Consider the following 54159-nt stretch of genomic DNA (forward strand, 5'->3'; position numbering starts at 1 on the left):
GGAGACCCACGCGTCGTCGTCCTCGGCCTCGCGCGCGGAGGTGTACCCGTCGCGTGGGAGGTGGCGGCTGCCCTGGGTGCACCCCTCGATGCCTTCGTCGTACGCAAGCTCGGGGTTCCCGGCCGCGAGGAGTTCGCGATGGGGGCACTGGCGAGTGGCGGCGTGGTGGTCCTGAACGACGACCTGGTGAGAGATCTCGCGATCACCCCGGAACAACTGCGTCGGGTCGTGGACCGAGAGGGACGCGAATTGGTCCGCCGTGAAGCGGCATACCGGGGAAACCGGCCCCCGACCGACGTCGCGGGAAAGATTGCGATCCTCGTCGACGACGGTCTCGCGACAGGAGCCAGCATGCATGCGGCGGTCGACGCGCTGCGTGAGCGGGAGCCCGAACAGATCGTCGTCGCGGTACCGGCCGCGCCGGAATCGACGTGCCGCGATCTCCGAGCGGTGGTCGACGACGTCGTGTGTGCGACGATGCCGTTTCCCTTCCGCGCCGTGGGGGACTCGTTTTGGAACTTCACCCAGGTGACGGACGAGGAGGTGCGGACGTTGCTGCGCACACCCACCGTCGGCCCGGGAACCCCGAACGCCCGGATACTCGAATTCAACTCGGCCGCGGGAATCGTTCGCTTGGCATCTCGTGAGGCGCCCGACGGCGTGCCGGCACCGCAGGACCTGCTCGACCTCGTCGGTGACGCGCGGATCGTGCTGATCGGCGAGAGCTCGCACGGAACACACGAGTTCTATGCCGCACGCGCGGAGATCACCAGGAGATTGATCGAGGAGAAGGGCTTCACCGCTGTTGCGGCGGAAGCCGACTGGCCCGACGCCTATCGGGTCAACCGCTACGTGCGCGGACACGGCAGCGACACGTCGGCGGAGGAGGCGCTGCGCGGATTCGAGCGCTTCCCGGCCTGGATGTGGCGTAACACGGTGGTCCGCGACTTCGTCGCGTGGTTGAGGGAGCACAACGACCGGTGCGCGACGGACGGCCGAGACCAGACAGGCTTTTACGGACTCGATCTCTACAGCCTGCACCGCTCCATGCGGGAGGTGATCGACTACCTGGACCGGGTCGACCCGGCGGCGGCCCAGCGGGCACGCGCCCGCTATTCGTGCTTCGAGCACGTATCCGGGGAAGACGGTCAGGCGTACGGCTACGCCGCAGCGTTCGGTGCGGGGGAATCCTGCGAGCAGCAGGTCGTCGACCAGCTCGTGGACCTGCAACACCACGCCCTCGAGTACGCCCGCCGCGGCGGTATCCTCGCCGACGACGACCAGTTCTACGCGGAACGGAACGCGTGGAGTGTGCGCGACGCCGAGGAGTACTACCGCACCATGTTCGGTGGCCGGGTGTCGTCGTGGAACCTACGCGACCGTCACATGGCCGACACGCTCGACGCATTGATCGCTCATCTCGACCGCCGGCTCGGGAGTACCGCCCGCGTGGTCGTCTGGGCTCACAACTCCCACGTGGGCGACGCGCGTGCCACCGAGGTCGGAACCCAGGGCGAACTGACTGTGGGCCAACTGGTGCGCGAACGGTACCGCGACGACTGCCGCCTGATCGGATTCAGCACCTACGCGGGAACGGTCACCGCGGCCAGCGAGTGGGGTGGACCGGCGGAACGGAAGGTGGTCCGCGCCGCGTTGCCCAGCAGTGTCGAAGAACTCTTCCACGAGGTGGGAAAGGACGCGTTCCTCGTCCGCACCGACCATGACCGGAGGACCGCGGACACCCTTCGGGTCGCGCGCCTGGAGCGGGCGATCGGCGTGATCTACCGCCCGGAGACGGAACGGCAGAGCCATTACTTTTACACGCGGCTGTCCGATCAGTTCGACGCGGTGATCCACATCGACACCACGCACGCCCTCGAACCGCTCGAACGCACCAGCCTGTGGGTGGAAGGCGAAATACCGGAGACCTACCCGTTCGCTCTGTGACCTGCTGCGGGACTCGAGATGGCAAACACAAGTAGGACGACCGAGAGGTGCCCTGGCCGTGACGACCGAGAATTCCTCGACCCGAGAGCGTGTACTCATCGTCGGCGCAGGCTTCGCCGGCTTCGAGTGTGCCCGCAGACTCCCGCATCTCCTCGCGAAGGACCCACGGAACCAGACCGAGGTGATATTGGTCTCGACACACGACTACATGCTCTACACCCCGTTGTTGCCGGACGTGGCCGGCGGCATCCTCGACCCGCGGTACGTCTCGGTGCCGCTGGCCGGCTCGCTCCCCGGCGTCGAGCTGATCACCGGACGGGTGACGTCGGTGAACTTCGATTCACGCACCATCACGCTGATCGACTGTGACGCGGATGTGGCCCAGTTGCACTGGGATCGACTGGTACTCACCCCCGGCTCGGTGACACGGACGGTCGACATTCCGGTCCTGAAGGAGAACGCCTGTGGCCTGAAGACGGTAGGCGAGGCACTGTACCTACGGGACCAGCTGCTGACACAGCTCGAACTCTCCACCCACGAAACCGATCCCGTGCAGAGGGAAGCGCAGCGGACGGTGGTCGTGGTCGGAGCTTCGTATGCCGGCACCGAACTGGTCGCCCAGCTACGTGCGCTCGCCGACGAGGTGGCGCGTCAACGCCGGTTCGATCCCACGCAAGTCCGGTTCCTGCTGCTCGACAGAGCCGACCGGGTGATGCCCGAGCTCGGCGAGAAGTTGGGCAGACAGGTACTGGAGGTGCTTCGCCGGCGCGGCATCGAGGTGCGCCTCGGCACGACTCTCGATGCCCTCACCGGCGAACACGTGGTGCTCAGTAACGGCACGACGATTCCCACCCGCACCGTCGTATGGGTCACCGGTGTCACGGCCAGCCCGCTGATCTCCACACTCGATCTCCCCCTCACCGAGGGCAGGCTCATCGTCCAACCCGATCTCAGTGTGCCGGGGGCTCCCGACGTGTTCGCGGCCGGGGACGCCGCAGCGGTACCCGACCTGAAAAATCCCGGGAACATCACGCCGCCGACCGCACAGCACGCCGTTCGACAAGGCCACCTGCTGGCCCGGAACGTAGCGAGCAGCCTTGGAATGGGTCGGCCGGCACCGTACAGGCACCGCAATATGGGACTGGTCGTCGACCTCGGCCCTCGTTTCGCGGTCGCGAATCCCCTGGGCATCAACCTGTCCGGCCTACCCGCGAAGATAGTGACCCGCCTCTATCATCTGTATGCGCTGCCGCGGACCGCGAACCGGTTCGCCGCCGCGACGGCGTACCTCCTCGAGATGGTCGCCCCCCGCCCGCTCGTCTCGTTCGGCCTGGCCAGCGCTGAAGAGACCCGCTTTGCGGCGCAAGACCAATAGTGACACATCAGTTTCGGCTTACTACCAAGGCCGTTCGGACGCCTCGCACCCGATCCAGGACTGTTGGGCCGAACGCTGCCAGTATGAAGCCACCGGAAGGAGTGCGTTGCCGATGTTCGCGGTGCCGCCGCGGCAGGTGTTGGTGGCGACCGACCTGTCCGACCCGGCGGGCCGGGCAGTACGGCGGGCAGCACAGCTGGCCGGTCAGCACGGCGCGCGGGTCACCGCGCTGCACGTCCTACCGATGGGGGTGGACTCGAATCTCACCGAGTTCGCATACACACTCCTGCGGTCTCATGGCTTTCTGCCATCACCACGACCGTCCATCCCCAGCAGATCAGCTACCACAGCCTCTGGGCGCACCTCGCAGACACCGACCGCACGGTCCTGCACAAGCTCACCGCAGACGGGACCGTCAGCACCGCCATCACACGCCTGCTCACCCACAACGCCGGCGAGCGCTTCTTCATCCGGGACCCGGCCGGCGACCCCCGGCTACCCACCAGCTTCCGCATCATTCTCCACACCATGACCAAAGCCGCCCCTGACCGAGCAGGTCGCGGCCGGAGCGCGAGATCACATCGGGCAGCGAGAGATCCACCCATCCCGCCAGGGCATCCGTCAGTTCATCTTTCAGCTACTCTTTCAGCCGTAATCTGCGGGCGCAGGCCAGTGCCGGGTTGCCGACCCGCGGGGCCCACCACCCGCGACTCCACAGAAAGTTTCGTGATCACCATGGGATGCTGGTTTGTCCTGCACGCGGCGGCAGCACTGCTCGTGCTCTTCTTCCGGGCGCTCTCCCGCCCCGCATCCGGTCACCGAACGATCGTGACCGACGGATTCGACGACCCCTACGAACAGCTCCCCGGCACCGCACCACGCCTGCGCTGAGAACGCGCCCTCGACAGATCCGCCGGCGCCGACTCCTCGCGCGCAAGCACCGCGGGAAGCCGGAACACCAGCGCATCGACGGGGCAGTGCGCCTCATACAACTCGCCCCGCAGGACCGCCACCTCCGCACGCAACCGCTCGGTGAGACCGCGCCTGCCGGCCCTTTGGGCCTTCGAGACGAGCGCCTGGGCACTCTCGATGTTCTGCGAGACCGCCTCGATCTCCTCCCGCAGCCGGCCCAGGAACACGTGGGCCTGCGCGGCATCCGAGTCCTCCGCCATCGCACCGAGGATCATGACTCGATCAACAAGGCCAGCTTCGCAGCCGCGGTGCGCTCGACGAACAACGGCACGAAATCCCTAATCCGAGCCTGCCCGAAACGCGCCACCGCCTGCTCCACCGGTGAGACCTACCGCATCCTGCGACACCGGCGGGAACCTCGTGATCAGCCGCGCCATCACCAGCAACATCTGGCGGGCCTCCTCCACCGAGTTCATAACCCAAAGCCTGCGGCCCCACGACCACCCCGTCAACGTAGCGCCGCGGGCCGCGGACTCCTCGAGAGGGGTGGGCGCCGGCCGCCCGTCTCTGGGCCAGGACGCCGGGGCGTCAGCAGTGAATCACCCAAGCGTCAGGTCCTACTGCCGCAGCCGCCCAGCAACAAACTCGACGACCTCGCACGACTGCAGCACCGCATGCCCAGCGAACTCATGCGCGAGGCCGTCGAGGAATATGTCCAGGAACACTCCACCTAGGAATGTGGGCCGGCCGCGGGCACACCCGCCCTCGCCGATACCCAAGCAAGATCGACAAGACGGGCCACACACCGCGCTACCGTTCGAAGTATGGGGACCACATTTGCCGGGCCGAACCCTTGGCCGCGTATTACGCGCGCGATCCGAACAAAAGGGCCCCGCCACGCCGCGATCGCCTACCTCGACCAGGACGCACCCACCACCCTGCTCCCACTCCGCAAAGGCGACGTCCTCGTCGTCAATGCATCCACAGCTGCGCTCCGCGCTCACGCCACCTCCCCCGCCACACTCACGCACTACGTCCTGCAGTCGCTTGCACGTGCCGGCCTCGTCCACCCCACCGAGGGCCGCGACGGCGGATACATCCTGACCCGCGCACCCGAGGCCATCACCGTCCTCGACGTCGTCCAGGCCGTCGACGGAACCGAGCCCGCCTTTCGATGCACCGAGATCCGCCGGCAAGGAGTGCTCGCCGCCCCTCCAGAGCAGTGCCGCTCTGCATGCGGCATCGCGAAAGTCATGGCTGGTGCCGAACAGGCTTGGCGCGCATCACTATCGGGTGTGACGATCGCCGACCTCGGCGCGACGATAGACCTCGCCGGCCTCAAACACATCTTGGCGACGCCCACGACCTGAGGTCACCCGCGGCAGACGGAACGCGAGATTCCTGACTTCCTAACCGTGAACCGCCCTACGATCGATGGATGGAGACCGGAACCGACGAGACCAAGACCTGTTCGTTCTGCCGCGGTCCGATCGGATACGAAATCAAGGACGCCCATGCCGGCTTCGCGTCGCTCCCCCCGGGCAAGCGGTATCGCGTCTTCCACTGCATGAATCGATGCCCACGATCGGCGCCCGACGGCCTCGAATGCGGACACCGCCACGAGTACCTCTGACCCGTTCGTCAATGCCGTCCGGAAGATTCAACCCAGCGAGTTCATACGCCGCCTAGCCGCGTGAGAGTCCGGGCTGGGTCTGGATCTGTCCGGGGCCGCCCTTGAATCCGCCGGCCTTGCCCACGGTCCATTCACCGTCCGCACCGCACACCAGGGCACCGTTGCGGTCACCGGGCTTGCCGTACGTCACTGTCTCGTTTCCGTTCGAGTCCGTGTTCACGATCGGGCACTGCCCACCGGTGGGACCGTTCGGGCCGATCGGCTCGGCATGAGCGATGGACGCCGCCCCGAAGGCGCTCAGGATCGGAAGAGCGGCGAAAGCGGCGGTGGCAAAGGTTCGTCGGGCGTTGATCATTCAGTTTCTCCAGAGTGTCGGGGAAGTGTTTCGGTGACAGGTACAACTCTGCCCACTCCGGCTCCCGAACTGAAGCAACCCTCGGGGGGCTTCGCGGCACCCCTGGGAGTGTAATCACCCCACCCTGACGGAAATCGATGGCGACATACCGACTGGCGGGATCCGTTCAGAGCCGGTTCGGTCCCGACCCCTCTACGGCGAGTTGGTCTTCAGGATTGAGCAGATAGCACGCCTTCATCGACAGGCAACCACACCCGATGCATCCGGTGAGCTCGTGTTCGAGGCGCTCGATTCGCTTGCGCTGATCCTCGAGCTGCACCCGCCACAGCTTCGACACGCGCTGCCAGTCGCGGATCGACGGCATCCGGTCTGCCGGGAGCGTCTCGAACACCGTTCCCACGTCGGCCAGTGGGATCCCGAGCCGTTTGGCCACCACGATCAGCGAGATCCGCCGGAGCATGTGCCGTTCGTACCGGCGTTGATTCCCGGACGTCCGCGTCGACGCGATCAGTCCGAGCTGCTCGTAGTAGTGCAGCGCCGAGACGGCGACACCGGTCCGACGGGACACCTCCCCCACCGACAGCAGATCCTTCGGATCCAAAGACATCACACCAGCCCCTTGACCTCGAGTCCACTCGAGATTTTAGCGTGGAGTGCATGACAACGACCGCCCCGTCACCGGCCAGCTGGTCCGAACTGCTCGGACCCCGCTACCGCTCCACGTCCGCAGTCCTCGCCGGCGGCGTGGGACTGCACGCCGTCAACATCTTTCTGACGACGAGTCTGCTGCCCACCGCCATCGGCGAACTCGGTCGCGAATCGCTGTACGCGTGGAGCGCGACCGTCTTCATGGTGGCGTCCGTGATCTCGTCGATGACCGTCAGCCGGTTGCTCGCGCATCGCGGGGCGCTCGGTGCGTATCTGTTCGCTCTGGCTCCGTTCTTCGTCGGCACGATGATCTGCGCCGTCAGCCCGTCGATGGAGGTGCTCCTCGTCGGACGAGCGTTCCAGGGGCTCGGTGGGGGCTTGCTCGCCGGGCTGAGTTACGCGGTACTGCGCGAGGCGCTACCGGAATATCTGTGGGCCCGCGCGACCGCGCTGGTCTCGGCGATGTGGGGCGTCGGAACTCTGGCGGGACCGGCGATCGGTGGACTGTTCGCGCAACTCGGCCAGTGGCGTCTCGCGTTCGTCGCGCTGGCAGTAGTTGCCGCCGCCATCGCCGTGATCGCTCCCCGCGCGTTGCCGCGCACCGAGCGTGTGCGTGGCGGAGAACCCGTGCCTGCCACGTCACTCGTACTGCTCACCCTCGCGACGATCGCGATCAGCGTGGCGGGCATCCTCGGCAACCGGACCCACATGCTGGCCCTGATCGCGGCCGGGGCCGCGTTCATCGTTCTCTTCCTGGCCTGGGAGCGGCGATCACCGCGCCGAGTGCTGCCGCAGTCGACGTACACCCGGGCGTCGTCGCTGAAGTGGATCTACCTCACCATCGCGGTGCTCGCGTCCGGCACCGTGTCGGAGGCCTTCACACCCCTGTTCGGTCAACGGCTCGCCGGACTGGTGCCGTTCGCCGCGGGCTTCCTCGGCGCCATGATGTCGGTGGGATGGTCGGTGACCATGATCTTCAGCTCCGACATCTCCCGCCCGCGTGCGCAGACGGCGGCGAAGATCGCCGGACCACTGGTTCTCGCCGCCGGCCTGGTCCTCACAGCAGCCCTCTGGCGTGACCACGCCGGGCTGGGAGTGGTGATTCTGTGGGCGGGCGCCCTGGCCGCCGCCGGTGCCGGGATCGGCCTCGCCTTCCCGCACCTGATGGTCGCCGCGATGCGGAGCACCGACGACGAGCAGGAGGGGGCCAAGGCCGCGGCGGGGCTCAACACGGTCGAGTTGATCGCCATGGCCGTCGGGTCCGCGGTCGCCGGGGTGCTGGTCAACCTCGGTGCGCCCTCGGCCCTCGCCTCGGCACGTGTGCTCTTCCTCGGCCTCGGCGTCATCGCGGCAGCCGGCGTGTTCACCGCCTACCGCGCGACCCGGCAGGCCGAGCACGAGGACGCCCGACCGTCCTAGGCCCGAGACGCGAAGTGGTCTGCGCGACGGAGAATGTCGTGGGCGCGGGCAAGCTGTGGCAGATGACCGCCGTGAGTGACGCGGCTTCCGTCTGCACCCAGACGCTCGATCGTCGTTTCCGCCCACGAGATGTCGTCCACATCGGGTGCCAACGCGGTATTGATCACCGGCACCTGGTCGGACGCGAGGGTCAGTCTTCCGGTCATCCCCATTTCGCGGGCCAGTCGCGTGTCGTCCCGGATGACCTCGGCGTCGCGAGACAGCGTCGGCCCGTCGATGGGGGCTCCGATCCGGGCAGCCCGGCTGGCATTGACGAGCCGGGATCGGGCGTATGCCAACGCCATCGGGGTTCGCCCGGCACCCGTGTCGCGGCAGTAGTCGCCGATCCCGAACGCGAGTCGACAGACGGGAGCGGTGCGAGCAATGTCGTCGACTGCCACGATCGAGGCCGCGGACTCGACGAGAGCGACCACCGGAACACCCGAAATCTTTTCAGCGGTGTCCCGCACCTGTTCGGGTGCTTCCGTTTTCGACAGCATCAGCCCGCGCAGGCCGGGCAGGCCGCGGAGCGCGTCGAGGTCGCGCTGCCAGTGCGGGGTGGTCGCGTCGTTGATCCGCACCCAACCTGCATTTCGGGCGAGCCACTCAGCGGTGCAGGCCCGCCCCTCGACTTTCGCCGCGAACGGCAAACCGTCCTCGAGGTCGATGATCAGCGAGTCGGCGCCAGACGCAGCCGCAGCCGCGAGGACCTCGCTCCCGACCGCAGGGACCAGAAGCCAACTCCGCGCCATGGCGACGTAGACCTCGCTGCGCTGGGCTGTCTCGACACTCATTCTGCTCTTCCCTCGGCCATACCGAGGAGTCTGCGCGCGGCCGGGAGGCGACGCACTCGACGAAGCGGAGTGCGCCGACGGTGCCCGGTCACCGCTTCGTCAGGTGCGCCTCCGATCCCGGCAGTTCACCTCAGAAGTCGAAGCCCCAGGAGGCCGGGTTGAGGACGACGCGGTACCAGACGTTGGTCGGTTCATCGAACGTGCATGGCACGATCACGACTCCCGACGTCTGCTCGAGCGCCGCAGCCTTCCCGCAGAAGTATTCCGCACCTTCACCGGACGTCTCGGCACGATAGACGGGGCCGATGTGCCAGGGTTCGGCACTCGCGGTTCCGGCCCCCACGGTGGCTCCGAGAACGAGAGGTGCGGACAGTATCCCGACCAATGCTGCGGTACGCCGAGCGGACTTCTTCTGCACGAGATCTCCTTCGTAGGCGACGACACAACCGTTCTGTGTGGTTAGTTCGCACAAGAACCGTCGGACGTTACCGGGGAGCCGACGCCCGCTCCTCGAACACCTGAGCCGACCCGTTCTGCTCGGCAAGTTCACGGGCGCTGTTCAGCGCTTCCTGGGCCGCCGCCTTCACCGCCGCCTTCACCGCCGCGGAATCGTCGGTGGTCGCAGGAGCTTCGACAACGTCCGGCGTCTCGACAACGTCCGGCGTCTCGACTGGGTCAGGAGTTTCGATGGCCGGTGCAGGCGCAGGCGTCGTGTGGGGTACCTCGACGGGCGCTGTGCCGCCTTTTTTCAGATACTGTCCGCACACGGGCCATGCGCCGGGGCCCTGGGTCTTCAGGACGTTCTCAGCGACGCGGATCTGCTCGGCCTGACTGGCTTCCGAGGCCATGCCCGTTCCACCGTTGGCTTTCCAGGTTTCCGGTGTGAACTGCAGTCCGCCGTAGAACCCGTTTCCGGTGTCGGTGGTCCAGTCACCGCCGCTTTCGCACTCGGCGACTTCCTCCCAGTCGTGCGGGGCGCCTCCAGCGGTTCCGGCGCCCAGCCCGAGCAGAACGGTGACTGCCGCGCCGATCAGGGCGATCCAGCCGAGGGTGTGCTTCTCCATGTTGCGAGTGGTCATGCTGGCTCAATCCTCTCCGCGCATGCGGACGCGGCGTGCCGGCGACAACGTCTCGGTTGTCGGCCGTCCCTTTCGGTGCCTCGTCCCGCGCCTCGAAGGTGTCGGGATTACGAACCCGCGTCGGCAGATCTGCAGCGGCGGGCCCCCGAACGTGGCCTCCTCCCGAAATTCACACGGCATGAACAAGGTACGGATGTTCGACTATTGAGAAACGCGAGTGAAAATTGTGCTGTTCTGAGGTTTCGATACCGTTTCGACGTCATGTCGTGACAATTCCGTGACGCGTCAGAAGGGCTCGTGAATACCTCAGCGGCTCATCCATTCCCGCTTTGGGGCGGGATCTCGATTTCGATACGGCGTCCGCGCGGCGCACCCGCCGCGGCCCGTAGTCGTGGCAGCACCCTGTCCGGACGCCCATCCGGAGGAGATGAACAGCCCTCGCACGCAAGGAATCTCGGAATCAGCAACCGAGACGGCGACAGATCATGGAAGCACACCCTGTCGCAGGACGTCCACGACAGCTTCCTACCTGCTGCGCACCTCCCACTTGCCCACGAGATTGCGCATGTACGACTCGACGCTCAGCGACAGCCGGTCGGCGATTCGCGGGGTCTCGACGTGTCGTTCACCGGCACTCTCATATTCGGCGTACCCACCTCGGAGGGTAGCGGTGCCGGCGTGATGTTCCATAACGTCATCTTGGGCGTGTATCGCCCGTCAGAGCACCTTCACCACATCTCGGAGGTTCCAGTGTCCGGACCGACCCTCTCGCCCGCGAATTACACACCGCTCAGTCCGCTGCGCTTCCTGGAGCGCTCGGCGACGGTGTTCCCGGATCGGGTCGCCGTCATTCACGGCGACCGCCGCTACAGCTATCGCGAGTTCGGCGACGAGGTCGAGAGACTCGCCCGGGTCCTGCGGAGCCGGATCGAGCCCGGCGACCGCGTTGCGTTCCTGTGCCCGAACACCCCCGAGATGCTGTTCGCCCACTTCGCGGTGCCCCTCGCAGGTGGCATCTTCATCGCGCTGAACTGGCGGCTGGCGGGCCGTGAACTGGAGTACATCCTCGAGCACTCCGGGACGAGCCTGCTGTTCGTCGACTCCGAACTCGTGGGATCCGTCGCGACCGCCCGCCACGCCGTCCCGAGTCTGCGCGAGGTGATCGAGATTCCCGACTCCACGATCGCGCGGCCGGTGGTCCCGGAGGGGATCGCGACCGGGATGTACGCCGACTTCCTCGCGGCCGCAGACGACGTGGACGACATCCCGTTGCACTGGGGTGTCAATGACGAACAGCAGGTGATCGCGATCAATTACACGTCCGGAACCACCGGGAAACCGAAGGGGGTGATGTACACGCACCGCGGCGCCTATCTCAATTCCCTCGGCGAAACGTTCCACAACGGCTTCACCGGGTCCACCAAATACCTGTGGACGCTGCCGATGTTCCACTGCAACGGCTGGTGCACCCCGTGGGCGGTCACGCAGGCCGCCGGCACGCACATCTGCCTGCGCGCGGTGCGTGCCGACGCGATCTGGGACGCCATCGACACCCTCGGGGTCACTCACCTGTGCGGCGCTCCCGCCGTGTGCTCCACCATTGCCGAAGCGCCCCAGGCACATCCGGTCGACGCCCTGCGGATCACCACCGCCGCGGCGCCGCCGTCACCGACGGTGATCGCCCAGTTGGAGGCGATCGGCGTCACCGTCGTCCATGTGTACGGGCTGACCGAAGTCTACGGGCCGTACACGATCTGCGAGTACCAGGAGTCGTGGAGCGAGCGCACCGCCGAGGAACGCGCGTCCCTGCTGTCCCGGCAGGGCGTGGGCATGGTGCAGGCAGAGAACGCCCGCGTCGTCGACGCGCAGATGAACGACGTCCCCGCCGACGGCGAGACCATGGGCGAGATCGTGCTGCGCGGAAACAACGTCATGCTCGGCTACTACCGCAACCCCGAGGCCACTGCGGAAGCCTTCGCGGGCGGCTGGTTCCACACGGGCGATCTCGGCGTCATGCACCCGGACGGCTACATCCAGCTCAAGGACCGCGCGAAGGACATCGTCATCTCCGGCGGCGAGAACATCTCGACCATCGAGGTGGAGCAGGCATTGATAACGCATCCCGCCGTACTCGACGTCGCGGTCATCGGTGTCCCACATCCCAAGTGGGGCGAGCGGCCCAAGGCATTCGTCATTGTGAGGAAGGGGGCCACGGTCACGGCTGAGGAACTCGTCGAGCACACCCGTGGGCGTATCGCGAAGTTCAAGGTGCCCGATGAGATCGTCTTTCCCCTCGAACTCCCCCGCACCCCGACCGGGAAGGTCCTCAAGTTCGAACTTCGAAACTCGAATTGACTGTCTCGCAGGAGCGCGTGGGCGCGGAATCGGAGAACAAGATCTTCCGTCGTTGCGATCGGTCGACGGCGCACCCTGTTGATCGAGGACGACACGGACGTTCTCTTCGAGGGCGTCGTCGTGCCCCCGCACGGGTGGATCGACCACGTTCGAGCCCTCGGCGCGGTCGGCGTGATCGCCGGGGCGGGCATCACCTCTACGCCCGACTGGGAACGGCAACTCCCCCGGTTGGCCCGCGAGAGCGAACTGCTCGGTTCCGTGGCCACGGTCACCCTCACGAACGCCTTCGGTAGGAAGATTTCAAGCCTTTGCCTACGAGGTGATCTCGGCATTGCGGCCGGCACTGCCTCCCGCGGCGCTGCACGATGCGGGCTTCGCGCTCGAGGACGACCGGCCCCACCGCGCGGTCATCGAGGTCGTGGCAAGTGCGGCGAGACACCAGGTGGTCGTCCCCGCACGAATCTTCGATATGGTCCACCGCCGCGCCACAGACCACACATCGTTCGGGTGGAGGGACTCCCGAACACTGAAACGGCTCCTGCGAAAGGTTCGCACCGACGAACGCGCGCCGGCCGCCGAACTCTGAAAGCCCGGCCCGTTACGTTGGAAAATGCTTCTCCGCTGCCACGTCACCTCCGTGCTGAATAATGCATCCGACCCCCGGGCCGGCGGGGCTGACCCGCTCGGAGACTTGTGGGCACCGCGTTGGGTTCGCGCACGTGCCCGACGGCCGGTGCGTCGTTGTGCAAAACTCGGAAGGGTACGTACGAACGTGCTGCGCCGGACCACTGTGATGCGGAGGCGTCATGTCCCGATCGGTTCCCGGAGGTGCTTCGGAAGACGCGGAGCACACGGCGTACGCGCGTGTGCGTGCCGGCCAGGTCAATGCGGTTCAGGCCGCACTCGAGGATCACATGGGACGCCTGGATTGGTCGAGAGATCAGATCGAGCGCTACCGCACCGAGCGGCTGCGGGCCCTCCTCGCGCACGCACGCGAGCGGTCGCCATTTCATGCCCGGAGACTTCGCGGTCTCGATCCGTCCTCGGCCTCGGTCGCCGACCTGGCGTCGCTGCCGATGATGACGAAGCGGGACGCCCAGGACGAATGGGATGCGGTCGTCACGGTTCGCGACCTCGACCGCGAACGCGCCGAACGGATTCTGTCCGAGCAGCAATGGTTTTCGTACACGTCGGGCGACGAGCAGATCTTCAGCTCGGGTGGGTCGAGTGGTGTCCGCGGCGTCTACGTCTGGGATTGGCAGTTCTACGTTTCGGCGGCGTGCCTTGCCTGGCGGGTACAGGCGCGCGAGGAACGGCGGGCGTCGTCGGTGCGGTCTCCCGCACGGCTGGCCGTGCTGGCGGCCGGTGTCCCCCCGCATGCGAGCACCCCTCTGTTCGACGTGCCGACCGCACCGGGGATGGAGACCGTCGTGATCCCGGTGGGCGCACCGTTCGACGAGGTCGTCGCCGCCGTGGCCGCTGCCCGGCCCACGCATCTGGTGGGCTATGCGACGGTGATCGGACGACTTGCCCGAGCGGCAGCGGCGGGTGACCTGAAGATCAGTCCCGTGCGGGTGAGCACGAACTCCGAACCCCTGCTGATTGAGGACCGGCAGGCCATCCGCGACGCCTGGTCGGTGCCGATCCACAACCTCTGGGGGTCGACCGAGATCGGCGTGCAGGCCGTGGGATGCGGATACGGCGAGGGCCTGCACGTGTGCGAGGACGAGGTTGTGCTCGAGCGTGTCGATGACAGTGGTGCTCCGGTCGCAGCCGATGCGCCCGCCGCGCGAACGCTGGCCACGGGTCTGGCCAACCGCACGTTTCCCTTCATCCGGTACGACCTCGGAGACCAGGTCACGTTGCTGCCCGATCGGTGCGCGTGCGGAAGCGCGTTCGCGCGCGTCGCCGACATCGGTGGGCGGCGCGACGACGACTTCCGGTACGGAACGACGATCGTGCCGGCGAGCACTTTTCGTTACGTCCTCGGCGCAGATCCACGTATTTCGGAGTATCAGGTCAGACAGACGGTCGACGGAGCGGAGATCTTCGCGGTCGGCGACCCGGACGTCGCCGCGCTGACGCCGGCTGTCGCCGCGGCGTTGCGCCGGCAAGGTGTGGCCGATCCGCAGGTCCGGATCGCGGTCGTCGACCATCTGCAGCGTCATCAGGCGAGCGGGAAATTGCAGCGGTTCATCGCACTGCGATAGACCCGAACTGCACCGCGGTAGCCACTCGGGCGGTCGAGTCGGCCAGGGGTCGACGATCTGCACCCAAGGGTGTCTGTCTTCACGGCCACTCCCGTTCGAGGATGGTCGTACACGGTCACCCAATCGAGGAGCAACGATGACGGACACTGATTGCGGGGCGGTCGCCGAAAACGCTGGGGGCACATCACCTGCCGCCACAGATCTGAGTCGCGTTCACGCCGAGATCGCCCGCCTCGATGCGGAGATCCTGGATGCGGTCAACCGCCGTCTCGCTCTCGCACAGCTCGCGGCCCGAACCCGGGTCGAGTCCGGTGCACCGATGGTCGCGCTCGGCGGCGAGACGGACGTGATCCGCCGGTATCAGGACGAGTTGGGTCCCCGCGGCTCGCTGCTGGCCCTGGAATTGCTCCGGCTCGCGCGGCCACCCTTCTCTTCGACGTACCGAACTCGGTAGCCCACCCACTTTCACCTCGGTCGATACCGAGCACGAGAGCAGTGCCCAGCAGTCGTCGTGACGCTGGGCACTGTTCGCCTGTCCAGCACAATCCGGGTGCGCCAGATCGGCCGCGACACCGAAAGCGTCCCCACCCGATGTCACCACCCCGGATCCTCCGACGGCGGATGCGACCGCGGCTGTCGAACTGAAGGCGGCACTCGAACAGATCCGCGACGCCCAGCGGCGAGGCGACTTCAGTGCGTTCGGTGCCGCCCTCGACCACCAGCAGGCGGTCGATGCCTCTCCCACCCCGTCCGACTGCGCCGTGCGCCCACCCCGAGCAGAAGGCCTACTTCCGTCGCCACGCAGTCCTTGGATTTCCTCACCGCATTCGGTCACCAGCCGAGCCGCTCGGGGTGCATCGTGAAGACCATGCGTGATTTCCGATTCTCGTTCAACATCTTCGGCTTCGAGTCCCGCGACGCCCTTCTCGACCGATGCCGACTCGGCGAGAGCGCCGGCTACGACACCGTGTTCGCCGCGGACCATCTCGGCGCCCCGGCCCCGTTTCCGCTGCTGGTGGCCGTCGCCGGTGCCACCCGCTTGCGTGTCGGAACCCTGGTGCTCAACGCACCGTTCTGGAATGCCGCCCTCCTCGCCCGCGAGATCGCGACGACGGACGTCCTCACCGACGGAAGGCTCGACATCGGACTCGGTGCCGGACACATGAAGTGGGAGTTCGACGCAGCTGGTATCGAATGGAAAGCCCTCGGCGGACGGGTCGAACAGTTGTCGAAGATGGTCGACGGCCTGCGCACCTTCTTCACCGCGGATCTCGACGAGTTACCCGAGGGCCGCGCCCTGCCACGACCGTTGCAGCGGCGCGGATTCGGCGGCTCGGGCCCACCACTGATCATCGGCGGCACCGGCGACCGGGTGCTGAGGGTCGCGGCGGCCCACGCCGACATCGTCGGCGTGGCGGGGGCATTTCAGATTCCGGGCCGACCCCCGGGCACCTTCCGCCTCGCTACCGCGAACGAGACCGCCGAGCGAATTCGATTCGTGCGGACACATGCCGGCGCGAGAGCCGAAGAAATCGAGTGGCATCTCCTGGTCCAGACGGTCGTCGAGACGGATGACCGCCGGGCCGCGGCGAGCGAGATCGCGGACCGGCTCGGTGGGACGATGTCGGTCGACGACCTCCTCGACACCCCGTATGTCCTCGTGGGGACCGTGGAGGAGATGGCCGAGCAGCTCCGACGCCATCGGGACCGCTACGGTTTCTCGTACATCACCGTCCACGAACCGTATCTGGAGATGTTCGCGCCCGTGATCCGTCAACTCCGAGAACAGAGCTGACGGACAACGACTCACGGGGTGTTGATGTATTCCTGAATGGCCTGCTGCGCCCGGGGGTTGCCCTGCCCGATACCGACGATCGCGCCGGTGATCGCCCCGATCGGCGTGCCGACGATGCAACCGGCGAGACTGCCGGGGAACATCGAGACACACCCGACGCCGAGACCGATGAGCGCGCCGATCGCCGTCCCGGCCGCTCCCCCGTTGGCCCAGCCGACGCCGAGCTCGTTGAGCATGTTTTCGAGGGCCTTCTGCTTGTCGACCTCGTGCCTGCCGGGGATCGCCAGGGCCGGCGTTCCCGTGTTCGGTAGGACCGGGTCGGCGTGGGCCGTACCCGCCCCGAGTGTCACCGTCGCTGCGACGAGGACCGACGCTGCCGATTTCTTGATCAAGTTCATCGCGATCCCACCCTGCTGAAGAAGGAAAAACCGGTTCCGACTGTAACCTGCGGCTGCATCATCGGTGGCGAAACCGCGGCATCGGAAGACTACCCCGGCGATTGTCCGCCGGCAGGGCTGAAATGTTCGGCTCGAGGTCTCGGTAAAGATGTGTGTGCCGTCGTGGTGCCGCCCGTGGCACACAGCACCTCGCCGAGCAAGGGTTCAGGGCAGCGATTCGGGCAGCCCGAACGGCTCGAAGTGTTCCGGCCCGAGGAACGAGGTGAGGTCCGCGATCTTGGTGCCGCGCAGGGTCAGCACGGTGATCGACCAGGGCAGGTGGGTGCCGGCGTCTTCGTCCCAGAGGTAGAAGGCGACGGCGGGCTGACCGTTCGCACCGACCGGGAGGTGACGCCACGAACCGCACCCCGTGAGCGGGACCCGGACCGCGAAATCGGTGACCGCGTCGAGACCGCGGTACCAGTGCGCCATCGGTGGCATCGACCAGGTGACATCCTCCGTCAGCAAGGCAACCAGGGCGTCGGCATCACCGCGTTCCAAAGCACTGGAGTACCCGGCGACGATGGCACGCAGACGCGTGTCGTCGATCTCTCGCAAAGTGTGCGCCTGCGTGACCGGCGGAATCTTTTCGGCGACGATCGCCCGTGCCCGCTGCAGCGCGCTGTTCACCGACGCCGTCGACGTATTCATGGTGTCGGCGATCTCGGCGGCGGAGAAACCCAAGACTTCGAAGAGAAGCAGGGCCGCCCGCTGATTGCCCGGCAGATGTTGCAGTGCCGCAACGAATGCCAATTCGACAGCCTCGCGTTGCTCGTAGTGTGCGGCCGGCCCCGCCGATTCGGCGGTCGGACCCGCGTCAGCGTAGGGCCCCAGCCAGGCCACGTCCGTGAGCGGGATGTCACCGATGACGGCACGATCACTGGACGGGCCCAGGTCGACGGGCAGGGCCCGCCTACCGCGCGATTCGACGGTGTCCAGGCACGTGCGTGTCGCGACGGTGTAGAGCCAGGAGCGCAGCGTGCTTCGACCTTCGAACCGAGCAAAACCGCGCCACGCCCGCAACAAGGCATCCTGCAGAGCGTCGTCGGCGTCGTGACTGGATCCGAGCATGCGGTAACAATGCGCGTGCAGTTCTCGGCGCAACGGTCCGACGAGGCGGGTGAACGCGGCATCGTCTCCATGGCGCGCCCTGGCCAGGTCGGCATCCTCGGCGTCTTCCGCGACGGGTGTTCGTGCGGACATGTCGGTCACAAGGGACGATTCTGCCCGACCGCCGGCGGCCGCACCGGCGACCGGCGAGACCTGCCAGCGGTAGACCGGGCCCCGCGGTCGATCTCGGGCATCGGACCGTGGCACAGCGCACCGCGTCACCTGGTGGTGGTCGCAGCCGGTGTGGGCGCCAGCGACATCCCGGCGTAGACCTCGTCGAGAACGGTGGGGAGCAAAGCGTTCGCCGTGGTCTTGCCCTCGGGTGACAGGGTCAGATTCGTCCAGATCACCAGCGTGACGTCGTTGTCCGGGTCGTAGCCGATGAACGAGTTGAAACCCGGCAGCTCACCGCCGTGGTAGTACATCGAGGCGTTCGGCCCGAAACGCTGATAGCTGATGCCGTACCCGTATTGCTGCCCGTCGGGTGTGCTCGGATCCTCGGGTTGCAGGCTGTGGAGCCATTGCTGCTGGTACTCGGGATTCAGGACAGTGCCCGACACCAGGGCCCGGATCCACGTGGCCAGGTCGTCTGCCGTGGAGATGGCGCCACCGGCAGCGGTGGCGTAGGAGGAATTCTGGTTGGTGTAATCGAGGGGTTGGAGCGTTCCCGCGCGTGCGGCGGCCTGCATGTCGGCGGGATACTCCTCGTCGACCATCGCGTAGGACGATTCGCCGTACATGTAGCCGTGCGAATAGCGATCCGGGATGGTCGCGGCGTCGACGGCGGCGGGAAGCGAGGTTTGCTGCAACCCGAGGGGCCCGAACAATCGATCCCGGAATTGCTCGGCCAATGGGCGCGCGCCGACCTTCTCGGCGATCAGACCCAGCAATGCGTAGTTCGTATTGCTGTACTCGTAGGAGGTGCCCGGCGGGAAGTCCGGCGGGTGCCGGAACGCGATATCCAAGACCTCTTGCGGCGTCCAGGCCTTCGCCGGGTCGGCATCCAGAGTGGCCGCGAATTCGGGCGAGTTCGTGTAGTTGTACAGTCCACTGCGCATCGTCAACAGCTCTGCGACGGTGATGTTCTCGCCGTTGGGCACATCCGAAACGTAGGTGGACACCGGGTCGCTGAACTCGAGCTTCCCGTCTTGGGCGAGGAGCACGGTCAGCGCCGCCGTCATGGTCTTGGTGTTCGACGCGATCCGGAAATGGGTTTGTTCGTCAGGCGGCGTCTGCGCGCCCAGTTCGGCCGTACCGACCACGGCGCCAAAGGTCCCCTGCGGGGTGCGGAGCTGCACCACCGCGCCGGGCACGAGTAGCTCCTCGGCCGCCGCGTTCACCGCGGCCTGGAATGTAGCCGGATCGATGGGTTTCAGCGCCGACCCCTCCGGTGCGGCCGCGCTCGTCGCGGCGGGCACTGCACCGTTGGACGCCTGCGAGGTCGTCGGCTCCGAACTGGTCGAGCAGCCCGCGATCGCAACGGCAACGCCCACCGCGAGCACAGCGGCGCGGGTGGCATTCGGTGTGCGGCACCGGCGCCCTCCAGCCGTCCGGCTCGGCACGTTCCCCACCGGGAAATTCCTCATCGCCGGCATCACCGCCTCTGCGGCAGAGTTCGATACCGCGCCGATGTGCGGTATCAGCTGGGCAGATCTCCTTGTGCATCCTAACCCCGATGCCCGCCCGCTCCTTCGACTTCACCGGAACAATCTCCCGCGAGAAAGTACACTTCTCCACCTTCACGATGGGCCCCGAGGAGACAGAATGCGGGAACCGCACTGACACCCGATCACCGGTTCGCCTCCTCCGACCCGCTCATCGTCACCCGCAACAACCCGCTCAGACGAACGCGGCGTCGGAGAGGGGTAGATCCGCCGCACCTGTAGCGCCCACCAAATCGGCTCCGTTTCAAGAATGGTCGCGAGGGTAATTGCGGTGTATGGGTGCACGAGTGAGGACAAGCGGCCGGAGCACACCGGCCAGGCCTGACCGTGGAGGCACTTCCTCTCACAGCAAGACCGCGGACAACGACGAGCCGAGGGCCACCGCCACGGCGGCGACAGTTCGATCTCACCAGATTTCGATGAAGTCGACGCCGCCCGCCGTCGCAGCCTCGGGTCGGCTGCCACGAAGACGACCGTTGCCCCCCAGGCGGCCGGCAGCCGAAAAATCACCCTCCACGTCACGCGACAGCGTGCCCGGGAGAAGCAAACCCGCACCCCGAGCGGACCGCCCCGACGCTACGAAGCCGACGGCCCGGAAGCGTTCCCGAGACACAGGGTCCCACGTGACGGCGCGCCCTCGGCCCACCACGCCGGCTCGTCAGCGCAGGCCTGACCCGATCTCGCAGGAGACCGAACGCGGACTGTTGTCGCGGTCGGTCGAGGCGGTCATCGCGTGGCTGAAAGACCACGTTCACCGGCTCATGGACGCGATGCGAGAACGCGGCGAGACGGTGACGCTGAATATTCGGCAGAAGTTCCGGGAATGGATGGACACGCTCGTCGACACGATCGCGCAGAGCGACGCGGGGATCGACGCCGTAATCGCAGGCATTCGGGCCGCGCTGACCGGCAAGAATCCTGTGTGGGCCGCGATCAAAGCGCTCGTGTCCGGGTTGAGCGGCAAGGCCAAGGTCGCCCTCGTTCTCGTCCTTGTCCTCGGGTCCCTGCTCGCGCCGGTATTGCTCGTGGTCCTCCTGCTGGTGCTCATTGTCGCGGCACTGGTGGCGGCGGTGCGCGCCGCCGCCACGTGAACGCCCAGAATCTTCTCCGTGAACAGGGTTGCTGCTGAGGCACTTTCGATTCTCGGCGCCAATCCGCCATCTAGAGACAGTCCGCATGGATGCGTGGCCGCCGAAGGCTGCCCGAACCGAATTTATTGCTGGTGGTTGAGTGTCTCGCAGCTTGGGTAGTCGACAAGCGGCGCCCCTTACCGCGCACGGTTTTGCGAGACATTTCCGAGGACGGTTCTGCGACACATTGCCGAAGTGGGCGAGCGGCGCGCCGGTGACTACTCGGTAAAGGGGTTCGACGATGAAAACCAAAGGTCAGGTGGCATTGGCCGTCGGCGCGGGATACATGCTCGGCCGTACACACCGAATGAAGATGGCACTGATGCTCGCGGCCGCGGGTGCGACCGGACGCTTCCCCGGCGGGCCACGCGATTTACTGGAACGCGGTACGAAGATGCTCGCGAGCTCCCCCGAGTTCGCCAAGATCAGCGACTCGGTGCGTGAAGAGCTGGTCAGCGCGGCGAAGGCCGCAGCCGTCACCGCCGCAAGCCACCGTATTAACTCGCTCAACAGCCGCCTCCTGTCGAGCGGCGGAGAAGTCGTCGGCGACGTTGGCGACACCGTGGACGACACCGCGAGTGGTGTCGGCAATTCCGTAGGCAAGCTCAGCAGGCTCGGAAAACTCGGTCGCAAGCGACGCGGCCGGTCCGAGGACGAGGAGTACGACGAAGCCGAAGTCGAGGAAGAGCCGGACGAACAGTACGCCGACGAGGACGACGAGTACGAGGAACCCGACGAGGAAGATGCCGCAGACGAGGAAGATGCCGCCGACGAGGAATCCGCGCCCCCACGCAAGCGCCCCGCCGCGCGTCGACGGACTTCCAGCAACGGCAGCTCCCGGCCGACCAGCAGATCGCGGAGCGCAAAATCCGACGAGGATGACGAAGAGGCCCCTACCAGGGTCCGCAAGACACGGGCGAAAGCCACGACTAATTCTGCGCCCGTCCGACGGGCACGGAGGTGACGGCGATGACGAACGCCGCAAAGAAACTACAAGGGGCCGTACCGGGCGACGGGCACGGCGCGTCGAGCGTGCTGCAGGACTCGATACAGACGCTGCTCGGCACGGTCGCCGAGAAGGCACTGACGTCGGTCTCGGACAAGGTGTCGAACACCTCCGGTCGGCTCACCGACTACGCCGAGAGCGGCGGTGAAGGAGGGCTGCTCGCCGCACTCACCGGTTCCGAGAAAACGGATGACGATGAGTCGCCGGACAAGTCCGACACCGGCGGCGGCTGGTGGGAGGGCGCCAAGCAGATGGTCAAGGACAAAGCCTCCGACGTCAAGGAGGCCGTCACCGGCGGGGGCGGTGGTGGTAGCGGAAAAGGCAAGAAGCTGAAATTGACCAATATCGTCGAAACGATCGACGTCGGAGTCCCGGTCCAGCTGGCCTACAACCAATGGACCCAATTCGCCGACTTCCCGTCGTTCATGAAAAAGGTCGAACGGGTCGAACAGGAATCGGACGAAAAGCTCGAATGGAAAGCGCAGATCTTCCTGTCGCACCGAACCTGGGAAGCGACGATCCTCGAGCAGGTTCCCGACGAGCGGATCGTGTGGCGCTCGAAGGGCGCCAAAGGTTTCATCGACGGGGCGGTGACGTTCCACGAGGTGACCCCCGATCTCACCCGCATCGTCCTCATCCTCGAGTATCACCCGAAGGGATTGTTCGAGAAGACGGGAAACCTCTGGCGTGCACAGGGACGACGAGCACGGCTCGAATTGAAACACTTTGCACGCCACGTCATGACACAGGCCGTTCTCCATCCCGACGAAGTCGAGGGCTGGCGCGGAGAAATCCGGGACGGTCAGGTAGTCGAGCAGGAGGAGGACGAGGCGCAGCCGGAGGAATCGGAGGATCTCGAGGAAGAGGAAACGGACGAGAGCGAGGGTGAAGAGCCCGAAGGCGAGGAGCCCGAAGGCGACGAGGCTGAGGAAACCAACGAAGACGACACCGAGGAAACCGACGAGGACGCCGGCGAGCAAACGGACGAGGACGAGGAAGCACCGCCGCCGCGGCGCCGAGGTCGCCCGCGCAAGACCGCGGCTGCCGCCGAGGATCAGGCCCCGAAACGGCGAGGTCGCCCGCGCAAGACTGCCGCGAAGACGGCGGGCTCGAGACAAGGAGCACGGCGATGACGGCGATACAACCGGCGGGGGGAGGTGGCGGCGGAGTCAGCGGCGGTCCCAGCTCGAGTAGCCTCGCCGACGTCATCGACACCATCCTCGACAAGGGTCTCGTCATCGACGCCTACGTGCGTGTCTCGCTGGTCGGCATCGAACTGCTGACGATCGACGCACGCGTCGTGGTCGCCAGTGTCGACACCTACCTGCGGTTCGCGGAGGCCGTGAACCGGCTCGAAATCGGCAGTGGCGAGCCGAAGGGCCTGACGGATCTCGTCGGGGACGTCACCGAGGGTGGTGCCAAGTCGAAAACCAAGGGCGCACTCGAGTCCGCGGGCGAGAAACTCGGCGACATCCTCGGCGGAGGTCAGGAAGAACCTGAGCGCGAACGGGTTTCGCGCAAGTCCACTCGAGGGGACAAGTGATGTCTACGTCAAACCAGAGCACCGACGAGCCGCGCACCAGCGGTGTCTACGTGTACGGAATCGTGCCTGCCGATGTGGAAGCCGAAGAAGACGCGGTCGGCGTATGTGACGGACCGGTCAGCACCGTCAAGCACGGCGACATCGCAGCGCTCGTGAGCGAAATTTCAGTAGACAGACCGCTCGGTAAGCCCGAGGACCTCCGAACCCATGCGCACGTGCTGGACGGCACGTCTCGGGTGGCACCGGTGCTCCCACTTCGTTTCGGGGCGGTCATGACCGATGAGGATGCCGTCGCGGAGGAGTTACTCGCGGCACACGCCGAGGAGTTCGCCGCCGCGCTGGAGGAACTCGAAGGCCGAGCACAATACGTCGTGAAGGGGCGATACGTCGAGGAGGCGATCCTCCGAGAAATAATCGAAGAGAACGAACAGGCGAGCAAGCTGCTCGGCACGATCCGAGATCAGCCCGAGGAGACCACCCGCGACGCCCGGATGGCCCTCGGCGAGATCGTGAGCAACGCCATCGAGGCCAAGCGCGACGAAGACACCCGGAAGGTGGTCGAAGCACTCGACTCGCTGTCCGATTCGGTCAACGTCCGGGAACCGACGCACGAGGAGGAGGCCGCGCAAGTAGCCGTCCTCGTCGAGGTCGCCCGGCAGGAAGAACTGGAGAAGGCGGTGGGAGAACTGGCCGAGCAGTGGGACGGCCGAGTCGACATGCGCCTGCTCGGACCGCTCGCCGCCTACGACTTCGTGGTGACGCAGAAACCGGAGGGCTGACCGATGGGTCTGCTGTCGTTCATCGCCACCCTGCCGCTCGCCCCCGTTCGCGGGGTGATCTCGCTGGCCGAGTTGATCCAGCAACAGGTCGAGGAGGAACTCCACAATCCCGCGAGTGCGCGCCGCGCTCTCGAGGAGCTGGAGGACGCCCGTGCGGCAGGCGAGATCTCCGCCGAGGAGGAAGAGCAGGCACAGCAGGCCATCCTCGATCGAATGACCGGAACAGCACATCCCACCGGTCCGGAAAAGGAGTGACGGGCGATGGCAGAAGAGGAGCCACCACCGTTGCCGGCACCCGAGATCGCCGAGATCGCGACGCGTGACATTGCGCAGTTGACCGGCAAGAAACCACTGGGTGCGACATCGGTCATGCCGACCGACGACGGCTGGACGGTGGAGGTGGAGGTAGTCGAGGACCGGCGAATACCGTCGTCGACGGACATGCTCGCGATATACGAGGTGGTGTTGGATCTGGATGGAGAGCTCCTGTCCTACCGCAGAACCCGCCGCTACGTCCGAGGTGTCGGTGACAGCGGGAGCGCGCAGTCATGACCATCGCCGGCGGCGGCGCGAGCAACCTTCCGCAGAGTTCGGGCGGCGGAATGGGCGGCGGGCACCAGTCGACGAACCTCGGCGAGATCCTCGAGCGGGTACTCGACAAGGGGCTCGTGATCGCCGGAGACATCCAGGTCAACCTGCTCGACATCGAACTGCTGACCATCAAGGTCCGACTGGTGATCGCCTCGCTGGAAACCGCGAAGGAGGTAGGCATCGATTGGTGGGAGCACGACCCCTGGCTGACCGGCAGGAACAGCGACGTCGAACTCGAGAACCGGAAGCTGCGGGAGCGGATCGCCGAACTCGAGTCCGACAGGTCTGTTCGTCCTGCCGTGGAGGCCGCCGAAACGGTCGAGGTGGAGGCGAAACGTCAGGAGCAAGACGATGACCGCGGATGACGGCGTGTGGCTCTACAGCATCACCACCGACAGCATCGGCGACGCACAACTCGCCGGTGTCACCGGAGTGGCCGGCGAGCCGGTCCGGGCGGTGGCGTCGGCGGGTCTGGTCGCGGTGGTGGGGACGGTGAGTCTGAGCGAATTCGGGCAGGACCCGCTGCAGCGCAACCTCGAGGACCTCGACTGGCTCGCGGCAACCGCGAGAGCACACGACGCTGTGGTGGCTGCCGTACTGCGCCACGGTCCCACCGTTCCATTGCGGTTGGCGACCCTCTACCTCGACGACGATCGCGTTCGCCTCCTCCTCGACGAACGACAGGAGGAGTTCAGCACAACGCTGCGTCGGGTGACCGGACGAAGCGAATGGGGTGTCAAAGCGTACGGAGACGCGAAGGCTTTGGCGCAGAACGTGAAAGAGGAGCCTTCCGCGACGGGTACTGCGGGAAAGGGGACCGCGTATCTCCTGCGTCGTCGTGCGGAGTTGAGCGCACAGCAAGACGTGGAACGCAGGGCGGCCGGCCACGCGGACGAGATTCACTCCGCGCTCCTGGGCCATGCCGTCGACGGGCTTCGACGGCAAGTCACCGATCCGGTGCTGACCGGCAAACGGGCCTGGATGATCTTCAACGGCACCTACCTCGTGGACAACGAACGGGTCGACGACTTCGCTGCGCTCGTGTCGGCACTCGACACCGAACGCCCGGGCATCACACTGGATCTGACCGGACCGTGGCCGCCGTACTCCTTCGCCGGGATCGACGGGTGAGCCCATGAGCGAGATGGTCCCCGCGGACGACACTCGCCGCATCGCGCTCGTCGACCTGCTCGATCGGGTGCTCGGCGGTGGCGTCGTCATCACCGGTGAGATCACCCTGTCGCTCGCCGACGTCGACATGGTCCGGATCTCGCTGCGCACACTCATCGCATCGGTCAGCGCACTCGTCCCCGACCCGGCCGGGCCGGACCCCGCCGATGACTGAGTCCGAGCCCGTCGATTCGGATGCACCGACCGACATCGGTCGCCGGGTTCTTCCGCAGCGAATCGACGCCGACCCCGAATCCGTCGAGAAGGGCCTGGTCACGCTGGTCCTGACGATCGTCGAACTACTACGACAGTTGATGGAACGGCAGGCGATACGCCGAGTCGAACACGGCGATCTCAGCGACGAGCAGATCGAACGCATCGGCACGACACTCATGCTCCTCGAGGAGCGGATGGCCGAGTTGCGTGAGCATTTCGATCTCACGCCCGAGGACCTGAACATCGACCTCGGACCGCTGGGGCCGCTGCTGTCGAACGAATAGTCCGGACTCACCGAGGTTCGATCAATGTTTGAAGGCGTTCTTGATCTTCTTGCCCGCGTCCTTGAACTTGTCTCCCATCTGCTTGGTGTTGCCCTTGGCCTGTTCCTTGCTCCCCTCCGCCTCGAGGTGGGCGTTCCCAGTGGCCCTGCCGACAGCCTTCTTGGTGGCGCCTTCGGCGGTTTCGACCTTGTGCCGGATCTTCTTTCCCATGTTCATGACGACGTCCTGCTCTCTGCGATCCCTTCTGATTTGCCGAGATCACCACCTTCAGTCAACTCGCACCCGGGGTCGCTGTCGAGAAGCGCGATCGCGGCGTCACCGTCGCAGCAACAGCGCACTGTCCCCGAACTCGTGCCAGAGGTAGCCGTGTGCCAGCGCCTCGTCGTAGGCGCGACGGACGGCCGCCTCCCCCACCACCGATTCGAGCAGCATCAGGTGCGACGCCCCCGGCGCGTGCCAGCCCGTGATCAGGCCGTCCACCACCCGTGTCGGCCTCGCCGCGCTCAGTACCAGGTCCGTCCAGCCGGCGCCCGCCAGCGACATGCCGTCCGAAGTGGCCTGGGTCTCGAGGGCCCTCGTCACGGTGGTGCCGACCGCGATGACGCGACCTCCGGCGGCGCGCCGGTCGTTGACCAGGCGCGCCGTCTGCTCCGGCACCTCGTACCGCTCCGGGATCGGTGGCTCCCCTCGCTCCGGCGACGAGACACCCGTGTGCAGCAGGATCGGCGCCACCACCACGCCCGACGTCACCAGATCGGTAACCATCGGATGGGTGAACGGCCGGGCGGCGCTGGCCATCTCGGCGCTTCCACCGGTGCGTCCGAAGATCGTCTGGTACGACGACAGGGGCCAGCGTTCGTGGACGTACGCGTAGGTGATCGGACGGCCCGAGGTGGCGAGCAGTTCCGCGGCTACGTCCGCGACGCCGTCGATCGAGGCCCGCCACAGCCTGGTCGAACCGAGGGGCCACGGTTCCACGAGCGTCGCAACAACGCCGCGCGGCAGAATGATCCGTGTTCCCGCCGCGACCGCGTCGAGGGCCACGGAGACCGGTCCCGGCGCTCGCACCTCGACCACCCAGTCCCCATCCTCGAGGTCGGTGGAGAAGTGCACGACCACGGGTCCCACCGTGTCGACGGTCCCGTCCACCGCCGCGGCCAACGTCGACGACGCGTTCACCACCACCACGTCGCCCGGCTGCAGGAAGCGCGGCAGCTCGTGAAATCTGGTGTGTTCCACCCTGCCCCGATCGGATACCAGCAGCCGCACCGAATCGCGCAGCAACCCCCGGCTCTCCGGTGGACCACTCGCCTCCAACCGCTGAGGCAGCACGAACCGGAACTCGGCCGCGGAGGCGACCCGTGCGCGCGTCACGACGACACCACCGTGTTCGCTGCGACCGCGAGGTCCGCCGCACGGTACCGGCCGCTGGGTGGGCTCGTGTCGAGCAAATGCAGCAACGCTGGTACCACGGTCTCGGGATCGGGCCGATCCGAGATGTCCTCGCCGGGGAACGCCGCCTGATGCATCTCGGTGCGCATGTCGCCGGGATCGAAGGCGTAGACCGCCAGGCCGGGCTCCTCGACCGCCAGCACCGCGGTCGCGTGGTCGAGCGCCGCCTTCGCCGCCCCGTAACCGCCCCAGCCCGCATACGCCTCGACCGCGGCATCCGACGAAATGTTGATCACGGTCCCGCCCGCATTCCGCACATGCGCGATCAGCGCGGCGATCAAGGCCAGCGGTGCGAGCACATCGGTCGCGAAGACCTGCGCCAATGCGTCCTCCGGATACCGGGCGAGGGTGGGCATCGGGCTGGGTCCGAGCGCGCTGGCGTTGTTGAGCAACAGGTCCAGTCGCCCCCGCGCCGCGATCTCGACGGCGATGCGCTCGCGCTGCCGCGGATCGGTCACGTCACCGGGGAGGGCGGTAATGGTGTGAGCCCGCGCGGCAACCCGATCGAGCGGTTCGACCCGCCTCCCGGTGACGATCACCTCCCAGCCGCGCTCCACGAGCGCGAGTGCGCTCGCCCGTCCCAGCCCTGCCGATCCTCCTGTGATCAGCGCCGTCCTGGTGCCGTTCATCGCAGACTCCTTGCCTCCAGTGACATCTGCGACCCATCGTGAAACCTAAAGTCCACTTCATGTCAAGGGCGGTGGGTGGAGCGTGCCGCCTGGCCGATTCACGCGGCGCACACCCGGGGTGGGATTTCAGGGTGGGGCGAACGATAATTGGGGTCCTACCGTGAGACGAACGCGTCGCGGGAGACGGCCCGCCGGAACCGGGCGAGCTGAATCCGGGGCGCCCACCGAATCGAGGGTGAATCGCATGAACACATTCGCAGTGCGCTCGGCGCTCGCGGCGGCCGCCGCACTCGCCATCTTCGCCGCACCCGGTGTCGCGGCCGCGGCACCGAATCTGCACGGGGATCCGAACACTCCGGGAACACAGGTTCAGGTCGAGAGCGAGCCGGGCGACTCGAACAGCTACACCTGCGGGGCAGTCGGCGTCGCGGGAGCCGGAGTCGGGTCGAATTCCTCCGGTGGCGCCGGTCAGGTCAACGGCGCGTACTTCGGTCCCGGCCCCGTCCAGGGCGGCTGCGTAGGTAGCGACGGGTCGGTCTACTTCCCGACCGGCAACGCCGAATGACGGCACACACGAACGAATTGCCACCGTTCACCGGGCCGACCCACCCGCCGACTAGATCCGCTCGATGGTCGCGAACCAGGCCGGTGCGCCGTCGTCGTGGAATCTCGTCTCGATCCGGTCCGGCTCTATGGCGGCGACCTTCCATCCATCGCTGGGGTCGAACGCCGCTCTCAGCTCGTCCCGGCGGACGGGGTGCGGGCCGGTATCGGGACCATCGTCGCTGAAGCACAACACATACACGGTTCCGCCGTGTTCGGTCACCGACGCCAGACTCGCCACGTAGCGTGGTCGCTCGGCGGCGTCGAACGTGTGGAACAGTCCGCAGTCCAGCACGGTGTCGAACCGGCGCCCCGTACTGTCCAACTGGAACGCGTCGGCCACCGCGAATTCGACCTCGATCCGACGGTCATCGGCCTTCTCACGGGCGATCGCCAGTGCCGTCTCCGCCACATCGACGCCCAGAACCTGCAATCCCAGCGAGGCGACGTGAAGAGCGTTCTCGCCGGTCCCGCATCCCGCATCGAGCACCGCTCCGGCGAATCCACCTTCGGATGCCACCCGCACGATCGCCGGCTGCGGCCGGCCGACATCCCACGGCGCAGGCCCCTCGTGGTATGACGCATCCCAGGGCCGTCCCGTCATCCGTTCGTGGCTGGTTGGCTGCCGACCGCTGAACGGATCGTCGGCGTGGGGTCCTGATCGCTCCGGCAATGTCGTCGCCTCCCTGCAACTCATCGTGCCACCTCATCGTGGCATGGCACTGCGCGGTTCTCGACCCCCGACACCGCGGCTTCCTGCTCTACAGACATAGATTGTTCGAATGTCTTAACATACACTTCACGCATGAGTATGAATATCGGAATCGTCGGGTACGGACTGGGCGGCCGCTACTTCCATGCACCGTTTGTCGAAGCGGCAGAGGGAATCACACTGGGCGGCATCGTGACCCGCTCCGCCTCACGTGTCGCCCAGGCTGCCGCAGACTTCCCTGGAATACCGGTGTTCTCGAGCCTCGGCGAGCTCATCGACTCCGGCGTCGATGCCGTCACGATCACCACCCCACCGCAGACGCGGCGCGAACTCGTACTCGAGGCAATCGGGCGGGGTGTGCACGTGGTCGCGGACAAGCCCTTCGCGCCGGATGTCGAGACGGCCCGAGAGTTGGTGGCAGCCGCAGACGACGCCGGCGTGCTGCTCAGCGTCTATCACAACCGTCGATACGACGCCGACATCCGCACGCTGAGGTCGGTGTTGCCGCGACTCGGCGACATCTGGCGTATCGAATCCCAGTTCGACCTGGACGGTGCCGACACGCTCGAAGCCGGCCCAACTGGCGGGTTGCTGCGCGACATGGGCGCACACGTCGTCGACCAGATGCTGTGGTTGTTCGGTCCGGCAGAGAGGGTCGACGCCCACCTCGATTATGTCGACCGGCCGGAGGGGCGCACCGACGCCGGCTTCGTCGTCAACATCGCTCACCGCAGCGGGGTCTATTCGAGCGTCTCGTCGAGCAAGGTCAACCACCTCGAGGGACGACGGCTGCGGGCGTTCGGCAGCTTGGGCGCCTATGTGGCGGACGGTACGGACGTGCAGGCACAGACTCTCTTCGCGGGGACGCGGCCCGTCGACGATCCCACCGGGTGGGGTTACGAACGACGGGAACGGTGGGGCGCCCTCCATACAGCAGAGGGCGCGGAAACGGTCCCGTCGCAACGGGGTGCGTATCAGGACTACTACACGGAATTCGCGGCCGCCGTTGCCGGCACCGGCGAGCAACCGGTGCCTGCCCGCACCGCGCTCGGCACCATCGCGGTGTTGGCAGCGGCGCGTGAGTCCGCGGAGAGCGGCGGCACGGTCGTCGTGCAGTCCGTCGACTGACCGGTAGCGACTGCGGCGGCGCTTGCCACGGTTCGGGGCTCAGGACGCGGAATCGAGAAATTCGGCGACAGCCCTGTTGAACGAATGTGGTCGTTCCATGTTCCTCGCGTGACCTGCGCGTGCGACGACGGTCGGCGCTCCGTTCGGTGCGAGTGCTGCGGCCGCTGCGTCGTGTGCTGACGGCCAGAACTCGCTGTCGGAACCGGCGACGAAGAGCACGGGAAGATCGGTCGCACGGATCGTCGAACGCCAGTCGCATTTCGCATGATCGTTCAACAGGGCGAGTTCCGGTGGCGACAGGGTTCGGTCGACGCGGCCCATCGCGGCGAGTAGGCGGACCAACCGCATGCCGCGTTTCCAGATCGGGGTGCCGTGGCCGGTCGCGGGAATCCCGTCCGCAAAGAATGTGTCGACCTTCTCCTGGTCGTAGCCGTAGAACCCGTACGCCCACTCCGGTGCATTGAGCATCCGCGGAGTCTGATCGACCACAACCGCGGCGCGAAGCCGCCCCGTGCCGTACGTGTCGACGTACGACCAGATCGTGTTTCCGCCCATCGACCCTCCGATCATTGCCGCACCTTGCAGGTCGAGTTGCTCGATGAGGGCGTGCACGAATCCGGCGCGTGTCCGCATCGTCGTGCCGGGCAGCATGGCGGGAGCCGTTCCGTGGCCCGGCAGATCCACCGCGATGACGCGGTGACCTGACTGGATCAGCGACGGGATCTGATACCGCCACGACGTGGCGGGGGCTGTGAAACCCGCCAGCAAAACCACGCTCGACGAGGATCGGCCGTCACCGTGCACGGTGTAGTCGATTCGAGCCCCGCCAGATTCGATGGAAGGCTCTGCTTCTCCTCTCCCCCCACTGGTCCCGGCCGACGCGCCACGGCGCCCGCCTGCGGTCACTGCGACGGTAGTACGGACTCGGGAATCCATCCATGGAGAACATCTCCACTACAGGGAGGGATCCACTGTGGAAACGAAATTCCTGGACCGTCGGGTGTAACGTTCCGGGCCTTCGCCGACACCATTCGAGTAGCTGTGGACGTTGGGCCCACGCATTCGAACAGGACACTACGAAATGCACACCTCACTTCCCCACTCAGAGACGTCGCACGCGGCGAATACTTCGGGCGCAGTGACCCGTCTCCCTCGAATCCGCCTGCGAAACCGGTTCGCCACGGCCGCCGTCGCCGCCGCGCTCGCCGTCATCCCTCTCGGAGCCAGCACCGCCGTCGCGACAGCAGCCGACCATCCCGTCACGACAGTCGCCGCACCCACCATCCCCGGCGACCGCGGTGACCACGGTGACGGCCCCCGCCACGACCGACAACGCGACCAACGGCAAGAACGCAGGGACCAGAGCATGACGCTCGACGAACTCCTCGTCGGATGGAACAGCAGCCAGATCTACCAGATGTGACGACGCGTGACCGAGGACGACGCCAGTTTCGTCGTCCTCGGTCCCGCGCGCCTTTCTCGTATCAGCGTCGGGTGGATTCCGCTCGTCGCTCGTAGCGCGAGCGAGCGAGGGCGTGCGCCCCGCGCAGCAACTCTCGAGTGACTTCGCCGGAGCGAGAGCCAGGCTCGGTGACCGCCAGCCAGCCCAACGGGCCGTAGACGGGATGCGCGATGACGGTGTCGGGCACACCGGCGTCGGCGACGCCCTGTTCTCGCGGTGCGTGGCCGGTTGCCTCGATGAATGCCTCCTTCCCGGCGTGGATGTTCACCCGGAACGCGCCCGCGCGGTCCAGACCCGAGCTTTCGTCGCCGGGGTAGTTCTTGGTGACGATCGTGGCGAAGGGCTGGGTCCTGTCGGGAACGATTCGATCCGGTGAGTAGTAGAAGAAGGTGTCACCCCAGCTGATCTCCGGCGAACCGTCACCGGGGGCAGGCCTGAGCGTCAGAACGTCGCCGAGGCCTTCGACGAAGTCGATGATGTCGTCCATGGTCATAGCTTCCAGCGTTTCATTAAAGTGCTCGTGGAGACCTCGAAGAGCAAACGTAGGAGAAATACGGTGCCAAGTCTCCAATCACCTCATCTGCGGACCGTCGATGTCGCCCGGCGTGCCGGGTGCTCCGTGCAACACGTGCGCAACCTCGAACGCGACGGGTTGCTGCCTCCCGCAACCCGCACCGCAACCGGATACCGCATCTACACCGACGCGCACGTGCAGGCCGCGCTCGCCTATCGGGAACTCGCCATCGGCGCCGGCCCGGTCGAAGCCAAACGGATCATGCGCAGCGTGCACACGTGCCCGGCCGCGACAACGGTCGCTCTCCTCGATGCAGCACACGCCCGACTCCACGCGGAACGAACCGAACTGGCCCTGGCGAAGGAGGCCGCCGATGTGATCTCGACCGAACCGATCGACGACGTGCAGGCCTCGGACTGGATGAGCGTGAGCGAACTCGCCGTCGCCCTCGGCATCCGCCCCTCCACGTTGCGGCACTGGGACACAGAGGGACTCGTCGTCCCCGACCGGGACACACCCACGGGAGCGCGCCGGTACTCCCCGACCCAGGTCGGCGACGCTCGCGTCGTGCATCAGCTGCGAAAGGCCGGTTATCGCATCGCACCTCTCCGCGGGGTCTTGGCACAACTCGGGCACACTTCCGGATCGGGTGACATCGGCGCCGCGCTGGCTGCCCGCGACCAGGCCACCACGGCACGCTCCCGAGCCTTGCTCGATGCAACCGCTGCCCTCACCGTGCTCCTCTCGCTCCAGGAAGGGGTGGTCAGTGCGCGCGCGAAAACACCGCCACGAGAAAGTCGGAATCCTCGGTGAACGGGCGCAGATCCCACGTCGACAGCAGCAGATCTGCCGTGAGGCCGTTGGCCTGAGCGTCCGCGAGGAATTGCGAGAACTCGTAGCCCCGGTCTGCACCGAACCCCACAACCACGCGACCGGTCGGGGCGAGATGGGAGGCGAATCCCGCCAGCACCGACTCGCGGGTCGACGGCGCAAGGAAAGTCATCACGTTGCCGGCACAGACGATCACGTCGAAATCGGCTGTTATGCCGTCGGCCGGCAGATCCAACTCCGCGAGGTCACCGACCAGCCACGTCGGACCGGGGTGATCCTCCTTCGCCACGTCGATGAGCACAGGATCCACATCGACACCCACCACGACATGACCGGCATCGTGCAAATAGCCGCCGAGGCGGCCCAGTCCGCACCCCGCGTCGAGTACCCGACCGCCACGGCCGAGCATTGCATCGACCAGGCGCGCCTCTCCCACGATGTCCTTGCCCTGCGCCTCCATCGCCCGGAACCGCTCGACGTACCACGTCGAGTGCCCGGGATCGGCGGCTGTGATCTCCTCCCACTGGCTGGGGATGCGCTCCTTGGGTGTACGTGCACTCATTACCGATTCCTCCTCGATGCGGCCCGCCCGGCGAGCCACTGCCACCGTATGCGACCCAACCTTCGCACCCCACCCGCAGCCCGACGGTGTTACGCCACCGGACAGTCTCGATCAGCGGGATTCCGGGCCGACGCGGCCGGCCCTCCGAGGAAGATCGAGCCATGCCCGAGCCCGCTCCCGACCGCGTCCGGATCACCGACCGCCTGCACGTCGTGGCCGTCCTGCTCGACACGAAGGACTGGCCGGGGTTCGCGGCGACGCTCACCGAAGATGTCGTGGCCTACGGGCGGACCGGGCGGGCCGACGTGGTCGCCCGCGTCCGTTCCCACCTCGACGTCTGCGGCGCCACGCAGCACCTGCTCGGCAACATCCGCGTCGACGTCGACGGTGACGCGGCGCGTACTCGCTCCTATTTCCGGGCGTTTCACGTCGGCCTCGGCGACCGTGCCGGCGCGACGTACGAGTGCCTCGGTGAGTACCGCGACGAGTGGCGACGCGGACCGTCGGGCTGGTTGCTGGCCGGGCGGGTGATCGACGTCGGCGCCGAAGTCGGCGACCGCGGTGTCATCGCGCCTCTGAGCTGAACTCGCCGAGTTCCGCCCGGCTCAGCTGTGCTCCCCGCACACCGCGGATGCCGGATCCGGCGCACAGATCTGCTGCCACGTGTAGAAGCCGGAGTTGACCACGACCTGGAGGTTGTCCTTCGTAATGTTCTGCACGGGCAGGAACACCGTCGGCACGGCCATGTACTGGTTGTCGATCGTGCCGTTGATCATCTCCTCCGGAGGGCCTTCGCCGTGGAGGATCGATGTGGTCAGCTGCGCGGCGACCTTCGCCTGGTCGGACAGATTCTTGAAGATCGTGTTGTCGAGAGTTCCCTGCGCGATCAGTTGCAGCGCAGCGAGATTGGCGTCCTGCCCCCCGGTGACCGGGATCCGTCCGTCGAGCCCGCGGCCGGCCAGTGCCGCGACGATTCCGCCTCCCAGGTCGTCGTTCATGGTGACGAACAGCGCGATGTCGTTGTTCTCGCGGGTCAGGCATTCCTCCGCGAATGCCTGACCTTCGGCGGGGTCCCAGTCGTCGATCGCGGTCTCGCAGACCACGCGGATCTTGCCACTGTCGGCGAGTGGCTGCAGATACTCGTCCTGACCGAGCCGAAATTGACGGGTCCCGTATTCACCGAGGTTTCCCTCCACCCGGGCGATCTTCACACCGTCGCCGGGCATCGCGGCGATCAGATCCGCGGCGCGGCTCCCCTGCCGTCGGCCGACCTCGAGTGGATCGAAGATCACCTGAACGTCTGCCGGTCCACCGACCGCGTCATGGTCGTAGAGCACTACCGGAACGTCCGCCTCGGCGGCGGCAGTCAAGGCGCCACCCGAAAATCTCGCGTCCGCGGAGATCACCACAAGCACGGACGCGCCCTCCGCGATCGCCGACTCGACCTGGCTCTGCTGACGGGCAGGATCACCCTCGGCGTTGCGGACCGTCACCGTCGCCTCCGGCGCGAACAGCTCCAGGAAGTCGGTGAACAGGGGTTCGTCTCGCTCCACGAATCGGGTGGTCGTCGTGTTCGGCAAGAAGAAGAAGACCTTCTCCGTTTCGTCGTCGGCCCGCGGTGCAGGGGCCGCGCAGGCCCCGAGCGCCATCGCTGCGACCGCAGCCGCGACGCAGAACGTGCGCACCCTTGTCTTCATGAGCTTGTCTTCATGACCCGCGGATCTCCAGTCCGATCGTGCCCAGTCTGGAGATACCCGCGGGTGACGCAGGCTACTCGCGCACGTCGATGCTTTCGGTGTTTTCCGACCGTGATCGGCGCACACTGTGTGCAGGGATGAGGAGGAGAAGGTGTTCCACCAGGACCGCGGCGTCGTATCCAGCGGAGATCGTGACACTTCGCCGGCCGAGCATCTCCTGAACGAATCCCTGCTCGTCGAACCCGAGGTCCGGCGGCGCCCCTGGCGCGAATTCCTTGCGTCCACACCAGGACGCCTCTCCCTCCTCGCCGTCGTCCTCGTCGCGGTCGCGCTGACGGCCGGCCTCGTGACGTCCGCCGTGGTGGCCGCGCGGCAGCAGCGCATGGAAACCCTTCGCGCCCACACCGAACCGCTCGCGGACGCCGCGCAGAACCTGTTCAGTTCGTTGTCGATCGCCGACGCGGCAGCGACGTCGTCGTTCATCGCGGGTGCCATCGAGCCGCTGGCGGTGCGCGACCGGTACAACCAGGCGATCGGCGACGCGTCGAACGCACTCGTCACCGCGTCGTACGGCGTCACCTCAGGCGACGTCGAATCGCTGCGACTGCTCACCGAGATGTCGCGGCACGTCGCCGTGTACACGGACCTGGTGGCGACCGCACGGTCCAACGACTCCGCGGGAAATCCGGTCGGGGTGGCATATCTCGGTACCGCTTCGGCTCTCATGCAGGACACCATCCTGCCTTTGGCCGAACGCCTGTACAACGACCAGGCCCGCGCCGTCGCCGACACGCAGTCCCACACTGCCAGGTTGCCCGCCACCGCCATAGTGGTCGCGTCGGCCGGGGTCGTCGTCCTCGCCGTCGCGCACACGTACGTGGCGCATCGAAGCCGCCGCCGGGTCAATCCCGGACTGGCGTGTGCGACCGTCCTGCTGGCTGCTCTCGTCGTATGGATCGTGGTCGCCGGGCTGTTGTCGACGTCGGCCAGCGAACGCGCACGGATCGACGGCGCGGAGCCCCTCGCGGCGGTCACGAAGGCGAGGATCCTCGCCCAGCAGGCCCGCGCCGACGAGACGCTCGGACTGCTTCGTCCGGGTTTCGATCCAGCCGGGAGCGACTACACCCGGCACACGGACGCACTCGCCGAGATTTTGAATTCGGACGCGTCGCGGAACACCGTCGTCGCACCGACGATCAGCGGGGCGTCCGCCGCGTTCGACGGATGGCGGGGCGCGCACCGGGACCTGCAGCAGAAGCTCGCAGACGGCGACTACCAGGGCGCGGCGGACGTTGCCGTCGGTCCGGGATCGACGGCATCGACGGCCCAGTTCCGGGCCCTCGACGAAGCGCTCGAAGACGCCATCACGGCTCTGCGCACCGAGGAACTCGACGCGATGCGGGAGTCGTACCGCACGATGGCGGCGCTCGCCGTAGGTGGCATCGTGCTCGCCGTTTCCGCAGCGCTCGCCGTCGTCGCGGGGATCGAGCCCAGAGTGAGTGAGTACCACTGATGGTGCGACGACACCCGGAACGGCGACCGCGCTCCGCTCGGCTGCTCGGCAGCCTCGTGCTCGGAGCTGTCCTGATTGCCGGTTGCGGCGCGCCCGATGCACCCACCCCGAGGTTCTCCGGGGACTTCACGGAGTTCCCCCTGTCGGCCGGCGCCCAGCTCATCGCACCGTCCGAGGCGCCGCCGCCGGCCACGGAGCCGTCGGCATGTGCAGCACAGGCCAGTCTCCGTCCGGGGGCTCCGAGCCTCGGTGGCACTCTCGGTGATATCCGTGCCCGCGGCACGGTGGTCGTCGCGGTCGACCAGAACACCAACCTGTTCAGCTTCCGCGACCCGACTACCGGCACCCTCACCGGATTCGGTGTCGACCTCGCGCGGGAGGTTGCACGTGATCTACTCGGCGATCCCACCAGGGTCGAGTTCCGGCCGCTCGGAACCGATGACGGCGCCGAGATGCTCGCCCGCCGCGACGCGGACATGGTCGTGCGTCCGGTTGCCCTCCCCTGTGAGGGTTCCCAGGACTTGGCGCTCTCCACGGTGTATCTCGAGGCATCCCGCCGGCTCGTGGTGCGGGACGGGTCGGGTATCTCCGGTCCTGCCGACCTTGCCCGGCGACGGGTCTGCACGCACCACGACGCGGCGTCGGTGTCGGCGCTGTCGCGTATCGCCCCCAAAGCCACGATCCTTGCGGTACCCGACTGGGACGACTGCCTCATGGCCATCCAGCAGCGACAGGTCGACGCGGTTGCAGGGGCTGCCGTCCTCGCCGGTCTCGTCGCCCAGGATCCGAATCTGGAAATCGTCGGTCCCGAAACCGATTCCGCCCGATACGCCATCGGCCTCGCTCCCGGAAACGACGACCTCGTCCGGTTCGTCAACGGCACACTCGAACGGCTGCGCACAGACGGAACCTGGACTGCTCTCTACGATCGGTGGCTGTCGTCGCTCGGCCCGGCACCCGGACCACCGTCCCCGCAGTACCGGGACTGACCGGCCCCTCCGACGGCGGCGCCTCCTCTGTCGCCCCGAGTTCCACCACGTCCCGGTTCAGCTCGGATCGTCGTCAGCGACGGTCTCGGGCAGGCCGGTCCCCATCGGGTCGAGCAGGGCGGTCGTGCGGGAACCCCACCGCTCGTGCGCGGATTGACGGGTCATCCCGGCGGCCTTCCCGATGGTCGCCCACGTCGCTCCCTGAAAGCGCAGGCCGAGAACGGTTTCGACGCCGTCCAGCCCGGCGGCGAGCTGGATGCGAAGACTCAGCAGATGCCAGGCCAGGGTCCGCTTTTCGGGAATGTCCGTACCCTGCTCGGCGTCCCACTCCGCCGTACCGGGAAGCGGTCCGGTGCCGATGATTTCGTCAGCGTGACGGCTCGCTTCGGCGGCCGCCGCCGTTATCACCGCGCGAGCAGCGGCGTCGATATCCGCGCTGACGGCGCGTTCGACAAGTTCCATGACAACCTCCCATTTCTGTCAGGCATAGCCTGACAGAGGCGGAACGCGGCGTCAAGGATTACCCGACAGATGTGAGGCATGCGACCCGAAGGTTCGCCACTTCACCTGAACCCTGTCGATCCCTCACCGAGCTGCGCTGCGAGATGAGTGATGTCGGTGGCCGAAATGTCCCAGCTGCCTGTTGGCGCGAGATCGTCGGTCTGGTGCGGTCCGTGCTCGACGGGCCGGAGAATGAACGCAGTGGCCAGTCCCGCAGCGTGCGCGGCTTCGAGGTCGTCGTTGTGGGCGGCGGCGAGCATGACCTCGCCCGGATGAAGACCGAGAAACTGCGCCGTTTGCAGGTAAGCCTGGGGATCAGGTTTGTATTTTCGGTTGATGTCGGAGCCGATGATCACGTCCCACGGGATTCCGGCGTTCTTGGCCATGTCGAGCAGAAGTGAGGTATTGCCGTTCGAGAGCGGGCCGATGATGTACTCGGCCTTGAGTGCCGTGAGACCTGGCACGCTGTCGGGCCAGGGGGTGAGCACATGCCAGGCGCGCGCGAGCTCGTCGAGCTCTCCGGCATCGTGATCCGAGGGGTCGATGCCCGATTCGCGGAGCGCGAAGTCGAGGTTCTCGCGGTGCAAGATATCGAGAGTCACGAACTCGCGGGTGCCGGAAAGGATGGCATCCATGGAGGGCTGGTAACGGGCACGCCACCGGTCGGCGAACGCAACTGCGTCCACCTCGAGCTGATGGCGCGCCGCGTAGTCCGCGACAGCGGCGGCGATACCGGAGCGCCAGTCGACAACGGTGCCAAAGGTATCGAACAACACGGCGCGAACATTGCGTCCCGTCGACGGGGACCGGAACTGCACACGAGCCATGGGCGTCCTTTCGACTCGAACGTACGACGTGGCATGAGAATAGTGCCGTCATGCCACGCCGTCGGCGAATCGCACGGACCGCCCGTGGGCGAGCGTCTGCTTCAGTACCGGGAGTAGTGCTGTCCACTCACCTGTTCACCGGCGCAGATGCACTTACGATCGAGGCTTCGCGCCGAGGTCACGGCACAGAACCGAATCCCGAGCGCATCGTGGGAATCCGTGCTGTGTGGGCATGCCGTGCACGACGCCGCCGATTCCACCGCCGACACGGGGCTCGGTGACTCGGACACGAGTAAATTCGACACATCAGTCGGGTTCGACGCCATGGCGGCGCTCCAGTTCTCGGCCCTTGGACTGCGGCCGGTGTGGGCGCCGAGGACGACATGGCACGACCGCGCATATTCGAATAACCCTCGACACCCACCACGCTACTCCCCCTACCGCCCACCACCCTCCGATCACGGGTGATTGCCGAGTCGTCAGGGAGCGTACGGCGCTGCGGGCGGCGTGACGACCTGAGCGGCCTACGTGAGACCTGCACCGAATCCGATGAGCAGTGCGGTGCCAGCGGTGTGCGTTCGACCGGTCCGTAGGAGTGTCTCCATGGTCGGAGGGACGGAACGGAACTCTGTTGTAGCTCTTCTGCATTCGCTGTCGTATCAAGTCACAGGACTTCTCCGCTGTTGCACCCGAAACATACATCGGTGGCCTCCGCCGGGTGCGACGGCAGACGCTGCCGAGTAGAAATCGCACACTTCCGCCCAGCGCCGGCGGGTCCGACAATAGGGAGCGTGAGTTCTCGACGTTCCGCCGCAGAGTGGGCGCGGAGTCAGGTCCATGCGGTGTGTGACGATCCTGCAGCCCGACTCGAGCTGATCGCCCGTACCTATCACGGTCCGATCGGCAACGCACCCCGGCACTTACCGTTCCGCCGGGCGGCTTTGTCGTTCATGCGCTGGCAGATCGGCCGCGGCGTGCTGGCACCGCTCGGTGCGATGCCGCCCGGCAGTCCGTGGTGGCGAGCGGTCAACGAGCGGCTGATGCGCGACGGCTGCGAGGCTGTCGCCCGGAGCGGCGGAATGTGCGGGACGCCGTCCTCGCACACCGTCGATCTGTGGATGCTGTTCGTTGCCGATCCGACCGCACGCACGTGGTACCGGGCCCACAATGCGAGCATCGCCTCCGCCTACCTGGACCACCGCGACCTTGCCTGCACGGAGAGCCGTCCGGAGCGCTTCTTCCTCAACGTCGTACTGCTCCGTGTTCTCTATGCCCATGCCCTGGTCGCGGCGCCGCGGCTCGCGCTCGGGCGGCTCGCGCCGGCCGGCCCACTTCTCGGAGATCCCCGTCTCTCGATGACCGGGATCTTCCTGTCCCTCTCTCGGGTCCTCCCCGACCGATACCCCCTCGGGGACGACGTCGCGGCGTATGTCGCCGCTGAGCACAACGTCGGTGAGATGCTGGACTACGGCCTGATCGGGCCGCGGCTGCAGCAATTGTACGAATGGTCAGCCGACGAACTCGACGAGCCGGGGCTACTCGACTGCATTTGCGACGGTAGTCCTACTTATGCCTGGTCCTACTCTGATCGCGAGGTATGGCATCCGGCGAGCCCGGCCGTCACGATTCGCGCGGTTCGGCGGATATTGCCGGCGAACTAGGGGGTCGACCTCGCTGTCCGTACCTCACCCGGCCGGCTTCGGACGTCGCTCTGCAGCAGCGGTGGATACACGGTGGACGATTCCCCGTCCACCGTGGTGCCGGCGAACTGGAGCATCGCCCGCTGCTCGCCGTGCATCGGCGCCGGATAATTCAGTGTCGGCGCCGAGACTTCGTCGAGCGTGCGGAGGTGTTCGGGGCTGAGGGTCACCTCCAGGCCGGCGATGTTATCCGTGAGGTGCTCGACGCGCCTGGCGCGGAGGATAGGCACGACGGTCCCGGATCGGGCACGCAGCCAGGCCGGCGCAACGGCTGCCGAAGTGGTCGCAAGGTCGTCGGCGATTGCGGCGACGGCGTCGATGACCACGAACTCGGCGTCGGTCGGACCGCCGACGAAGGCGGTGCGGGCGGAGTCGGTGACCTCTGTGCCGCGGCGATATTTGCCGGACAGGAAACCGTTCTTCAGTGGGCTCCACGGGAGTGCATCAGCGTTTCACCGGCACTTTCGAGGAGTCACTGCCATGAGCCCCGTGCAGTTTCAGAAACGAATTCGACTGCAACACGCCCGCTCGATGCTGGTCGCCCACCCCGGTGACGTCGCGGGCGTCGGGCATCGTGTCGGCTACGACAACCCCTCACAGTTCAATCGCGAATACCGCCGCCTGTTCGGCGCCTCCCCCGGCAAAGACGCTCACGGCATACGCACGAACACCGCACTATCGCACGCCGGCCCCCTGCCCTGACGGTTTCCGGGTCCTCTCGAAGGGGTAAGCGTCGCGGGAAGCGCCTCTCACTGATTCGACGAACTTATCAGTCCGGCTTGCCGATTCGACAGAAGACGAAGAAGGGTACGAGAATGGCCGACCAGTACGTCCGGCAGGATCCCACTACGCAGTACCCCGCCCCCGATCGCGAACACCAACCGGAGTTACCGCACCCGGGACTGACCTCCGACATGGTGACCGCCCCGGATCACGGCGAGAAGTCCTATCGGGGAAGCGGCCGCCTCGACGGTCGCCACGCCCTGATCACCGGCGCGGATTCGGGCATCGGACGGGCGGTGGCGATCGCGTTTGCTCGCGAGGGTGCCGACGTCGTGGTCAGTTGCCTGGAGGCCGAGGAGTCGGACGCACGGGAGACCGTGCGACTGGTGGAAGAGGCCGGACGACGAGGCGTCGTCGCGACCGGTGACATCACGTCGGAGGACCACTGTCAGGCTCTCGTGGATCTGACGGTCCGTGAACTCGGCGGTCTCGACATACTCGTCAACAACGCGGCCTTTCAGATGGTGCAGACGGGTGGTATCGCCGACATCACCACCGAGCAATTCGACCGTGTCCTGCGCACGAACCTCTACGCGCTGTTCTGGTTGTGCAAGAAGTCCGTCGCGGTCATGGAACCTGGATCGACGATCGTGAACACCTCGTCGATCCAAGGGATGAATCCGTCTCCCGGGCTTCTCGACTACGCCACCACGAAGGCAGGGATCATCGATTTCACCAAGGGTTTGGCGGCCGATGTGGCGAAGCGGGGAATCCGGGTCAATGCCGTTGCACCGGGGCCCATCTGGACGCCGCTGATCCCCGCGACAATGCCCGCCGACGGTTATCGGCAGTTCGGGGACGACGTGCCTCTGGGCAGGCCCGGCCAACCGGCCGAACTGGCACCCGCGTACGTATTCCTCGCATCGAGCGAATCCAGCTACGTCACCGGAGAAGTGCTCGGCGTCACCGGCGGGACGCCCTTCACCTGAGCACCGCGTGAGTGACGGAGGCCCTGCGAGGTCACTCCTTTTCGCGGGCGGCGACGATGGCGTCGAGGTTGGCGGCGATGTTCTGCTCGGCGCGAGCTTTGTCGACACCCAGTCCGGTGAGCACTCCGACCCCGTCCTCGACCTCGAGCAGGGCCAGCAGGATGTGCTCGGTTCCGATGTAGTTGTGCCCTAAACGTAGTGCCTCACGGAACGTCAGTTCGAGCGCCTTGCGTGACTGGGCATCGAAGGGAATGAGCGCGGGCACCTCCTCGACGGCGGGGGGCAGAGTCGCGGTCGCGGCGTGCCGGACCGAATCCAGTGTCACGTCCTGCGCGGAGATCGCCCGGGCGCCGAGCCCTTCCGGATCGGCCAGGAGTCCGAGGATGAGATGCTGGGGCAGGATCTCGGCGGTGCGTGCCGCCCTGGCCTCGTTCTGCGCGACCACCACCACCTGTCGTGCGCGCGGAGTGAACCGGCTGAATCCCTGATTCGGGTCGAGGTCGGAGGCCTGCCCGGGATCCTTGGGGACGAATCGCTTCTGCGCGGCCTGCTTCGTGACGCCCATGCTCTTGCCGATTTCGGTCCACGATGCCCCCGAGCGGCGGGCCTGGTCGACGAAGTGGCCGATGAGATGGTCGGCCAGTTCACCGAGGTGCTCCGCGGCGAGGACCGCGTCGGTGAGTTGCTCGAGCGGGGCTTCGGCGTGCACCTTCTTGATCGCGTCGATGAGCTCGTCGAGTCGGATGGGTGGGGTCGTGCGATCTGAAGTCTCCATGCGTCAACTCTAGGTTGACGGACCGTGAGCGTCAACCCCAGGTTGTCGCTTTCGACTTCCGCGAGCTGCGCACCACCCGCGATCCGATCTGCTACTTTTCATAGCTAGCAGATCTAGGGATAGGGGTTCTATGCATATCGAGAAAGATCTGGTGGCGGCTTCGGCCACTCCCCTCGTGCTCGGAATTCTCGCGGAAGGCGAGTCCTACGGGTATGCCATCTTGAAACGAGTGAACGACTTGTCCGGCGGACGGATTCAGTGGACCGACGGAATGTTGTACCCACTTCTGCATCGCCTGGAAAGGTTGGAATACGTGTCGGCATCGTGGGGAGCCTCCGACAGCGGGCGAAGGCGTAAGCACTACACGATCACCGCTGCGGGCCGGGAGATGCTCGCGGAACGACGCGCCCAATGGGACGTCGTCGCGGACGCTCTGAGCCAGGTGTGGCGCTCCGTCCAACTGCCCCCAGCCTCCGCCGAAGGATGGTCGTGATGGATACCGACAAGGAGCTCGAATCGCAGATCGGCCAGTGGCGGGGTTACGTCGAGCGCCGTCACGCGATATCCGCCGCCGACACCGACGAGATGGAAGACCATCTACGCGATCAAATTTCGGATCTGTCCGCCGCCGGACTGCAGACCGACGAGGCATTCCTGGTCGCGGTCAAACGCATGGGCAACGTCGATGACATCTCCCGCGAGTTCGCGCGCGAGCACTCCGATCGGCTGTGGAAGCAACTCGTTCTGATGCCGGCCGCGTCGGATGGCGACGGCACTCGCCCCACACGTGAGCTGTTCGTCGTTCTCGGGCTCGCCGTCGGCGCGGCACTGTCGGTCAAGGCAGGCGTGACGACACTCGGCGAGCAGGACCTCGCACGCAACCTCAGCCTGTTCGTTCTTCCGTTCCTCGCCGGATACTTCGCCTGGAAGCGACAGGTCACGCCCCGGCTCGCCGCGGTACTGCTGGTGCCGTTCGCCCTGGCGGCGGTTCTGTTGAACGTCTTCCCGTTCGCGTCGAACGGCGCCACCGAGGTGATCGCGGCGATCCACGCACCGATCGCGCTGTGGTTCGCCGTCGGCCTTGCGTATGTCGGGGGTCAGTGGCGATCGGATCGGCGGCGAATGGACTTCATCCGATTCACCGGCGAATGGGTCGTCTACCTGACCCTCCTCGCCCTCGGCGGCGGCGTCCTCATCGGCCTGACGATCGGTGCGTTCGACGCGCTCGGCCTGAGTGTCGAGTGGTTCATCGAGGACTGGGTGCTGCCGTTCGGGACGGCCGGCGCGGTCATCGTCGCAGCATGGCTCGTGGAGGCGAAACAGAATGTAGTCGAGAACATCGCCCCAGTCCTCACCCGCGTGTTCACCCCACTGACCACGCTCATGCTGCTCGTGTTGCTCACGGCATTCGCTACGACCGGCAGCGTCGTCGACGTCGACCGAAACCTGTTGATCCTGATGGATCTCATTCTCGTCGTCGTCCTGGGATTGCTGTTGTACGCGATTTCCGCCCGTGACCCTTACCTGCCACCCGACCTGTTCGACCGCCTCCAACTCGTCCTCGTCGTCAGTGCCCTCGCGGTCGACCTGCTGATGCTGTTCGCAATGCTCACTCGAATCGCGGAATTCGGCTTCACCCCGAACAAGGTGGCGGCACTCGGAATGAACCTGGTCCTCCTCGTCAACCTGACCTGGTCGGCTCATCTCATCCTCGGGTTCCTGCGCGGCCGCCGCGGTTTCAGCTCCACCGAACGCTGGCAGACCCGTTACCTTCCCGTCTTCGGCGTGTGGGCGGCGTTGATGGTCGGCGTCCTCCCACCGGTTTTCGACTTCGTGTGACCACGGAGCTGATCGAGATTGTTTTCCTCGCAAAGGGAATTCACGGCATACGGCCCGTCCTACTGGGCCATGATCGCGCTGTTCGTCGTGCGGTCCGCGATTCTGGTCTGGCGCGGACGGTGCCAGACCGAATCGCAGTCCCGACGCCTCGGCCGCGTCCTTGCGGTGCTGACAGCCGCGATCTACGGCGCGACGCTGGTCTATTTCTCGTTTCCGCCCACGATCGGCGGCTCGGTGCCGCTGCGCCTGACCGATCTCGCGACCGTCGCGGCGGCCTGTGCGCTGTGGTCCCGGGCGCAGTGGGCCTACGCGCTCACGTACTACTGGGGACTCGTGCTGAGCACCCAGGCGTTGATCTCGCCTGTTCTGACCGGTCCGGACTTCCCCCACTACCAGTTCCTCGCGTTCTGGGCGATTCACCTGCTCGTGGTCTGGGCGGCCATCTATCTGACGTGGGGCCGAAGGATGCGGCCTCGGTGGCGCAGCTACCGGTTCACGGTCCTGGTCACGGTCGTCTGGGCGGCGTCTACCTTCACGTTCAACCGTGTCGCCGGAATTCCTCAACAGAAAGCGTCTACATAGATCTCATACTTCCTACCACTGACGTGGCTGGCGTTGGAGATGTATGTACTTCACGGCTACCCGTAACACCCTGCGGTGTTGCGGGTTTTACCGTGTCCCACACCGACGCTTGTGGCGCAGGAACAGTCTTTGTCTGGTTCACCCCCACCTGAGGTGTCGCGGCGGGAGCACTACGACGGACACGGCGATGCCGCTGCCTGCTCGGAGTGGGACACATCTTGTCGCGGCATTGGCGCACCGGCGCATGCTCGATCACCCGGATCCGCGGATTCCGGCCGCGCTTCCGAACCGCTTTTCCACGTCCCAGCAATGCCCGTTTGGCCAGGTTCACGGCCGCCACATGGTCACGGTTTCCGCCAATTTTGCACTGCACACACCATGCCCGGTGGTAACCGCCGGGGCGAGAGAGCGCTTCGTTGCAGCCCGGACACAACGCCGACGATCCGCGTGCCGGTACGGACACCACCGTCACACCGACACCGGCGGCGGTGTGGGTGAGAGCGCCGACGGCTTGGCGGCGGGCCGATTGCGCGGCCCGATTGTTGTTGACATGCCCATGCCCGCGGGTTTCGAGGGTGGTGAGGTCTTCCACCGCGATCACCGTCGCCCCCGCCGCGGCAGCGAAGTCGGCAACCTGACAGCCGAAGTGAAACGCCATTTCACGGTTGATCTTTGCCCGTTTGACCCCGACAGCGGTGCGGTGCCCGTCGAGGACGGCGATTTTCTCCTCCAGTTGTGCTCGGACCGCGGGGGGTGCGGCCGCGGCGAGCCGGCGCAGGCGAGCAGCTTTGCGGTGCAGCAGCTGACCTTCGGTTTGCAGGCGGGCCAGCTTGATCCCGAGGCCTCGGTCGTCGTACGTGAAACCCCGATAGTCCGAGACCACACCCTCCGGGGTTTGTGTGGCGACGGCGGCCACACCGAGAGTGGACGGAGACCAGTCCACGCCCACCGCCGTCGTTCCCGATGTCAGATCAGCGGCGGGGACTGCTTCGGTGGCAGCGCACCGCAACAGCAGACCTCGGTGGTCGAGGACCAGGGTCGGTAGATGCCACTCGCTGATCGGCCGCCGATGCAGGTGCGGTGGGATCGCGGCGGTCAGCCGGACTCGTCGCCACTGCGCGCGTGCTGTCGGGGCGGCGGTGGTGGGTAGTGTGACTGTCAACGTCATGACGGCGTCTGTGACGGTCATGTGTGCGAGTTGTCGATCCGCTGCGGAAAGCCGAGCCATCGCCGAGGTCTGGGGTGGTGCTTGCATGTCGGTGATCCGCAGGCGTGCGTCTGCCGCGCCGGCAGTGCGGTGTGAGCGCGCTGTGAGCTGCCGCACCACGCCACGGGCGAATCCGGGCGGGACGTACTCCGCAGCGGTGGTGGGTGCGGCGATGCGGCCGGTGGCCGGGTCGAACCGGGCCGACAGTGCAGTGATCGCGGTGTCTCGGTATGCCAGAGCCCGCAAAGTGCCTACCGCCTGCGCGGTCACCACCCGCGTGACACGCGACGGGACGTAGACCCCGTCCGGGTAGTGCGGGGTCCAGCCCAGACGCGCAGCAGCGACATGACCGTGCATCGGGAGTTTCCGGCCGTGGCTGTCACATCCGGCGGCGAGGACATCGAAGGTGGCCGATTGCCACAGCCGCGAAATCAGCTCGGTTTCGGCACCGGAGATCAGGTCGAGCATCCACCCGACACGAACGTCGAGGTCGTCGAGCCCGATCGGCGCACCGGTCGCGTCATCGACAGCCAGGTAGGGGCGAGTGGTGAACGAGAACTGTCGCAGCGCAGTCAATCCGGCATCGGCCATCAGCTAGCCCCTCTCCACCGGGCCGCCGCATCGCCGAAGAAGTCGACGTTGATGCTCCTTCGACCGCAATCGGTAGAAGCGGCCGGAAAACGAAGCGAGCACTGCCATGAAGTCATCCATCAGCTCCTCTACCAGCGACTTGTCCCCATGGTCACGCCGGACCTCGACCTTAACCCCGACCGCCGACAAGTACCGCTCGATCCACGCCACCGGAGAATTGCGCCAACCGATCCCGCCACACCACTCGCACCACCGTGAAGTGACCCTTGGCTGCGTCCTCGAGCATCCGATTCAGTCCCGCCCGGGTCTCCCGCAGACCTGAACCACGATCCTTGTAGACCCGGTACACGGTGCCGGCGGCACTCTCACGCAGCATCTTCTCCTGATAGGCGAGCGAGGATTCCTGACCGGTCGAGCCGGACACCCGGCAGTACAACGCTTCCGCCCTGTCGGCTGGAACACTCTCCGGTGCAGGTCGACCCAGGTAGACGTCGAGATCCTCCCGATCGAAGACTCGTGACCGGAACCTGTACGCCGAGACGGTAACCGGCCCTCCGGCGCGGCCTTCCGGACTCCCACCGACATCTTCAGGTATGCCGCCGCCTCGCCGATGCGCGTGATCCGATAGCAACAGGAAGGATTAGGAAGTATTAGGGATTACGGTAACAGTTGAGAGCCTGCCACCGCGACCCTTCTGGACGTTCTGGGTCCCTGGCCGGTGTACCTACTGACGGCGACGACACTGATTCTCGTCGTGTGGGCCCTGATGACCTGGCCGTGGGAGCGGGCACGACGACGCGCCGAGGAAGGCCCCCTGCCGTCCTGACGTTGTCCCGGCGTCTTTGGTGTCACGCATTATCTTCCGAACGACGCTGCCGCTGCGTAACATCAGATCCATCTCGCTGGAATCCCGATGGAGGCCGACGTGGGTGGACTTGGTATCGATCTCGGAACTGCCAACACTGTCGTCGGAACTCCCGACGACGGCATCGTACTGAACGAGCCGTCCTTCATGCTCGTTCGAACGAAGGATCCGCACCGTGCTCTTGCAATCGGCACGGAGGCGCGAAGTCTCGTCGGCCGCACTCCTATCGGAATCACGCCGGTTCGACCGTTGCGTGACGGGGTGATCGTGGACCTGGAGACGGCGCGGGCATTCGTCACGGCCGTCATCAAACGGGTCTCCTCTGCAAGGCGATACGGGCTGCGGCCCAAGGGAGTCATCTCGGTCCCCGCGGGTGCCACCCCACTCGAGCGTCGGGCCCTGCTCGAGGTCGGCCACGAAGCCGGTTTGCGGAAGGTGGGGTTAATACCGGAGCCGGTGGCGGGTGCGCTCGGTTGCGGAATCAACCCCATGGAACCACGCGCACACCTCGTCGTCGATATCGGCGGCGGCACTTCGGAAATCACCGCCATCTGTTTCGGTGGCATTCTCTCCCACCGCAGTTGCCGACTCGCGGGGGACGAACTGACCAACGCGCTATACCAGTACTTGCGGTCGGAGCACAAGATCGTGGTCGGCGAACTCACCGCCGAGCGGGCGAAACTGGGCGCACCGGAGACCGACGAAGGGCAGTCACTCGTCGTGGAGGGTCGCGACGCCGTTACCGGACGGGCGCGATTCGTCACACTCGAGACCGAGGAGATCGTGGATGCGTTGCGTCCGACCACAACCGGAATCGTGCAGACACTGACCGAGTGTCTCGAGGACCTTCCTCCCCAGGCGATCGGTGACGTGATGTCGGAAGGGCTACTCGTCATCGGCGGCGGGGCGATGCTACGAGGCCTGTCGCAGCTGCTCGAGGAGGCCTTCGGGTTCCCGGTGAAGACGGCCGAACGCCCGCTCACCTGCGTCGCCGAAGGCGCCACGGCGTGTCTGGTTCATCCTGAGGTGGTTGCCGCGTACAGCAGCTGATCACCGATTCGGCGCCGGGACGGGTGGTCGCGGAAAGTAGTGTTCGAGAAGTTTCTTGACCACGGGGCCCGCCGTCGCCGACCCGAAGCCACCGCCGCGGATCAGCACCGACACCTGGATCTGGGGGGCGTCGAAAGGCGCGACCGCGGAGAACCAGGCGTTGAGTCCTTCGCCGGGCGCCGACGGGTCCTCCGCCGTGCCGGTCTTCGCGCCGGCCGGTACAGGGAGGTCCGCGAGTTGCCCGGCGGTCCCGGCCGACGCGGACGCTCGCATGCCTGCCCGGACAGGACCGAGTAGGTCTGCGAACGGTAGGCGCTGCGGTTCCGCTGTCGGGATGGGGGTCAGTTCCGACCCGTACGCCGCAGCGAGCTGAGGCGTCACCATCGCACCTGTGGCGATGCCCGACGTCCAGCGCGCCACCTGAATCGGGGTCGCGCTGACGGTGCCCTGCCCGATACCCATCAACAGGGTCGACCCGGGATACCAGGTGGCCCCGATGCTTCCGACGTTCTCCGGGGTGCCGAGGAATCCCTCGGCCTCGCCGGGCAGGTCGATCCCGGATCGTCGGCCGACGCCCAGTTGCCCCGCGACGTCCGCCATCTTCTCCGGGCCCAGGAGTTCACCGAGCTTGTAGAAGTAGACATTGTCGGACCACTGGATCGCCTGGAGCAGATTGTGCGGGCCCATCGGTTGCCAGTTCCGGAAGGTGTGGCCGCCGTAGGTGTAGGCCGCGCCCGTGTCGACCACCGTGTCCGGCGACAGCACCGGGTATTGGGTATTCGCCGCCGCGACGACGATCTTGAAGGTGGAGCCGGGCGGGACCGCGGTCTGGGTGGCGTTGTTGACCAACGGGCTCGGCCCCGGGGTCTGACTCTGCGCCGCGAGGGCGACGAGGTCGGCCGGAGGTCCGTAGACGTTGTTGTCGGCGCCCGGGACGCTGGCGAGGGCCAGCACGGCTCCGGTCCGCGCGTCCATCACGACGGCGGCACCGAGGTCGCCCTTGCTGGTTCGCATCGCCTCCACGAGTGCGTCGGTCGCCAGGTTCTGCACCCCGATGTCGAGGTGCAGGCGCAGATCATGGCCCCGCACCGGGTCCACGCGTTCGCCGGTCGCTACCGGATGCCCGGACGGATCGACGTACACGCACTGTTTGCCGTCGCTGCCGCGGATCAGAGCGTCGTACTGCTTCTCGAGTCCCGCCTTGCCGACCCGGGACCCGAGCGCGAGATGCGGCCAGCGTTCCATGTCGTCTGCGTCGGCGACTCCGACATGCCCGAGGACGGAGGCGAGCACGGCACCGTACGGATACTGTCTGCGGCCGGACGGCACCACGAGCACACCGGGAAGTCGCGCATCCACGATGCGGCGAGCCTGGTCGGGCGCGACTCTGCCTACCGCCACCTGAGACTCCCCCTCGCCACCGGCCTCGATCAGGTCCGCCAACTCGTCGGGAGACGTGGCGAGCAGAGCGGCCAACCGGCTGCGGGTGTCGTCGTTCTCCTCGAACATCCGAGCGACCACCGCCACGGCGTACTCGGCGACATTGACCGCGAGCGGAATTCCGTTGCGGTCGAGGATCAGTCCGCGCTCTGCGGGCAGGCGGATGCACCGCATCATCTGCTGATCGCTCATCGCCCGGAATTCCGCACCCCGGTCGTGCTGCAACTGCCAGGCGAACACCGACATCGCGACGAGTGCCGCGGTCATCGTCAGGGTGCCCGCCGACATTCCGCGCGGGCGGCGTCGCCGTCGGGGATCCGGGGTCCACAGCGGTCGCGCGACGCCGTCTCGGCGCACCGCGAGCACCAGTCCGATGGCGACGAAACCGACGATGGCGGCGGTGCCCCCGTAGCTGAAGAGCGGAATCGGCATGCCGGTATGGGGCAGAAGCGACAGACTCTGACCGATCGACACCAGCGCGTGGATGCCGAACAACGCGCCGATTCCGGCCGCAACGAGTGCGGCCTCGCGAGTGCGCGCCGTGCGCGCGGAGAGTGCAGCCCGCCACACGATGACCGAAGTTGCCACCACGACAGCCAAGCCGGCGGTCAAACCCCACCCGTACACCAGGCTGGCGAACGCGAGATCGTGCTCCGATTCGGGAAGATACTCGGCCCGCACCGCGTACATCGGGTCGCGCGCCAGCCCCCACAGGCCACCGCTGCCGATCGCGATGTTCGCTTGTAACTCGGCCCATCCCGCGCCGGCGGGGTCGGCGTTGCTCGACAAGAACACGTGGACCCGTTCGAGTTGGTAGGGGCGGAGGAAGAGCACGGCCAGCGGAAGCGACGCGAGACCCAGCACGAACAGCGGAACCAGAGGCAGCAGCGGGACGCGGGCGAGGATGAGCATGAATCCCGCCGTCGCAACGAGGACGACGGCAGTCGACAGGTCGGGTTGGAGTGCGACGAGTGCAATGGGTACGCCCCCGATCACCAAGGTCGCGACGAATCGTGCCGGCGTGAACCCACCGGCGAGCATGCTCGCGGGCACGAGAACCAGGGCGAGCTTGGCCAGTTCGGACGGCTGGACGGTGAATACGCCGAAGTCCAGCCAGCGTTGAGCACCCTTGGTCGCGACCCCCGCGAGCGGCACGACCGCCAGCAACACGGTGGCCACGGTGAACACTGCCCAGCCGAAGGCGCGGAGATCACTCATCCGCAGACGGGACACCACATACATGATGCCGAGACCGGCAACGGCGAAGAGCGTGTGGCGAACAGCGTCTGCTGTCTTCCCTGTCGAGAGCAAATTCAGAAGGCCGAGCACGACGAGAACGATCGCCGCACCGACGATCCACGGGTCGGATTCGTGCTTGTCATCGTGCTTGTCATCATGCTTGTCGTCGTGCATCCCACCCCTCCCCCGGCGCTCAGCAGCGAGCGTTTTCGGCGGGCACCAGCAGCGGCTCGGACGCGGCCGTCGCCGGGGCGCTGGTGACGGCCCCGATGGCGAGCGCGGCGCCCGGCGGCAGATCGGTCCGGACGATGCCGTACACCTGCTGCGACCCGGGCTGAACGGGCAGCGACACGTCACTCCCCGTCCGCACCTCGCCGGAACAGCGGTCGTACACGTTCACCCGCCAGGTCACGGCGCCGACAGCTGCCGCCGGATCCAGGTGAACGTCGACCCGGATCGCGCACGCTTGCCCGGGGCGACACTCACCGTTGGCGCGCGTGGCCGTGACGAGCGTGATCGGGCCCGCGCTCCCGGGGGCACCGACGTCGACGGACGACGGCGCCCGGCCGACATCGGTCGTCGCCGGCGCGGCCTGATCAGCCGGGGGTTCCGGTGGAGGCGGCGACACGGGCCGAATCTGATTCTGCTCCGCGGGATTCACGGGATTCAGGACGGCGTCCCACCCCCGGCGCAGCTCGGACCACACCCGTGGAGCCATCAACGCCGCAGCGACGAGTATCAGGATCGCGATCAGACCGAGCGCTCCCTGCCGCCGCGACGGTCGTCTCCTTTTGCGATGCCACGGATTCCGGACCGGCGGGAACCAGCCTGACGGTGCGAGGGTGGATCCCTCCGCAACATACGGCCAGTCCTGTACGTCCGTCCGCTCCCCCACGACTCGACTGTCAGTACGCGGCCGTCCCATCGTCGCGGCGACGAGCCCGGCGAGTTGGCAGCGCTTCCTGCTCTCCTGTGCCGGGTCGACGTCGGGTGCGATCGCCTGACGAACCCGTTGCCCCAACACATCCAGATCTGTTGTTTCGGCGAGCGATTCGTGCAACCGGTCGGCCAATGCCGAACCGCGACAGTTCGTCGCGATACGTCGGACGAGCTCGGCCACCGCCTCGCTCATGTCGTGCCGTGACGCACTGCCCGTGCACCCGATCGTGAGCTGTCCACTTTCGGACACCGTCACGTCCCGGAGGTGGAGTGGGTAGGGCCCTTCGCTGCGCGCCGGTTCGAGCTGAT

General features: G+C 66.6%; 62 protein-coding genes and 4 pseudogenes (1 of these 66 only partly in view). 37 read left to right on the forward strand and 29 right to left on the reverse strand.

What is annotated here, in order from left to right:
* The 4 genes from HGB39_RS34480 to HGB39_RS34495 all read left to right on the forward strand — a co-directional run.
* On the forward strand, positions 1-1947 hold a 1947-nt coding region (locus tag HGB39_RS34480), incomplete at its 5' end, for an erythromycin esterase family protein (protein ID WP_168442991.1).
* Between the two features lie 58 nt (positions 1948-2005).
* Positions 2006-3322: an NAD(P)/FAD-dependent oxidoreductase gene (locus HGB39_RS34485; protein WP_168442992.1), complete on the forward strand. Its 1317-nt coding sequence runs from the start codon at positions 2006-2008 to the stop codon at positions 3320-3322.
* Between the two features lie 112 nt (positions 3323-3434).
* On the forward strand, positions 3435-3854 hold the full coding sequence (locus tag HGB39_RS39280; RefSeq protein WP_242322994.1) for a universal stress protein: 420 nt from the start codon (positions 3435-3437) through the stop codon (positions 3852-3854).
* 203 nt (positions 3855-4057) lie between these two features.
* Entirely contained in the window at positions 4058-4213 is a 156-nt protein-coding gene (locus HGB39_RS34495) for a hypothetical protein (protein ID WP_155756080.1), read from the forward strand.
* Here the strand turns inward: HGB39_RS34495 and HGB39_RS34500 are convergent.
* Genes HGB39_RS34500 through HGB39_RS34505 form a run of 3 tightly spaced genes read right to left on the reverse strand, consistent with a single transcriptional unit; the run spans position 4174 to position 4710 of the window.
* A complete protein-coding gene (locus HGB39_RS34500) occupies positions 4174-4494 on the reverse strand; it encodes a hypothetical protein (RefSeq protein ID WP_247607588.1) in 321 nt (106 codons plus the stop codon). The two genes, HGB39_RS34495 and HGB39_RS34500, sit on opposite strands and share 40 nt — an antisense overlap.
* An 11-nt stretch (positions 4495-4505) precedes the next feature.
* Positions 4506-4613 carry a three-helix bundle dimerization domain-containing protein gene (locus tag HGB39_RS40410; protein ID WP_005565545.1) on the reverse strand — a complete coding sequence of 36 codons (108 nt, stop codon included), beginning with the start codon at positions 4611-4613 and terminating at the stop codon, positions 4506-4508.
* Positions 4573-4710, reverse strand: coding sequence for a hypothetical protein (locus HGB39_RS34505; RefSeq protein WP_242322993.1), 138 nt, complete (start codon positions 4708-4710; stop codon positions 4573-4575). The genes HGB39_RS40410 and HGB39_RS34505 overlap by 41 nt, the downstream gene beginning before the upstream one ends.
* A gap of 348 nt (positions 4711-5058) precedes the next feature.
* Between HGB39_RS34505 and HGB39_RS39285 the strand changes: the two genes are divergently transcribed.
* A complete protein-coding gene (locus HGB39_RS39285) occupies positions 5059-5604 on the forward strand; it encodes an RrF2 family transcriptional regulator (protein ID WP_005565547.1) in 546 nt (181 codons plus the stop codon).
* Between the two features lie 68 nt (positions 5605-5672).
* The gene (locus HGB39_RS34515; RefSeq protein ID WP_005246414.1) at positions 5673-5867 is read left to right on the forward strand and encodes a hypothetical protein; all 195 of its coding nucleotides are present in this window, start codon (positions 5673-5675) and stop codon (positions 5865-5867) included.
* Between the two features lie 52 nt (positions 5868-5919).
* Here the strand turns inward: HGB39_RS34515 and HGB39_RS34520 are convergent, their stop codons facing one another.
* Both HGB39_RS34520 and soxR read right to left on the reverse strand, forming a co-directional pair.
* Positions 5920-6222, reverse strand: coding sequence for a hypothetical protein (locus HGB39_RS34520; RefSeq protein WP_005565549.1), 303 nt, complete (start codon positions 6220-6222; stop codon positions 5920-5922).
* Between the two features lie 166 nt (positions 6223-6388).
* Positions 6389-6829: a redox-sensitive transcriptional activator SoxR gene (gene soxR / locus HGB39_RS34525; protein ID WP_005565550.1), complete on the reverse strand. Its 441-nt coding sequence runs from the start codon at positions 6827-6829 to the stop codon at positions 6389-6391.
* Positions 6830-6879: 50 nt separating this feature from the next.
* Between soxR and HGB39_RS34530 the strand changes: the two genes are divergently transcribed.
* Positions 6880-8289, forward strand: coding sequence for an MFS transporter (locus tag HGB39_RS34530; protein ID WP_005565551.1), 1410 nt, complete (start codon positions 6880-6882; stop codon positions 8287-8289).
* Here the strand turns inward: HGB39_RS34530 and HGB39_RS34535 are convergent.
* The 4 genes from HGB39_RS34535 to HGB39_RS34550 all read right to left on the reverse strand — a co-directional run bounded on the left by HGB39_RS34535 (position 8286) and on the right by HGB39_RS34550 (position 10891).
* On the reverse strand, positions 8286-9122 hold the full coding sequence (locus HGB39_RS34535; RefSeq protein ID WP_005565552.1) for an HpcH/HpaI aldolase/citrate lyase family protein: 837 nt from the start codon (positions 9120-9122) through the stop codon (positions 8286-8288). The two genes, HGB39_RS34530 and HGB39_RS34535, sit on opposite strands and share 4 nt — an antisense overlap.
* Before the next feature lie 130 nt (positions 9123-9252).
* Positions 9253-9540 (reverse strand): hypothetical protein, encoded by a 288-nt coding sequence (locus tag HGB39_RS34540; RefSeq protein WP_005260713.1) that lies wholly within the window; start codon positions 9538-9540, stop codon positions 9253-9255.
* A 67-nt stretch (positions 9541-9607) separates the two neighbouring features.
* Positions 9608-10201: a transglycosylase family protein gene (locus HGB39_RS34545; protein ID WP_043789142.1), complete on the reverse strand. Its 594-nt coding sequence runs from the start codon at positions 10199-10201 to the stop codon at positions 9608-9610.
* Between the two features lie 525 nt (positions 10202-10726).
* The gene (locus HGB39_RS34550) at positions 10727-10891 is read right to left on the reverse strand and encodes a hypothetical protein (protein ID WP_155756081.1); all 165 of its coding nucleotides are present in this window, start codon (positions 10889-10891) and stop codon (positions 10727-10729) included.
* A gap of 60 nt (positions 10892-10951) precedes the next feature.
* Here HGB39_RS34550 and HGB39_RS34555 point away from each other — a divergent pair, with 60 nt between their 5' ends.
* From HGB39_RS34555 to HGB39_RS34575, 4 genes are all read left to right on the forward strand, one after another.
* Positions 10952-12556, forward strand: coding sequence for an AMP-binding protein (locus HGB39_RS34555; RefSeq protein ID WP_005565555.1), 1605 nt, complete (start codon positions 10952-10954; stop codon positions 12554-12556).
* 806 nt (positions 12557-13362) lie between these two features.
* The gene (locus tag HGB39_RS34565) at positions 13363-14766 is read left to right on the forward strand and encodes a phenylacetate--CoA ligase family protein (RefSeq protein ID WP_005565558.1); all 1404 of its coding nucleotides are present in this window, start codon (positions 13363-13365) and stop codon (positions 14764-14766) included.
* A 136-nt stretch (positions 14767-14902) separates the two neighbouring features.
* Positions 14903-15220, forward strand: coding sequence for a chorismate mutase (locus HGB39_RS34570; protein ID WP_005565559.1), 318 nt, complete (start codon positions 14903-14905; stop codon positions 15218-15220).
* A gap of 414 nt (positions 15221-15634) precedes the next feature.
* Positions 15635-16561 carry an LLM class F420-dependent oxidoreductase gene (locus HGB39_RS34575; RefSeq protein ID WP_043789154.1) on the forward strand — a complete coding sequence of 309 codons (927 nt, stop codon included), beginning with the start codon at positions 15635-15637 and terminating at the stop codon, positions 16559-16561.
* 11 nt (positions 16562-16572) lie between these two features.
* Here HGB39_RS34575 and HGB39_RS34580 read toward each other — a convergent pair whose 3' ends face one another.
* The 3 genes from HGB39_RS34580 to HGB39_RS34590 form a co-directional block, all read right to left on the reverse strand.
* Positions 16573-16959, reverse strand: a complete 387-nt coding sequence (locus HGB39_RS34580) for a hypothetical protein (protein ID WP_005565561.1) — start codon at positions 16957-16959, stop codon at positions 16573-16575.
* Between the two features lie 204 nt (positions 16960-17163).
* Entirely contained in the window at positions 17164-18210 is a 1047-nt protein-coding gene (locus HGB39_RS34585; RefSeq protein WP_043789156.1) for a sigma-70 family RNA polymerase sigma factor, read from the reverse strand.
* A 116-nt stretch (positions 18211-18326) separates the two neighbouring features.
* Positions 18327-19526 (reverse strand): serine hydrolase domain-containing protein, encoded by a 1200-nt coding sequence (locus tag HGB39_RS34590; protein WP_005565563.1) that lies wholly within the window; start codon positions 19524-19526, stop codon positions 18327-18329.
* Between the two features lie 869 nt (positions 19527-20395).
* Here HGB39_RS34590 and HGB39_RS34600 point away from each other — a divergent pair.
* The 11 genes from HGB39_RS34600 (at position 20396) to HGB39_RS34650 (ending at position 26491) form a co-directional block, all read left to right on the forward strand.
* The gene (locus HGB39_RS34600) at positions 20396-20863 is read left to right on the forward strand and encodes a hypothetical protein (RefSeq protein ID WP_005565566.1); all 468 of its coding nucleotides are present in this window, start codon (positions 20396-20398) and stop codon (positions 20861-20863) included.
* A gap of 280 nt (positions 20864-21143) precedes the next feature.
* The gene (locus tag HGB39_RS34605; protein ID WP_043789147.1) at positions 21144-21866 is read left to right on the forward strand and encodes a hypothetical protein; all 723 of its coding nucleotides are present in this window, start codon (positions 21144-21146) and stop codon (positions 21864-21866) included.
* A gap of 5 nt (positions 21867-21871) precedes the next feature.
* On the forward strand, positions 21872-23041 hold the full coding sequence (locus HGB39_RS34610; RefSeq protein ID WP_168442993.1) for an SRPBCC family protein: 1170 nt from the start codon (positions 21872-21874) through the stop codon (positions 23039-23041).
* Positions 23038-23451: a gas vesicle protein GvpJ gene (gvpJ, locus tag HGB39_RS34615; protein WP_005246459.1), complete on the forward strand. Its 414-nt coding sequence runs from the start codon at positions 23038-23040 to the stop codon at positions 23449-23451. The genes HGB39_RS34610 and gvpJ overlap by 4 nt, the downstream gene beginning before the upstream one ends.
* On the forward strand, positions 23451-24230 hold the full coding sequence (locus HGB39_RS34620) for a GvpL/GvpF family gas vesicle protein (protein ID WP_005564556.1): 780 nt from the start codon (positions 23451-23453) through the stop codon (positions 24228-24230). The genes gvpJ and HGB39_RS34620 overlap by 1 nt, the downstream gene beginning before the upstream one ends.
* A 3-nt stretch (positions 24231-24233) precedes the next feature.
* Positions 24234-24485, forward strand: coding sequence for a gas vesicle protein GvpG (locus tag HGB39_RS34625; RefSeq protein WP_005564558.1), 252 nt, complete (start codon positions 24234-24236; stop codon positions 24483-24485).
* Between the two features lie 6 nt (positions 24486-24491).
* Positions 24492-24782 carry a gas vesicle protein GvpO gene (locus HGB39_RS34630; RefSeq protein ID WP_005564559.1) on the forward strand — a complete coding sequence of 97 codons (291 nt, stop codon included), beginning with the start codon at positions 24492-24494 and terminating at the stop codon, positions 24780-24782.
* Positions 24779-25186, forward strand: coding sequence for a gas vesicle protein (locus HGB39_RS34635; protein ID WP_005262632.1), 408 nt, complete (start codon positions 24779-24781; stop codon positions 25184-25186). The genes HGB39_RS34630 and HGB39_RS34635 overlap by 4 nt, the downstream gene beginning before the upstream one ends.
* Positions 25173-25952, forward strand: a complete 780-nt coding sequence (locus tag HGB39_RS34640) for a GvpL/GvpF family gas vesicle protein (RefSeq protein WP_005262633.1) — start codon at positions 25173-25175, stop codon at positions 25950-25952. Before HGB39_RS34635 ends, HGB39_RS34640 begins: the two co-directional genes overlap by 14 nt.
* Positions 25953-25956: 4 nt before the next feature.
* Entirely contained in the window at positions 25957-26166 is a 210-nt protein-coding gene (locus tag HGB39_RS34645; protein WP_005262634.1) for a gas vesicle protein, read from the forward strand.
* On the forward strand, positions 26159-26491 hold the full coding sequence (locus HGB39_RS34650) for a gas vesicle protein K (protein ID WP_005262635.1): 333 nt from the start codon (positions 26159-26161) through the stop codon (positions 26489-26491). The genes HGB39_RS34645 and HGB39_RS34650 overlap by 8 nt, the downstream gene beginning before the upstream one ends.
* 21 nt (positions 26492-26512) lie before the next feature.
* Here HGB39_RS34650 and HGB39_RS34655 read toward each other — a convergent pair whose 3' ends face one another.
* From HGB39_RS34655 to HGB39_RS34665, 3 genes are all read right to left on the reverse strand, one after another.
* Positions 26513-26707, reverse strand: coding sequence for a CsbD family protein (locus HGB39_RS34655; protein ID WP_005262636.1), 195 nt, complete (start codon positions 26705-26707; stop codon positions 26513-26515).
* Between the two features lie 99 nt (positions 26708-26806).
* Positions 26807-27865, reverse strand: a complete 1059-nt coding sequence (locus tag HGB39_RS34660) for an S-adenosylmethionine:tRNA ribosyltransferase-isomerase (protein WP_005564560.1) — start codon at positions 27863-27865, stop codon at positions 26807-26809.
* Positions 27862-28572: an SDR family NAD(P)-dependent oxidoreductase gene (locus HGB39_RS34665; RefSeq protein WP_005564561.1), complete on the reverse strand. Its 711-nt coding sequence runs from the start codon at positions 28570-28572 to the stop codon at positions 27862-27864. The genes HGB39_RS34660 and HGB39_RS34665 overlap by 4 nt, the downstream gene beginning before the upstream one ends.
* A 244-nt stretch (positions 28573-28816) precedes the next feature.
* On the opposite strand from HGB39_RS34665, the gene HGB39_RS34670 reads away from it, so the two are divergent.
* Positions 28817-29137: a hypothetical protein gene (locus tag HGB39_RS34670; RefSeq protein ID WP_005246478.1), complete on the forward strand. Its 321-nt coding sequence runs from the start codon at positions 28817-28819 to the stop codon at positions 29135-29137.
* Positions 29138-29188: 51 nt separating this feature from the next.
* Here HGB39_RS34670 and HGB39_RS34675 read toward each other — a convergent pair whose 3' ends face one another.
* Positions 29189-29779 (reverse strand): class I SAM-dependent methyltransferase, encoded by a 591-nt coding sequence (locus HGB39_RS34675; RefSeq protein WP_005564563.1) that lies wholly within the window; start codon positions 29777-29779, stop codon positions 29189-29191.
* Positions 29780-29980: 201 nt separating this feature from the next.
* On the opposite strand from HGB39_RS34675, the gene HGB39_RS34680 reads away from it, so the two are divergent.
* Positions 29981-31015, forward strand: coding sequence for a Gfo/Idh/MocA family oxidoreductase (locus HGB39_RS34680; RefSeq protein WP_005564565.1), 1035 nt, complete (start codon positions 29981-29983; stop codon positions 31013-31015).
* 39 nt (positions 31016-31054) lie between these two features.
* On the opposite strand, the gene HGB39_RS34685 is transcribed toward HGB39_RS34680, so the two are convergent.
* On the reverse strand, positions 31055-31789 hold the full coding sequence (locus HGB39_RS34685; RefSeq protein WP_231137595.1) for an alpha/beta fold hydrolase: 735 nt from the start codon (positions 31787-31789) through the stop codon (positions 31055-31057).
* A 364-nt stretch (positions 31790-32153) separates the two neighbouring features.
* Between HGB39_RS34685 and HGB39_RS34690 the strand changes: the two genes are divergently transcribed.
* Entirely contained in the window at positions 32154-32438 is a 285-nt protein-coding gene (locus tag HGB39_RS34690) for a hypothetical protein (protein ID WP_005564568.1), read from the forward strand.
* A gap of 61 nt (positions 32439-32499) precedes the next feature.
* Here HGB39_RS34690 and HGB39_RS34695 read toward each other — a convergent pair whose 3' ends face one another.
* On the reverse strand, positions 32500-32970 hold the full coding sequence (locus tag HGB39_RS34695) for a DUF6194 family protein (protein WP_005564569.1): 471 nt from the start codon (positions 32968-32970) through the stop codon (positions 32500-32502).
* A 63-nt stretch (positions 32971-33033) separates the two neighbouring features.
* Here HGB39_RS34695 and HGB39_RS34700 point away from each other — a divergent pair, with 63 nt between their 5' ends.
* Entirely contained in the window at positions 33034-33804 is a 771-nt protein-coding gene (locus tag HGB39_RS34700) for a MerR family transcriptional regulator (RefSeq protein ID WP_005564570.1), read from the forward strand.
* On the opposite strand, the gene HGB39_RS34705 is transcribed toward HGB39_RS34700, so the two are convergent.
* Positions 33755-34384: a class I SAM-dependent methyltransferase gene (locus tag HGB39_RS34705; protein WP_005262736.1), complete on the reverse strand. Its 630-nt coding sequence runs from the start codon at positions 34382-34384 to the stop codon at positions 33755-33757. The genes HGB39_RS34700 and HGB39_RS34705 overlap by 50 nt on opposite strands.
* A gap of 161 nt (positions 34385-34545) precedes the next feature.
* Between HGB39_RS34705 and HGB39_RS34710 the strand changes: the two genes are divergently transcribed.
* Positions 34546-34968, forward strand: coding sequence for a nuclear transport factor 2 family protein (locus tag HGB39_RS34710; protein WP_005564571.1), 423 nt, complete (start codon positions 34546-34548; stop codon positions 34966-34968).
* 21 nt (positions 34969-34989) lie between these two features.
* On the opposite strand, the gene HGB39_RS34715 is transcribed toward HGB39_RS34710, so the two are convergent.
* On the reverse strand, positions 34990-36081 hold the full coding sequence (locus HGB39_RS34715; RefSeq protein ID WP_043788706.1) for an ABC transporter substrate-binding protein: 1092 nt from the start codon (positions 36079-36081) through the stop codon (positions 34990-34992).
* A 151-nt stretch (positions 36082-36232) separates the two neighbouring features.
* Between HGB39_RS34715 and HGB39_RS34720 the strand changes: the two genes are divergently transcribed.
* The gene (locus HGB39_RS34720) at positions 36233-37594 is read left to right on the forward strand and encodes a GlnX family signal transduction membrane protein (RefSeq protein WP_005262739.1); all 1362 of its coding nucleotides are present in this window, start codon (positions 36233-36235) and stop codon (positions 37592-37594) included.
* Positions 37594-38583 carry a glutamate ABC transporter substrate-binding protein gene (locus HGB39_RS34725; protein ID WP_005564576.1) on the forward strand — a complete coding sequence of 330 codons (990 nt, stop codon included), beginning with the start codon at positions 37594-37596 and terminating at the stop codon, positions 38581-38583. The genes HGB39_RS34720 and HGB39_RS34725 overlap by 1 nt, the downstream gene beginning before the upstream one ends.
* A 57-nt stretch (positions 38584-38640) precedes the next feature.
* Here HGB39_RS34725 and HGB39_RS34730 read toward each other — a convergent pair whose 3' ends face one another.
* The 3 genes from HGB39_RS34730 to HGB39_RS38265 form a co-directional block, all read right to left on the reverse strand.
* The gene (locus HGB39_RS34730) at positions 38641-39045 is read right to left on the reverse strand and encodes a hypothetical protein (RefSeq protein WP_005564577.1); all 405 of its coding nucleotides are present in this window, start codon (positions 39043-39045) and stop codon (positions 38641-38643) included.
* 101 nt (positions 39046-39146) lie between these two features.
* Positions 39147-39911 (reverse strand): haloacid dehalogenase type II, encoded by a 765-nt coding sequence (locus HGB39_RS34735; protein ID WP_005564579.1) that lies wholly within the window; start codon positions 39909-39911, stop codon positions 39147-39149.
* A gap of 101 nt (positions 39912-40012) precedes the next feature.
* Positions 40013-40237, reverse strand: coding sequence for an RGCVC family protein (locus HGB39_RS38265; protein ID WP_231137929.1), 225 nt, complete (start codon positions 40235-40237; stop codon positions 40013-40015).
* A 465-nt stretch (positions 40238-40702) separates the two neighbouring features.
* Here HGB39_RS38265 and HGB39_RS34740 point away from each other — a divergent pair, with 465 nt between their 5' ends.
* Positions 40703-41572, forward strand: a complete 870-nt coding sequence (locus HGB39_RS34740; RefSeq protein ID WP_043788708.1) for a hypothetical protein — start codon at positions 40703-40705, stop codon at positions 41570-41572.
* On the opposite strand, the pseudogene HGB39_RS34745 reads toward HGB39_RS34740, so the two are convergent.
* A pseudogene (locus HGB39_RS34745) lies at positions 41569-42051 on the reverse strand (aldo/keto reductase); the annotation flags it as partial. The gene HGB39_RS34740 and the pseudogene HGB39_RS34745 sit on opposite strands and share 4 nt — an antisense overlap.
* Between HGB39_RS34745 and HGB39_RS34750 the strand changes: the two are divergent.
* Positions 42050-42313: pseudogene (locus HGB39_RS34750) on the forward strand (helix-turn-helix transcriptional regulator); the annotation flags it as partial. The pseudogenes HGB39_RS34745 and HGB39_RS34750 overlap by 2 nt on opposite strands.
* Before the next feature lie 113 nt (positions 42314-42426).
* Positions 42427-43323 (forward strand): glucose 1-dehydrogenase, encoded by an 897-nt coding sequence (locus HGB39_RS34755; protein ID WP_005564586.1) that lies wholly within the window; start codon positions 42427-42429, stop codon positions 43321-43323.
* Positions 43324-43354: 31 nt separating this feature from the next.
* On the opposite strand, the gene HGB39_RS34760 is transcribed toward HGB39_RS34755, so the two are convergent.
* Positions 43355-44098 (reverse strand): Clp protease N-terminal domain-containing protein, encoded by a 744-nt coding sequence (locus tag HGB39_RS34760; RefSeq protein ID WP_005564588.1) that lies wholly within the window; start codon positions 44096-44098, stop codon positions 43355-43357.
* Positions 44099-44228: 130 nt separating this feature from the next.
* Between HGB39_RS34760 and HGB39_RS34765 the strand changes: the two genes are divergently transcribed.
* The 3 genes and pseudogenes from HGB39_RS34765 to HGB39_RS34775 all read left to right on the forward strand — a co-directional run.
* Positions 44229-44591 (forward strand): PadR family transcriptional regulator, encoded by a 363-nt coding sequence (locus tag HGB39_RS34765; RefSeq protein WP_005246523.1) that lies wholly within the window; start codon positions 44229-44231, stop codon positions 44589-44591.
* Entirely contained in the window at positions 44591-45937 is a 1347-nt protein-coding gene (locus tag HGB39_RS34770) for a permease prefix domain 1-containing protein (RefSeq protein WP_043788718.1), read from the forward strand. The genes HGB39_RS34765 and HGB39_RS34770 overlap by 1 nt, the downstream gene beginning before the upstream one ends.
* A gap of 18 nt (positions 45938-45955) precedes the next feature.
* Positions 45956-46492 (forward strand): annotated as a pseudogene (locus tag HGB39_RS34775) (YwaF family protein); the annotation flags it as partial.
* 19 nt (positions 46493-46511) lie between these two features.
* On the opposite strand, the gene HGB39_RS34780 reads toward HGB39_RS34775, so the two are convergent.
* Both HGB39_RS34780 and HGB39_RS39290 read right to left on the reverse strand, forming a co-directional pair.
* Positions 46512-48317 (reverse strand): zinc ribbon domain-containing protein, encoded by a 1806-nt coding sequence (locus tag HGB39_RS34780; protein ID WP_005564594.1) that lies wholly within the window; start codon positions 48315-48317, stop codon positions 46512-46514.
* A gap of 169 nt (positions 48318-48486) precedes the next feature.
* Complete coding sequence (locus tag HGB39_RS39290; RefSeq protein ID WP_005564595.1) at positions 48487-48741, reverse strand: recombinase family protein; 255 nt, start codon at positions 48739-48741, stop codon at positions 48487-48489.
* 249 nt (positions 48742-48990) lie between these two features.
* Between HGB39_RS39290 and HGB39_RS39295 the strand changes: the two are divergent.
* Both HGB39_RS39295 and HGB39_RS34790 read left to right on the forward strand, forming a co-directional pair.
* Positions 48991-49143, forward strand: a pseudogene (locus tag HGB39_RS39295) (TMEM164 family acyltransferase); the annotation flags it as partial.
* A gap of 99 nt (positions 49144-49242) precedes the next feature.
* Positions 49243-50232, forward strand: coding sequence for a rod shape-determining protein (locus HGB39_RS34790; protein ID WP_043788722.1), 990 nt, complete (start codon positions 49243-49245; stop codon positions 50230-50232).
* On the opposite strand, the gene HGB39_RS34795 is transcribed toward HGB39_RS34790, so the two are convergent.
* Together HGB39_RS34795 and HGB39_RS34800 are read right to left on the reverse strand one after the other, a co-directional pair.
* Complete coding sequence (locus tag HGB39_RS34795) at positions 50233-53085, reverse strand: FtsW/RodA/SpoVE family cell cycle protein (RefSeq protein ID WP_043788713.1); 2853 nt, start codon at positions 53083-53085, stop codon at positions 50233-50235.
* Between the two features lie 19 nt (positions 53086-53104).
* A protein-coding gene (locus HGB39_RS34800; RefSeq protein ID WP_054247423.1) for a hypothetical protein crosses the window boundary here: on the reverse strand, positions 53105-54159 show its 3' portion. It continues 178 nt past the right edge of the window; 1055 of the gene's 1233 nt are visible here — the last part of the coding sequence; its start codon lies beyond the right edge, outside the window — the gene reads right to left on this strand; the stop codon is at positions 53105-53107.

This window comes from Rhodococcus opacus, from assembly GCF_012396235.1.
Taxonomy (GTDB): domain Bacteria; phylum Actinomycetota; class Actinomycetes; order Mycobacteriales; family Mycobacteriaceae; genus Rhodococcus_F; species Rhodococcus_F opacus.

Excerpts from the sequence above, each read along its gene's own strand:
- HGB39_RS34710 (WP_005564571.1), top strand. The coding sequence starts at position 34,546 with ATGCCCGAGCCCGCTCCCGACCGCGTCCGGATCACCGACCGCCTGCAC.
- HGB39_RS38265 (WP_231137929.1), bottom strand. The coding sequence starts at position 40,237 with ATGGCGTCGAACCCGACTGATGTGTCGAATTTACTCGTGTCCGAGTCA.
- HGB39_RS34505 (WP_242322993.1), bottom strand. The coding sequence starts at position 4,710 with ATGAACTCGGTGGAGGAGGCCCGCCAGATGTTGCTGGTGATGGCGCGG.
- HGB39_RS34680 (WP_005564565.1), top strand. The coding sequence starts at position 29,981 with ATGAGTATGAATATCGGAATCGTCGGGTACGGACTGGGCGGCCGCTAC.
- HGB39_RS39285 (WP_005565547.1), top strand. The coding sequence starts at position 5,059 with ATGGGGACCACATTTGCCGGGCCGAACCCTTGGCCGCGTATTACGCGC.
- soxR (WP_005565550.1), bottom strand. The coding sequence starts at position 6,829 with ATGTCTTTGGATCCGAAGGATCTGCTGTCGGTGGGGGAGGTGTCCCGT.
- HGB39_RS34545 (WP_043789142.1), bottom strand. The coding sequence starts at position 10,201 with ATGACCACTCGCAACATGGAGAAGCACACCCTCGGCTGGATCGCCCTG.
- HGB39_RS34705 (WP_005262736.1), bottom strand. The coding sequence starts at position 34,384 with ATGAGTGCACGTACACCCAAGGAGCGCATCCCCAGCCAGTGGGAGGAG.
- HGB39_RS34695 (WP_005564569.1), bottom strand. The coding sequence starts at position 32,970 with ATGACCATGGACGACATCATCGACTTCGTCGAAGGCCTCGGCGACGTT.
- HGB39_RS34715 (WP_043788706.1), bottom strand. The coding sequence starts at position 36,081 with ATGAAGACAAGGGTGCGCACGTTCTGCGTCGCGGCTGCGGTCGCAGCG.
- HGB39_RS34640 (WP_005262633.1), top strand. The coding sequence starts at position 25,173 with ATGACCGCGGATGACGGCGTGTGGCTCTACAGCATCACCACCGACAGC.
- HGB39_RS34670 (WP_005246478.1), top strand. The coding sequence starts at position 28,817 with ATGAACACATTCGCAGTGCGCTCGGCGCTCGCGGCGGCCGCCGCACTC.
- HGB39_RS34500 (WP_247607588.1), bottom strand. The coding sequence starts at position 4,494 with ATGGCGGAGGACTCGGATGCCGCGCAGGCCCACGTGTTCCTGGGCCGG.
- HGB39_RS34570 (WP_005565559.1), top strand. The coding sequence starts at position 14,903 with ATGACGGACACTGATTGCGGGGCGGTCGCCGAAAACGCTGGGGGCACA.
- HGB39_RS34755 (WP_005564586.1), top strand. The coding sequence starts at position 42,427 with ATGGCCGACCAGTACGTCCGGCAGGATCCCACTACGCAGTACCCCGCC.
- HGB39_RS34635 (WP_005262632.1), top strand. The coding sequence starts at position 24,779 with ATGACCATCGCCGGCGGCGGCGCGAGCAACCTTCCGCAGAGTTCGGGC.
- HGB39_RS34495 (WP_155756080.1), top strand. The coding sequence starts at position 4,058 with ATGGGATGCTGGTTTGTCCTGCACGCGGCGGCAGCACTGCTCGTGCTC.
- HGB39_RS34535 (WP_005565552.1), bottom strand. The coding sequence starts at position 9,122 with ATGAGTGTCGAGACAGCCCAGCGCAGCGAGGTCTACGTCGCCATGGCG.
- HGB39_RS34625 (WP_005564558.1), top strand. The coding sequence starts at position 24,234 with ATGGGTCTGCTGTCGTTCATCGCCACCCTGCCGCTCGCCCCCGTTCGC.
- HGB39_RS34675 (WP_005564563.1), bottom strand. The coding sequence starts at position 29,779 with ATGACGGGACGGCCCTGGGATGCGTCATACCACGAGGGGCCTGCGCCG.
- HGB39_RS34630 (WP_005564559.1), top strand. The coding sequence starts at position 24,492 with ATGGCAGAAGAGGAGCCACCACCGTTGCCGGCACCCGAGATCGCCGAG.
- HGB39_RS34735 (WP_005564579.1), bottom strand. The coding sequence starts at position 39,911 with ATGGCTCGTGTGCAGTTCCGGTCCCCGTCGACGGGACGCAATGTTCGC.
- HGB39_RS34725 (WP_005564576.1), top strand. The coding sequence starts at position 37,594 with ATGGTGCGACGACACCCGGAACGGCGACCGCGCTCCGCTCGGCTGCTC.
- HGB39_RS34580 (WP_005565561.1), bottom strand. The coding sequence starts at position 16,959 with ATGAACTTGATCAAGAAATCGGCAGCGTCGGTCCTCGTCGCAGCGACG.
- HGB39_RS34780 (WP_005564594.1), bottom strand. The coding sequence starts at position 48,317 with ATGGCCGATGCCGGATTGACTGCGCTGCGACAGTTCTCGTTCACCACT.
- HGB39_RS34760 (WP_005564588.1), bottom strand. The coding sequence starts at position 44,098 with ATGGAGACTTCAGATCGCACGACCCCACCCATCCGACTCGACGAGCTC.
- HGB39_RS34730 (WP_005564577.1), bottom strand. The coding sequence starts at position 39,045 with ATGGAACTTGTCGAACGCGCCGTCAGCGCGGATATCGACGCCGCTGCT.
- HGB39_RS34795 (WP_043788713.1), bottom strand. The coding sequence starts at position 53,085 with ATGCACGACGACAAGCATGATGACAAGCACGATGACAAGCACGAATCC.
- HGB39_RS34665 (WP_005564561.1), bottom strand. The coding sequence starts at position 28,572 with ATGAACGGCACCAGGACGGCGCTGATCACAGGAGGATCGGCAGGGCTG.
- HGB39_RS34610 (WP_168442993.1), top strand. The coding sequence starts at position 21,872 with ATGACGAACGCCGCAAAGAAACTACAAGGGGCCGTACCGGGCGACGGG.
- HGB39_RS34645 (WP_005262634.1), top strand. The coding sequence starts at position 25,957 with ATGAGCGAGATGGTCCCCGCGGACGACACTCGCCGCATCGCGCTCGTC.
- HGB39_RS34650 (WP_005262635.1), top strand. The coding sequence starts at position 26,159 with ATGACTGAGTCCGAGCCCGTCGATTCGGATGCACCGACCGACATCGGT.
- HGB39_RS34770 (WP_043788718.1), top strand. The coding sequence starts at position 44,591 with ATGGATACCGACAAGGAGCTCGAATCGCAGATCGGCCAGTGGCGGGGT.
- HGB39_RS34565 (WP_005565558.1), top strand. The coding sequence starts at position 13,363 with ATGTCCCGATCGGTTCCCGGAGGTGCTTCGGAAGACGCGGAGCACACG.
- HGB39_RS39280 (WP_242322994.1), top strand. The coding sequence starts at position 3,435 with ATGTTCGCGGTGCCGCCGCGGCAGGTGTTGGTGGCGACCGACCTGTCC.
- HGB39_RS34515 (WP_005246414.1), top strand. The coding sequence starts at position 5,673 with ATGGAGACCGGAACCGACGAGACCAAGACCTGTTCGTTCTGCCGCGGT.
- HGB39_RS34575 (WP_043789154.1), top strand. The coding sequence starts at position 15,635 with ATGCGTGATTTCCGATTCTCGTTCAACATCTTCGGCTTCGAGTCCCGC.
- gvpJ (WP_005246459.1), top strand. The coding sequence starts at position 23,038 with ATGACGGCGATACAACCGGCGGGGGGAGGTGGCGGCGGAGTCAGCGGC.
- HGB39_RS34655 (WP_005262636.1), bottom strand. The coding sequence starts at position 26,707 with ATGAACATGGGAAAGAAGATCCGGCACAAGGTCGAAACCGCCGAAGGC.
- HGB39_RS34520 (WP_005565549.1), bottom strand. The coding sequence starts at position 6,222 with ATGATCAACGCCCGACGAACCTTTGCCACCGCCGCTTTCGCCGCTCTT.
- HGB39_RS34605 (WP_043789147.1), top strand. The coding sequence starts at position 21,144 with ATGAAAACCAAAGGTCAGGTGGCATTGGCCGTCGGCGCGGGATACATG.
- HGB39_RS34550 (WP_155756081.1), bottom strand. The coding sequence starts at position 10,891 with ATGGAACATCACGCCGGCACCGCTACCCTCCGAGGTGGGTACGCCGAA.
- HGB39_RS34620 (WP_005564556.1), top strand. The coding sequence starts at position 23,451 with ATGTCTACGTCAAACCAGAGCACCGACGAGCCGCGCACCAGCGGTGTC.
- HGB39_RS34530 (WP_005565551.1), top strand. The coding sequence starts at position 6,880 with ATGACAACGACCGCCCCGTCACCGGCCAGCTGGTCCGAACTGCTCGGA.
- HGB39_RS34765 (WP_005246523.1), top strand. The coding sequence starts at position 44,229 with ATGCATATCGAGAAAGATCTGGTGGCGGCTTCGGCCACTCCCCTCGTG.